Consider the following 55,014-nt stretch of genomic DNA (forward strand, 5'->3'; position numbering starts at 1 on the left):
CGCCGGTCGGGCTCAGGCACACCACCGGCCCGTCCAGTCCCCAGCGCGCCGCGACGTGCCCGGCCACGCTGTTCGGCACCGACTGGAAGAAGAACAGCGGCCCGATCCGCGCGCCCGCGTCCACGGTGGCGCGGACGTGCGCCGCACCGGCGGTGTCCCCGCCCGCGCTGACCAGCACCACGGCCGTCCGGTTGCCCGGCGGCAGCGGCCCGTCGGGGTACCGCCGCGCGAGGCACCGCTGCGCCACCGCCGCCACCAGCGGATGGAACGGCGAGTGCACGAACCCCGGCACCCCGGCCGGCGCGCTGCCCTCATCCCCCGCCTCGGGCCACCGCGCCTCCGCGAGCACCACGACCCCTGCGCGCGATCTTGCAGTTGCCGCCCCGGGCGCGGGCGTTGTGCCCGATTCGCCGGGGCCGGAGGTGCAAGATCGCGGGAGGCCGGGGTGGGGGGTGGGCGCGGTCATGAGGTGCTCACCAGAAGGGCCGTGTTGGCGCCGCCGAAGGCGGCGTTGAGGGTCAGCGCGTGTCCGGTGCGCGCGGGGCGGGGTGCGTCACGGATGACGTCCAGCGGGCACTGCGGGTCGGCGCCGAGCCACCCGGCGGTGACCGGCAGCTTGCCGTGCCGCAGGGCCAGCACGGTGACCAGCAGTTCCAGCAGCCCGGACGCCTCCAGCGCGTGCCCGTGCACCGACTTGGTGGAGCTGACCGGCAGCCGCCCGGCGTCCGCACCGAAGACGCGGGCCAGCGCCGCCGCCTCGGAGGCGTCGCTGAACGGGGTACCGGTGGCGTTGGCGTTGACGTAGCCGACCGCGTCCGGTGGCAGCCCGCCCCGGCGCAGCGCCGCCTCGACCGCCCGGGCCAGCCCGAGCCCGTCCGGGTGCGGCTGGCACGGGTGGTACGCGTCCCCCGCCCGGCCCCACCCGGCCACCGTCGCGAGCGTCTCGGCGCCCCGCCGGGCGGCCGCGCCCGCGGACTCCAGCACCACGGCGGCCACCCCGTCGCCCAGCAGCAGGCCCTTGCGGCCGGCGCTGAACGGGCGTACCGCGCCGTCGGCGGCGAGCGCCCGGCCGGCGTCGAACAGCGCGTACTGGTCCGGTTCGACCAGGTAACCGGCCGCGACCACGACCCGCTCCAGGTCGCCGCGGCGGATCAGCGCCGCCGCGTCGGCGACCGCGCTGCTCGCCGACACGCAGGCCGTGGTGTAGATCCGGGTACGCCCACCGATGCCGCACCGTGCGGCCAGGTGACCGGCGAGCGCCGGCACCGTCGGCTCGTCCCACCCCCGCAGTACGGGCAGCGAGTACGGCCCGCCGTGGGTGGCCAGGAACAGCGCCGACTCCGCCCGCCCGGCCCGGTCCAGTCCGGCGGCCCGGGCGGCGGCGTCGATCGCGTCGGCCAGCTCGCCGGCGAGCGTGCCGACGTCCGGCGTTGTGGCCGCCACCGTCACCCGGCGGTCCGTGGTGTCGAAACGGCGCACCGGCGCGAACGCCGGGGTGCCGGTGAGCACCCCGGCCAGCAGCGCGTCGGCGCCCCTGCCGAGGGCGCTGAGCGCGTACGTGCCGGTGATCCGTACGGTCTCCCGCTCAGCCATCTGCGGGAGCGGTGAGAGAGCCACGGAACACCGCGAGCGCGTCGTCCACGGTGCGGATGCCGGCGAGTTCGTCGTCGCTCAGGTCCAGCCGGCGGTCGTAGCGTTGCTCGACCATGTGCACCAGCCAGGCCAGCTCCATCGAGCCGAGCCGGTCCGGCACCTGGTCGGCCGGGCTTGCGGTCAGTTCGGCGAGCATGCTCACCAGGTCAGCTCGCCCCAGGTCGGGCTGACCGGACATCAGGACTTGTCGCTGTTCGCGGCCACCCGGTCGGCGACCATCGTGGTGAACTCGCCGACCGTCATCAGCGCCATCTTCTCCGACTCGTCGTCGGCGAACTTCAGGCCGTACCGGTCCTCGACGCGGACCGCGAGGTCGGCCAGGGCCAGCGACTCCAGGTCGACGCCGGACGGGCCGAGCGTGGTGTCGTCGTCGAGCTCCTCCACGTCGTAGTTCATGTCGGCGAGCTGTTCGACGACGAAGGTGCGGACCTCGTCTCGCATGGGTTCAGACCTCTTCTCCGTGTACCGGCTGACGGTGCCCGGTCGGGACACCGCGTGCGTGTGAACCGGCCGGCTCGGGCGCGCGGGTCGCGCGTTGCCCGGCCGGTCCGGGGCGGGATTCGGGGTGGACCGGACGTCCGGCGGGCGTCCGGTGGGTGTGCGGCTCGTACAGGGGGCCGGTCACGACGCCGCGTCCCGCAGCGCCGGGACGGACCGGACCAGCTTTCCGGTGGTGGTGCGGGGCATCTGGTCGAGCAGGCGCAGCGTGCGGGGACGTTTGAAGCCGGCCAGCCGTTCGGCGATGAGCTTGTCGAGCGTCTCCTCGGTCGGCGAGCCGTCGGTCTGGACGTACGCGGTGATGCCGTCGTCCCAGACCACCACCGCGGCGAGGACGCCGGGCAGCCCGGCCACAGTGGCCTCCACCTCGGTCAGGTCGACCTTCAGGCCGCCCACCGACACCTGCGAGTCCAGCCGGCCCTTGATGGTGACCAGACCGGTCTCCGGGTCGACCACGCCGGCGTCGCGGGTGTGCAGCCAGCCGTCGGCCCACCGGGTCGGGTCGGCCAGTCCGACGTACGGGTCGGCCGGGCAGCTCACCCACAGCTCGCCGTCGCGCTCGCGTACCTCGATGCCGGGGGCGGGCGCGATGGCGGGGCGGTGCCGCCCGTACAGGTCGGTGCCGATGACGCCGACCTCGGTCATCCCGTACATGTTGCCCAGCGGGACGCCGTAGCGGCCGGTGAACGCGTTCGCCACGGCGGCGGGCACCAGCTCACCGCCGGTGGTCATGCGCTTGAGCTGCGGCAGCGGCCCGGCGGGTGTGGTGGAGGCGAGCAGCCCGATGTGGAACGGGACGCCGAGCACCGTGGCCGGGGTGTCCTGGGCGGCGACGGCGGCGAGGATCGCGTCGCCGCTGAGCCGTTCCGGCGGGCACAGCTCGACGCCCGCGTGCAGGCCGTAGAGCAGGCCGCCGACCAGGCCGAGCACGTGCACCATGCTGGGCAGCAGGATGATCCGCTCGCCGGGCAGCGCGACACCGTCGATGCGGGTGTAGCGGTGCACCTCGGCGACCAGGTCGGCGGCGGTGCGGCCGATCACCTTGGACGGTCCGGTGGAGCCGGAGCTGAGCTGGATCACCGCGTGCGGGCTGCCCGCCGGGCGGTCGGAGTAGGCGCTCACCCCGGCGGTGACGTCGACGAAGATCCGCAGCGCGCCGCCGCCGGTCCGGGTCGGGGCGACCACCACCTGCGGGCTGAGCCGGCGCAGCGCCTGGTCGACCTCGTGGTCGGTGAGCCGGTGGTCGAGCAGCACCGCCTGGGCGCCGGTACGCCAGGTGGCGAGCAGATGAGCCACGTACGCCAGTGAGGGCGGCAGGCGCAGCGCGGCGGCGCCGCCGGCACGCAGCCCGGCCCCGGCGAGCCGGTCCTGCGCCTCGCCGACGAGCCGGCGCAGCGTGCCCTTGTCCACCGGTTGGGGCAGGCGCAGGCAGACGTCGGTGTCGCGGCCGGTGAACAGGATGTCGTCCACCCAGTCCACCGTCGTCGAGGCGGGATCTTCCGCCACGGGATGTGCAGTCACGACCAGCCACCGTTCCACTGAGGAACTGGGCGGATCCGCCCAGCGGGTACGTCGTTCGGGGTATGGCGGAACCCTACGACGCCCCTCTTCCGCATCGCCAGATGCAAATGGCTAGATCCAAAACAGCGGCTGGGTGGATTGCTCAGGCTCGATCGGACAGGCAGGATCGGGGCCACGCCGGCAAGGTAGTCCGCCGGCCGCCGGATGCTGTGCGCGCGCAGAGCCCGCCGCGGCTACGCTCACGGCATGTTCCGTGCGGCCCGGCCCGACGACTTCCCGCAGGTCATCCGCCTCTACCGGCAGCTCAACCCGGACGACCCGCACCTGCGCGACGGCTCCGACGAACGGGCCTTCGCGCGGATCCTGGCCACCGAGGGGCTGCACCTGTTCGTGCTCGACCTGGACGGCGCGGTCGTCGCCACCACGTACCTCAACGTGATCCCCAACCTGAGCCGGTCGGCGTCGCCGTACGCGGTCATCGAGAACGTGGTGGTCGACGAGTCGCGGCGCGGCACCGGCCTGGGCAGGCAGATCATGGCCGGCACGCTGCAGGCCGCCTGGGACGCGGGCTGCTACAAGGCGATGCTCATGACCGGGTCGTGCTCGCCCGCGACCCACGCCTTCTACCTGGCCTGCGGCTTCTCCGGCGACGCGAAGACCGCGTACCTGGCCCGGCCGTCGTGACGGTCAGCGTTCGCCCGCCGGTGGGGGCGCGGCGCCGCGCAGCACCAGCGCACTGTTGAACCCGTCGAAGCCGCGCGCGCCGACCAGCGCGATCCGGCTGCGCGGCGGGCGGGGCTGGCGCAGGAACGTCAGCTCGCAGCCGGGCGCCGGCTCGTCCGGGCCGGCCGAGGCGGGCAGCATCCCACGGCGGAACGCCAGCAGCGCGGTGGCCGCGTCCAGCGCCGACCCGCCCTGGTGCGCCCGCCCGGTCAGCGGCTTCTGCGTGGTCACCGGCGGCGTCCGGTCGCCGAACACGGCGCGCAGCGCCGCCGCCTCGGCCCGGTCGTGCGCGGGCACGCCGAGCGCGTCCGGCCAGATCACGTCCACGTCGTGCGGTCGTACCCCGGCGCGCTCCAGCGCCAGCCGCAGCGCGCGGGCGTAGTGGGCCGGTTCGGGGCCGGTCGCCGGGTCGGTGGGCGCGGCGTCGTGGGTGGCGGCCCAGCCGGTGATCTCCCCGTAGACGCGGGCGCCCCGGGCCAGCGCGTGGCCGAGCTCCTCCACCACGAAGACCGCGCCGCCCTCGGCCGGCACGTATCCACTGGCCGAGACGTCGAACGGCCGGTACGCCCGCTCCGGGTCGGACACGTCGCTGAGCAGGCCGGAGCGGAGCTGGCAGGCGAGCGCGTAGGGGCTCAGCGGGCACTCGGTCGCCCCGGCGATCACCACCGGGGTGCCCCGGCGGATGGTGCGCACCGCGTGCGCCAGGCTGTCCAGCCCGCCGGCCGACTCGGACACGGTCACCCCGGACGGTCCCTTGAACTGGTGGCGGATCGACAGCTGCCCCACGCTCGCGGCGTAGAACCAGGCGATCGACTGGTACGCCCCGACGGTGCGGCTCGGCCCGCCCCAGAGCCGTTGCAGTTCCCGCTGCCCGAACAGGTTGCCGCCCGACGAGCTGGCGAGTGTGACCGCCCACTTGTAGGGGTCGGGCGACACCTCGGGCAGCCCGGCGTCGGCGAGCGCCAGCTTGGTGGCGGCGAAGCCGAGGTGGGTCCACCTGTCGGTCTGCACCCGCTGCCGGGTGTCGCTGAACCCAGCCGGGTCGAAGCCGGCCACCTCCCCGGCCACCCGGGTCGGGTACCGCTCCGGGTCGAACAGCGTGATCGGCCCGGTGCGGCGGATGCCGGCGAGCACGGTGGCCCAGTGCGCCTCGGCGCCGACGCCGCTGGGCGCGACCACGCCGATGCCCGTCACCACGGCCCGCGCGGTCATGCCGGCGTCACCGCCAGACGGCGGAACACCATCGCCGACTGGAAGCCGCCGAAGCCGCTGCCCACCGACAGCGCCACGTCCACCGGCACCTCCCGGGCCTCGTTCGGCACGTAGTCGAGGTCGCACTCCGGGTCGCGGGTGCTCCAGTTCGCGGTGGGCGGCACCACGCCGTACTCGATGGCGAGCGCGCAGGCGGCCATCTCGATCGAGCCGATGGCGCCCAGCGAGTGGCCGACCATCGACTTGATCGAGCTGATCGGCACCCGGTACGCCGTCTCCCCCAGCGCCCGCTTGAACGCGGCCGTCTCGTGCCTGTCGTTCTGCCGGGTGCCGGAGCCGTGCGCGCTGACGTACGACACGGCCGTCGGGGCGAGCCGGGCCTGCCGCAGCGCGTCGCTGATCGCCACCGCCATCTCCGCGCCGTCGGGGCGCAGCCCGGTCATGTGGAAGCCGTTGCTGCGGCTGGCGTACCCGGCGACCTCACAGTAGACGTGCGCGCCCCGGCGCCGGGCGTGCTCGGCCTCCTCCAGCACCAGCACCGCGGCGCCCTCGGCGAGGACGAACCCGTGCCGCTCGGCGTCGAACGGCCGGGAGGCGTGCTCCGGGTCGTCGTTGTCCGGGCTGGTCGCGCCGATCGCGTCGAACGAGGCGACGGTCACCGGGGAGATCGGCGAGTCGGCGGCGCCGGCGAGCACCACGTCGGCCTCGCCGTCGGCGACGAGCTGGTGGGCGTACCCGATCGCGTCGATGCCGGAGGTGCAACCCGTGGAGATCACCTGCGCCGGGCCGTGCAGGCCGTGCCGGCAGGCCACGTCGGCGGCCAGGCTGCTGGGCACCAGCGCCTGGTAGAGGTACGGGCCACCGAGCGCGTGGTCGACCAGCCAGTGCCGGCCGGAGTCGCTGACCCGCACGTACTCCTGCTCCAGGGCCATGGTCCCGCCGACGGCGGTGCCGAGCACCACCCCGGCGCGTTCCCGCTGCGCGTCGGTGAGGGTGAGGCCGCTGTCCGCGATCGCCTCGGCGGAGCAGGCGAGCGCGAACTGCACGTACCGGTCGGCGCGCTGCCGTTCGGCGAGCGTGATCCCGGCGGCGTCCGGGTCGAAGTCGCACTCGGCGGCGATCTGCGACCGGAACGGCGACGGGTCGAAGAAGCTGATCCGCCGTGTCGCGGTGCGTCCCTCGGTGATCGTCTTCCAGAAGCGGTCCCGGGTGGCGCCGCCGGGTGCGACGACGCCGATGCCGGTGACCACCGTGCGCCGGCCGGTCACGACGGCTCCCGTGGCGGCGGTGCCGCGCTCTCGGTGTCGACGTGGCCGAGTTCCGGGCGCGGGGCGAGCGGTCCGAGGTGGAACACCACCTCGGCGGGCTCGTCGCCGGTGTTGCGCAGCCGGTGCCGGACATCCTTCGGTACGTAGAGCGCCTCCCCGGCGGCGACCGGCACCGGCACGTCGTCCAGGTCGACGGTGATCGCGCCACGGGCGACGTAGAGGAACTCCTCGCTGTACGGGTGGTAGTGCTCGGCGATCCGCTCCCCCGGCGCGAGCGTGGCGACGCCCATGAAACCGGAGGTGCTGCCGACTGTCTTCGGGCCGAGCAGCACCCGCAGTTCCCCGCCGCGGCGGCGGTCGGCCGGTACGTCGTGGACGGAGACCCGGGCGGTGGTGGTGTCGGTCATCGCGCGCCTCCCGCGTGCGCCCGCTCGATCTTCTCCTTGATCACGGCGAGCTGGATCGTGCTGTTGGTGTTGATCCGGTTGGTCATGCCGGCGTTGTCGACGGGTGCGTCCGGTTTCATCGCGAAGTCCTGCGTCCAGGTCATCCGGGTGCCGCCGGGGATCTCGTCGTAGCGCCAGTGGATGCGCATGTACTCGAACGGGCCGGTCTCGACGCGCCGGGCGTGCACCTCGCGGGTGGCCGGATCGGCGGTGCGTTCGCTGACCCAGCTCCACGCCACGCCGTTCTCGTCGGGGTGCATGGTGAGCCGGAAGCGCACCGTGTCGCCGTCGCGGTGCAGGATCTCCGCGGTCGCGTACTCGGTGAACAGGTCCGGCCACCGGGCCACGTCGTTGGTGATCTCCCAGACCAGCGGCAGCGGCGCGGCGATCTCGACGGCGTTCTCGGTGTGCCCGGGCGGGTCCGCCTTGCGGGCCACCAGGTCGGCGACGCCGGCGATGCTGAGCTGCGCGGCCTGTTCGGGGATCTTCACCCGCCACCGGTCGGCCACCACCGCTGACAGTTCGAGCAGCGCCAGCGAGTCCATGCCCAGTTCCTCCAGGCTCGCGGCGGGCGCGCCGGCGGCGGCGTCCGGGTCCAGGCCGCAGTGCGTGACCAGGATGTCGGTGATCTCGCGGGCGAGCGGGCGGTCGGGGGCGACGGTCATCGGTTCCTCCAGGTGGTCGGGCCGGCGGCGGGCACGGCGCTGACGGGGGTACGGCCGCCCGGCTCGGCGCGCGGGTCGGGCACGACGGCCCGCGCCGCCTCGGCCGGCGGGCCGTCACCGGCGGGTGGGGCGTCGGTCGTTGGGGAGTCGTCGGCCGGCGGGGCGAGCAGGCGTTCCACCAGGGCGGTGGTGTGCCGGGCTGCCCGGAACGCCGGGTCGCGCAGCACCCGCCGGGCGAACGGGATCGTGGTGCGCACGCCGGGACCGGCCACATCGAACTCGGCCAGCGCCCGGTCGAGCCGGTCCAGCGCGGCGTCCCGGTCCGGCGCCCACACCGCCACCTTCGCCAGCAGCGAGTCGTAGTGCGGGCTGACCAGGTAGCCGACGTGTCCGTGGGTGTCGACCCGGGTGAACGGGCCGCCCGGCGGCCGGAACCGGTCCAGCCGGCCCGGTGCGGGCGCGAAGTCACGGTCCGGGTCCTCCACGTTGACCCGGCACTCGATCGCCACGCCGTCCAGCCGTACGTCGGACTGGCGCAGCCGCAGCGGGGTGCCGAACGCCACGTGCAGCTGTTCCTGCACGAGGTCGATGCCGGTGACCATCTCGGTGACCGGGTGTTCCACCTGGATCCGGCAGTTGATCTCCAGGAAGTGGCAGCGTTCGGCCTCGTCGACCAGGAACTCGACGGTTCCGGCGCCGGTGAAGCCGACCGACAGCGCGCCGCGCAGCGCCACCTCGGCGACCGTGTCCAGGGTGGCCTGCCGAAGCGCGGGCGCGGGCGCCTCCTCGATCAGCTTCTGGTGCCGGCGCTGCACCGAGCAGTCCCGGGTGCCCAGGTGCACGCCGTTGCCGTGGCCGTCGCAGAGCACCTGCACCTCGACGTGACGGGCGTCGGCGAGGTACCGCTCGACGTACACCCGGTCGTCGCCGAACGCGACCTGGGCGGCGGCGCGGGTGCGGGCGTACGCGCGGGGCAGCTCGGCGGCCGAGCGCACCACAGTCATGCCGCGCCCGCCACCGCCCGCCGCGGCCTTCACGATCACCGGGTAGCCCACCTCGGCGGCCACCTCCTGCGCCTCGGCGACGGTGGGCAGGGTCCGGACGCTGCCCGGCGGCAGCGGCAGCCCGGCCCGGCTCATCAGCGCCCGGGCCGTCGACTTGTCCGCGAGCGCGGCCATCACCTGCGGCGGCGGGCCGACGAAGACCAGCCCGTTCTCGGCGCAGATCTCGGCGAAGTCGGCGTCCTCGGACAGGAACCCGTAACCGGGGTGGACCGCCTGCGCGCCGGTCTGCCGGGCGGCCTCCACGATCGCGGCGGCGTTGAGGTAGCTGCGGCGGCTGGCCGCCGGGCCGATCCGTACCGCCTCGTCGGCCAGCCGCACCGGCAGCGAGTCGGCGTCGGCGCTGGAGTGCACCACCACCGTGCGCACGCCGAGTTCCCGGCAGGCGCGCAGCACCCGCAGCGCGATCTCGCCCCGGTTGGCGATCAGCACCTTGTCGAACATCAGGAGTCCTGTCCGGTGACCGGTTCCAGGGCGATCAGCGGCTGGTCGTACTCGACGGGCTTGCCGTCGTCGACGAGCACCTCGACCACCCGTCCGGCCTGGCCGGCGGTCACCTCGTTCATCAGCTTCATGGCCTCGACGATGCCGACCACCTGGCCCGGGCGGACCAGGTCGCCGACCGCGACGAACGGCATCGCCCCGGGTTCGGGGGCGCGGTAGAACGTGCCGACCACCGGTGAGCGCACCGTCGGCCGGTCGGCCACCGGCGCCGCGCGTGCGGCGGGTTCGGCGGCCCGGGCGGGGAGCGCCTCGGCCGGTTCGGCGGCGCGCTGCGCGGGTGCCGCCGGATCGTGCCACTCGACCTCCAGCACCGACTCGCCGCTGCGCAGCCGCACCCGGCGTACCGGCCCGGCCAGGTCGGCGACGAGCTTGCGGGCCTGCCGGCGCAGCCCGTCGAGCACCTGCTCGGCCTCGGCGTCGGCCATCACGCCACCTCCGCCCGACCCGCCGCGGGTGTGGCCGGGGACGGGCCGGCGGTGGCCGAGCGGGCCGCGCCGAAGCGGCGGAAGCGCTGCCGGCGGCGGCGGACCAGGGTGGCCGGAGGGACGGTGAGCAGCGGGGCGAGGTTCGCCGCGACCGCCCGGCGCAGCAGCTCGGCCGCGCCGCCCGGGTCGGCGTGCGCGGCCGGGCGCGGCTCCGGCACCAGCTCGTCGACCACGCCGAGGCGGCACAGGTCGGCGCCGGTGAGCCGCAGCGCGCGGGCCGCCTGCGGGGCGGCCGAGCTGTCCGGCCAGAGGATCGCGGCGCAGCCCTCCGGGCTGATCACCGAGTAGACGGCGTGCTCCAGCATGAGCACCCGGTCGGCGACCGCGAGCGCGAGCGCGCCGCCGCTGCCGCCCTCCCCGGTGACCACCGCCACCACCGGCGTGGGCAGCACGGTGAGCGCGAGGATGTTCTCCGCGATCGCCGCCGCCTGACCCTGCTGCTCGGCGCTCACCCCCGGGTCCGCGCCCGGCGTGTCCACCAGCGTCACCACCGGCAGCCGCAGCCGCGCCGCGAGACGCATCAACCGCAGCGCCTTGCGGTGCCCGGCCGGGCTGGCCATGCCGAAGTTGCGGGTGACCAACTCGGCGGTGGTGTGTCCCTTCTGGTGGCCGATCACCATCACCGGCCGGCCGTCCAGGCGGGCGATGCCGCCGACGACCGCCGGGCAGTCCGCGCCGAGCCGGTCGCCGTGCAGCTCCACGAACCCGTCGAACGCGGTCTCCAGGTAGTCCAGTGTGGTCGGCCGGCCCGGGTGCCGCGCCGTGCGTACCGTCTCCCAGGGATCGCGGTCCGGCCGTGCAGGTGCGGTCGGCGCGGTGGCCGGCGCGCGCGGGGCGGGCGGGGTCTCGGGCGCGCGGCGGCCCGCCTCGGCGGCGGCGAGCAGCGCGGCGAGCCGGCCCCGCAGCGCGTGCCGGGGCACCACCATGTCCACCTGGCCGTGGCGCAGCAGGTACTCCGCGGTCTGGAAGCCCTCCGGCAGCTTCGCGCCGGTGACCTGGCGGATCACCCGGGGCCCGGCGAAACCCAGCCGGGCGCCGCTCTCGGCCAGCACCAGGTCGGTGTTGGTGGCGAAGGAGGCGGCCACGCCGCCGTACGTGGGATCGGTGACCACGCTGACCGTGAGCAGGCCCGCCTCCCGCATCCCGGCGAGGGCCTGGCTGACTGTGGCCATCTGCATCAGCGACAGCGCGCCCTCCTGCATCCGCGCGCCGCCGGACGCGGTCACCAGCACCAGCGGGATGCCGTCGGCCAGCGCCCGCTCGGCGGTCCGCGTGATCAGCTCACCGACCGCGCAGCCGAGACTGCCGCCGAGGAAGCGGAAGTCCATCACCGCCAGCGCGACCGGGTGCCCGCCCAGGCGGGCGGTGCCGCAGAGCACCGCCTCGTCCAGTCCGGTCGCCGCGCGGGCCGCGCCGAGCCGGTGCGGGTACGGCAGCTCGTCGACGAACTCGATCGGGTCGACGCGTACCGCCCGGTCGGGCAGCGGGACGAACGAGTCCGGGTCGGCCAGCTGCGCCACCCGGTCCGGCGCGTCCAGCCTCGCGTGCGAGCCGCACTCCGGGCAGACGTCCAGGTTGCGGCGCAGCCGTTTGCGGTAGAGCAGCGACGCGCACCCGTCGCACCTCGACCAGAGCTGCTCGTCGCGCGGTGCGGTCGTGGTCACCGTGGCCGCCCGGCGATGTCGTGGGCCGGCGCGTCGTAGCGGTAGAAGCAGTGCGCCATCGCGTCGCGCGGCGATCGCCAGGTCGGCAGGTACGGCGAGATGTACGGCCGCAGCCGCTCGCTGATCCGGACGAACTCCGGATGGCCGCGGTTGTCCTCCACCGCGCCCTGCGCCGGCGTCTCCGTCTCCAGCAGATGGACGTAGAGGTCGTGCAGCCGGTACAGCGAGCGGTGCCGGACCCCGACCAGGCCGGGCAGCTCGGTCGCGTCGGACTCGGCGAAGATCTCGGCCACCCGGTCCTCGGCCGTCGGCACCACCTTGGCGACGATGAGCGAACGGTCCATTCGCGCCTCCTGCACGTCCCGGTGCGCGGCGAACCGGTCGCGCCGCACGGATTGCCACACGGTCGCGCCGGCGGCGTCTACCGGGCGTCAACCGGGCCCCATCGCGGCACAAACATGGTGACGCTGCGTTGACGCAAGCTGTGCGTGAGCTATGCGAAGATCGCCTTCCGGTTTCCGGTTCGGCGACACTTATTCGCAGATCACGGCCGTGTTACGGCTCCGCAGCGGACAGTCAGGTGGCCGACCGACCGTTGACTGAGAGTAACAGGCATTGATATTCTCCGTCTCGGTCAGCCCGGCCACGGCGGAGGTTCCCGAGCGTGGCGGAGGCGTTCCGACACCGGCGTCGCGGGCGACGGTCCGGGCAACGCAAACGGTCGGGACGAGGGTTCCGGTGCTGGGGGGTGCGCCGTGGCGGGTGGATCGAGAATGCCGACGGCGGGCGAACCCGCCCCACGGGTGTCACTGCACCTGCTCGGCGGCTTCCAACTGCTGCACGACGACACTCCGGTGGTCGTACCCCGGGGCTTGCAGCGCGTCATCGCGCTGATCGGCCTGCGCCCGGCCGCGACCCGCAGCCACCTCGCCGGGCTGCTGTGGCCGGAGACGCCGGAGGAGCGGGCACTGTCGTCGCTGCGGACCGCGCTGTGGCGGCTGCGGCAGGACCCGTGCTGCCCGCTGCGCACCGACGGCGACACCGTCCGGCTCGGACCCACCGTCCGCCTCGACGTGGACGACCTGGTGGAGACCGCGGCGCTGGTCCGCGAGGGCGCCGTCCCGCGCGGCGCCGCCGGCGCCGGCCGGCACGACCTGCTCCCCGGCTGGTACGACGACTGGGTGCTGCTGGAACGCGAACGGCTGCGCCAGCTACGCCTGCACATGCTCGAGGAACTCGCCGGCAACCACCTCACCGCCGGGCGGCACGGCGAGGCGCTGGAGGCCGCGCTGGAGGCGATGGCCGCCGAACCGCTGCGGGAGACCCCGCACCGCCTGGTGGTCCGCATCCACCTGGCCGAGGGCAACGCGTTCGAGGCGGTCCACTCCTTCTACGTCTACCGCGATCTGCTCCTGCGCGAGCTGCGCCTGGAACCGTCCCCGGCGATGACCGCGCTGCTCGACGAGACGCTCGCGCCGATCCGCCGGGCCAGCCGCCCGGACCCGCCGCCGCGGCGCCGCACGGACCGGACCGCCAAACCGGCGCCGCGCGCCCCCACCGCACCGCCGCCACCACCATCAATGCCCCGGGGTACGCGGTGACGGCGAGGTGACAGCGCGACCGGCACGGTGAGGCCAGCACCACGGCGGCGAGAGGGGTCACGATGAGTCGACTGTTGGTGGTCAGCCGGATCGTGCCGGGCGCACAGGGACGGGTGGCGCAGATCTTCGCCGAGGCCGACGCCACCGAACTTCCGCACCTCACCGGCGTCCGGCACCGGTCGCTGTACTACCTGCACGACCTGTGCGTCCATCTGATGGAGACCGTCGACGTCGCCCCCGGGCTGACCGCGGAACTGCGCGACAACCCGCTCTACGAGCAGGTGAACAAGCGGCTCTCCGCGCACACCTCCCCGTACCTGCCGACCTGGCACTCCCCCCGCGACGCGGTGGCCGGCTGCTTCTACAGCTGGGACGCCGCCGACGCGCCTGCGCCCGACCGGATCCACTGACCGGCCACGGGCGACGGACGGGACGCCCCGGAACCACGCACGGCACCCAGGTTCCGGGGCGTCTCCCTGCCCCGCGAAGCCGCTCGATCCCGGCTTCCGGCACACGCTCGGTCATCCCCCGGGCACCGGCCGACACCGCCGGTCCCACCGCCGCGGCCCGGCCCCGGGCTGCCTGTCGTGCGCCGCGCGCGTGTGCGAAGCTGCCCCGAGTCTTTCGCCACCGTCGTGCACGTACATAGAAGGAGGTTGGCCATGCCGTCGAGCTTCGGGCAGTGGCTGTTCGTGATGCTGGCCCTGCTCATCGGATTCGGCGTCGGCTGGTTCGTCGTCGGCCGCCGCCGGTCCGGCACCCCGGCGACGCCCACGGTGGAGACCACCCCCGCGGTGACCGCCACCGTCGACGAGCCGCGCCCGGTCGCGGTGGTCGACGAGCCCCCGGCGACCGCCACGGTGGCCGAGCAGCCCGCGCCCACCGAGACGGCGACCACCGAGCCGGCCGTCGCCACCGCCGCCCGTGCCGCCGACGAGCCGGAGGCGTCGCCGGTCGTCGCCGAGCCGGTGTCGTCCCCTGCCGTGTCCGAGCCCGTCGAGTCCGAGCCCGTCGCTTCGGAGCCCGCCGCCGCCGAGCCGGTGTCGTCCCCTGCCGAGCCGGTTGCGGCGCCAGTGGCCGAGGCCGAGCCGGTCGCCGCGGACCGTCCGGCGGACGAGCCGGTGTCGTCCTCCGCGTCGGTCGCCGCGGACGAGCCCGCCGCCCCGGCCTCCACCGATGTGGACGAGCCGGCCGCTTCTCCGGCGCTCGTCGTCGAGTCGGAGCCCTTCGCGGCGGAGCCGGAGCGCGCCCCCGTCGCCGTTCCGGCGCAGTCGACGCCCACCGACGAGCCGGCGGTGTCGGCGACGACGTCGTCTGCTGATTCGGCTGCCGCGGAGGCGGCGCCCTCGCCGGTCGAGGCAGCCGGGTCGGTCGAGTCGGTCGAGTCGTCCGAGCCCGCCAAGACGGTCGAGCCGGTCGGGGCCGCCGCGACGGCCGAGCCGGTCGACGCCGCCGCGACGGCCGAGACCGCAGAGACGGTGGAGACCACCGAGCCCGTCGAGCCCGCCGTCGCCGCGCCGGCCGTCGTGCCCGCGCCGCGGGCCTCGGCCGAGAACGACGTGGCTGCGGACGCGGCCGGGGACGCGGCGGACGACTTCCGGCGGATCCAGGGCATCGGGCCGAAGCTGGCCGCCGCCCTCCAGGACGCCGGGATCCGCACCTACCGGCAGCTCGCCGAGCTGGACGAGGCCGCGCTGCGGCAGACCGTGAAGGCCGCCGGCCTGCGCTCCGCGCCGGGCCTCGCCACCTGGCCGCAGCAGGCCAAGGTGCTGGCGGGTGCCCCCGCCGACGCCGACCGGGTGCTCCCGGCCGGCGCCGAGTAGACACTCCTCCACATTCCGGGCCGGTGGTGACGATGGTCGCCACCGGCCCGTTGCCTTTCCCCCACCCCGCCACCTCCCCGACCTCGCGGCCCGCCCCGCCAGTACGCCGAAGTGGTGACATCAGCACCCCGCCGACCCCGCCACAACCCCGAACTGGCGGCCGCTCCCACCCGCACCATCGCCATCCCGGGCCGGTATGTCGGAAAAGTGACCGCGTGCGGGCGGGCATGACTACCGTCGGTGAAGGGCCGGGACGGCCCGCCGCGCGTACCGCCACCCGCAGGAGCGTCTCGTGCCCACCGCAGCGCCGGAGCCCGCCGGCCGGCGACCGCCGGTCCGCGATCCGGAGGCGCCGCGCCGGGTGACGCTGCTCGAACTCTTCTTCGACCTGGTGTACGTGGTCGCGCTCGCGTTGATCTCGCGCAACCTGGTCGGGTCGGTGACCTGGGAGCGGGCCGCCGAGTCGTTGATCATGCTGATGGCGATCTGGTGGACCTGGGCGATCACCACGCTGGTCACCGACATCTACGATCCGCAGCGCACCGAGATCAAGCTGCTGATCGTGGCGGTGATGTTCGGCGCGCTGCTGATGACCACCGCCATCCCGGAGGCGTTCGGCGCCCGCGGGCTGGTGTTCGGCGGGACGTACGTGGCGATCCATCTCGGACGCGGGCTGTTCCTCATGCCCGCCGTACGGCGACATCCCGAGAGCAATCGCCGGGCACTGCGCATCTTCAGCTGGTTCGCCGTGTCGGCGGTGCCCTGGTTGGTCGGCGCGCTGGCGGCACACGGCACCGCCCGGCTGTGGTTCTGGGCCGGCGCCCTGGCCATCGACTACCTGGGGTTCCGGCTGGCGTACCCGGTCCCCGGCCTGGGCGCGGTGCCGGAGTCCCAGCGCAACGTGACGGCCGAGCACCTGTCCGAGCGGTACCAGCAGTTCTTCATCATCGCGCTCGGCGACGCCGTGCTGGTCGCCGGCACCGTGTTCAGCCTGCACCACTCCGAGGTGGAGAACCTGGCCGCCTTCGCCATCGCGTTCGCCACCACGCTGCTGCTCTGGCGCGTCTACGTGCACAAGTCCGGTGAGCTGCTGCCGCACGCCATCGCCCGGGCCGCCCAGCCGAGCCGGTTCCTCAACACCGCGCCGTACACCCATCTGCTGATGGTGGCCGGGGTGGTGACCACCGCGGCGGGCTTCGACCTGGTCCTGCTGGAGCCGACCGGCCACACGCCGCCGGCCTGGCTGGCGGTGATCCTCGGCGGGCCGGCGCTGTTCCTGACCGGCCGGGGCGCCTTCGAGTACGAGGTGTTCAGCCGCGTCTCGCGGTCCCGGCCCGGCGGCGTGCTGGCGCTGCTCACGATCGCGCCGGCCGGGTTGTTCCTCCCGCCGGTCTACGCCTCGGCCGGGGCGATGCTGGTGCTGGCCGGGGTGGCGTTCGCCGACTACCGCCGCAGCCGTGGCCGCCCGCCCGAGGAGCCGATGCCACCGCACTGACGTAATCGGAATCGGCCGTGCCGGCACCGGTGCGCCGTTTGGCGGATCACCCGCACGGGGTACATGGCCTCCACCTCGAATCCACCACAACCCCAGTGGAGGCAACTGATGCGCGGCACCTCGATAGTCGGCGTCCTGGTCGTCATCTGGCTCATCATCGGCGCCATCGCCGCGGGTCAGCGCGGCTACTACGGCAACGACGAAACCAACTGCGCGGAGGCGGGCACGATCCTGGTCACCATCGTGGCCGGCCCGCTGAACTACATCGGCGCCAACCCGAAGGTGGACTGCAAGCTCCCCGAGCCGTCGAAGTAGGCGTCACCCCCGTACTCCCCTCCCGGCCCGCGCCCGCCTGGCGAGCGCGGGCCGTTCCGTGCCCGGGCGCGGTGCGTCATCACCTCTACGGCGTCCTAGGAGGCTGGGTTTCGGGGGGTTTGCCCGCGGAAACGGTGGGAACGGCAGCGGTTCGCCGACGACGGAACGGAGAACCGGGCATGCGGATCGGCTACAAGCTCGCCTCGGAGGCGTTCGGGCCCCAGGAACTCATCCGGCAGGCGGTACGCGCCGAGGAGGCCGGCTTCGACTTCGTCGAGATGAGCGACCACTACCACCCCTGGCTGGAGGTGCAGGGCCACTCCTGCTTCACCTGGAGCGCGCTCGGCGCGATCGCCGCCCGGACCACCACCCTCGGCCTCGCCACCGGCGTCACCTGCCCGTCGGTCCGCTACCACCCGGCGATCGTCGCCCAGGCCGCCGCCACCATGGCGCTGATCTCCGACGGGCGGTTCACGCTCGGGGTGGGCGCCGGCGAGCGGCTCAACGAACACGTCATCGGGCAGGGGTTCCCCAGTGTCCGAGGGCGGCACGAGCGGCTGCGCGAGGCGTTGGAGATCATCCGGCTGCTCTGGCAGGGCGGCTACCGCTCGTACGACGGCCGGCACCTGAAGCTGGAGGACGCCCGCATCTGGGACCTGCCCGACCAGCCGCCGGTGATCGCCGTGGCCGCCAGTGGCCGGGAGTCGGCCGGTCTGGCGGCCGAGCTGGGCACCGGCCTGTTCGCCACCGAGCCGAAGTCGTCGATCGTCGACCAGTACCGCAACGCCGGCGGCGGGGGTCCGCGCTACGCCGAGGTGCCGATGGCCTGGGCCGCCGACGAGGAGTCGGCGGTACGCGCGGCGAAGGAGACCAGCCGCTGGGCGATCACAGGCTGGAAGGTGATGAGCGAGCTGCCCAACCCGGTGAACTTCGACGCCGCCACCGCCTGGGTCGAGGACCACCACATCCGGCAGCAGTTCTCCGTCGGCCCGGACGCCACGCCGCACGTGGAGAAGGCGCGCACGTACGTCGAGGCCGGCTTCGACCACATCGTGCTGCAGAACGCCGGGCCGGACCCGGACGGGTTCCTGGACTTCTGCGCCCGCGACCTGCTCGCCCGGGTCCGCGCCCTCGGCTAGTCCCCCGTGCCCGGCCGGCCCTCGCGCTCAGCCGGTCCCCGTGCCCGGCCGGCCCTCGGGCCTCAGCCGCCGACGTGGATGCCGGGGCGGCGGGTCGGGTCCGGCTCGGACTTGCGGATGATCTCCCGCACCACGGGCGGGGTGTCGCCCCGGCCGAGGATGAGGTAGCGCAGCAGGTGCGCGATCGGGTTCCCCTCCGACCACTCGAAGTGGCAGTGCGGGCGTACGCCGGTGGCGTCGCGCAGCGCCAGCAGGATCGCGGCTATCGCGTTCGGCGCGGCCGGGCTGCTGGCGCGCAGGATCCGGTATCCGCCGGACTCCACCCCGTGCACCCGCAGCACCTGGCTGAACTGGGACGGGTCGCTCACGTCGATCTCCAGGAACAGCACGTCGGCGGCGCCCGGCACCGGGTTCATCGACCGCTGCGCCCGTTCCTTGACCCGGTACTCCTTCACCGACCCGCGCTGCCGCTTGTTGGCGATCAGGTGCAACCGTCCGTCCCGGGCGACCGACTCGTCGACGAAGCGGCGGGCCGCCTCGTCGAACTCGATCCGCTCGGCGCGCAGCTCGGTGGTCCGGGTGACCCGGGAGATCAGCGACACCGCGATGATCCCGGCGATGAAGAACCCGGAGATGGTGATGCCGTCGGGCTTCTCCACCACGTTCTCCACCAGCGCGTACAGCAGCACGGCGGTGAGCAGCGCGAAGCCGGCCGCGGCGGCGCGGCTGCGGGCGCGCAGCGCCGCGATGGTCACCGCTATCGCGCCGGAGACCATCATCGCGAGGATGCCGGTGGCGTACGCGCCGGCCTGGGCGTTCACGTCGGCGGAGAAGGCGATCGTGATGGCGATGCTGACCGCGGTGTAGACCAGCACCACCGGGCGCACCGCCCGCCCCCACTCCGGCGCCATGCCGTACGACGGCAGGTAGCGGGGCACGATGTTGATCAGCCCGGCCATCGCCGACGCGCCGGCGAACCAGAGGATGAGCACGCTGCTGATGTCGTAGACGGTGCCGAACGCCTCGCCGAGGTGCTCGTGGGCGAGGAACGCCAGCGCCCGGCCGTTCGCCGGCCCGCCGGGGTCGAACGCCTCGGGCGGGATCAGCACTGTGGTCACGAACGTGGTGGCGATCAGGTAGACCGACATGATCAGCGCGGCGGCGGTGAGCAGCCGGCGGGTGTTGCGGATCCGGGCGTCCAGCCGCCGCTCCGGGTCGTCGCCCTCGCCCCGCACCAGCGGCATCATGCTCACCCCGGTCTCGAACCCGGACAGGCCGAGCACCAGCAGCGGGAACGCCAGCACGCTCGTGGCCAGGACGTCTCCGGGCCCGCCGGCGTCGGCCAGCCGGCCGGTCCAGTCGCCGAGCAGCCCCGGGTCGGCGACGACCTCGGCCACCCCGGCGACCACCACCACCGCGTTCAACGCGAGGAACACCGCCACCAGCGGGATGGCGACCTGCACGGCCTCGCTGAACCCGAGCAGGAACACGCCGCCGAGCACGAGCAGCAGCGCCACGGTGACCAGCACCGCCGCGGTGCCGCCGTGCGGGAACGACCCGGGCAGCACCGGGTTCTCCAGCAGGTGCACGCTGGCGTCGGCGGCGGACAGCGTGATCGTGATGATCCACGAGGTGGCGACGAAGCCGAGCAGCACCAGCACGAAGACCTTGCCGCGCCAGAACGGCAGCAGCCGCTCCAGCATGGCCACCGAGCCCTGCCCGTGCGGGCTCTCCCGGGCCACCCGGCGGTACATCGGCAGCATCCCGAGCAGCGTCAGCGCCACGATCAGCAGCGTGGCCAGCGGGCTGAGCGCGCCGGCCGCCACGGCGGCGATCCCGGGCAGGTAGGACAGCGTGGAGAAGTAGTCGACGCCGGTCAGGCACATCACCTGCCACCACGGGTGGGACCGGGTCTGGTGCTCGCGGACCTCCGGGCCGACCGGCTCGACCCGGTGCGCGAACAACCACCGGTGCAGCCGGCCCGCCGGCGCCGCCGGCCGCGTCGGGGCCGCCACCCGTTCCGGCAGCTCCGGCACGGCGCGGCCGGACCGCTCGGCGTGCTCGCCGTGCCGGCCGGCCCGGGCCGCCGCGGCCGCGTGCGCCTCCCGGCGCCGCTCCCGCGTACGCCTGGGCTGCTCCGCGTCCCCCGCCTGCCCCATCTGCTCCCCTTCGTCCCTATGAAGACGGTAGGGGTTGTCCCGGGCGCGGCCCGGCCGAACCGGTCAAAGATCCGGTCCGCGGGCGAGCGCGTCGCGCACCGCCGCCGGGTCGGCCACTGTCACGGTGACCGCAGGATGCCGCAGCCACGGGCCGGGCACCAGCGCCGGAACCGGTTCGGCGAAGCGCAGGCAGACGCCGCCGGCCACGCTGGCGCCGAAGCTCACCCCGCCGTCGGCCGCCGACAGGTGCGGGCCGATCGCCCGCCACCAGCGGTACGGCCCGCTCAGCTCGGCCCCGGTCACGTTGTCCGGCGTGGTGCGCAGCAGCCACGGACCGAACCGGACGACGAGCGCGTCCGGACCCCAGTCCAGCCAGGCCGTGGCGGGCCGTACGCCGAGCAGCGCCAGCGGCAGCCGGAACGCCGGGTCGAAGCGGAACGGGAAGCGGCGGACCGGGCCCGGCGGGAGCGCCCCGGGGCCGGCCGGTTCGTCTCGCGGCACGGCGACGACGTACCCGGTGCGGCGGGCGCGACACCCGCGGGCGGCGTTCCCGCGTCCCGCGCCCGGAGCGCGGGACGCGGGAACCCCCCGTCCCGGCTACTGCAGGAACGCCCCGAGGGGTGACAGCAGCAGCCGGCCGAGCAGCGCGGCGTTGTCGTCCAGCCGCGTCCGCTCACACTCGCGGGCGTCCGGGTCGTGCCGGCAGCGCCAGATCTTCTGCGCGTTGCGCCAGGCCACGTTCCGGGTGTACTCCACCAGTTCGCCCTGGTACCAGTCGTCGATGTCGCCGTTGACCATGTCGATCATGAGTTGCCAGTTGTCCAGGTAGCCGCGGCGCAGCTCCGGGATCCGCTCGGCGAAGATCTTGTTGATCTCCAGGTAGTCGCGGTGCTGGTCGCTGCCGTCGATCGGCTCGGACTCCAGGCTGTCGAACGTGGTCACCAGCGCGAACGGCAGGTCGTAGTTGATGTGCGCGTTGACGCCCGCGGCGGCCGACGGCAGCGGCCGGGCGTCCGGCCCGCGCATCCGCTTGAACAGGCACGACCACGCCTTCGGGGTGCTCGGGCTGGAGTCGGTCCAGAACCGCAGCGCCTCGAAGTAGCGGGCCGCGAACTCCACGTCCAGCCGGGCCAGGAACGCCGGGTCGCAGAACCGGTCGTCGTACAGGCCGTCGAGCACGGTGCTGGTGATGACCAGGTAGAGCTTGTTGAAGTCGGCGAGCGGGCAGCTCTCCTCCAGCGGCGGCAGCCGGACCAGCAGATCCTGCAGCTTGGTCAGATGGTCCACGACCGCCGGCACGTCGGCGGGGTGGTCGGCCAGCAACCCGGCGATGTCCTGGTGCACAGGCCCCCAGACCGGTTCGGTCATCTCTCCTCCACAACGGCCGGCGCCCCCACGACGCCACCACCCCTGTTCCGCGGGACAGCCTGCCAGCCGCCGTCCACACCGCGGATCCGTCGAACGACGTATTGCCGGCGTACGCCTACTCCGCGCCGTTGCGCAGGAAGATGGCGCTGGCCTGCACGCGCGTGCGGACCTGGAGCTTGTCGAAGATGTGCGATACGTGGACGCCGATGGTCCGCTCGCTGATGAACAGCCGCTGGCCGATCTCCCGGTTGGTCAGCCCCTCCGCGACCGCGGCGAGCACCTCCCGCTCCCGCGCGGTGAGCGTCGCCAGCTCGTCCACCGCCGGCCCGGCGGGCGCCGCCGCCCGCTGCCGGGGCACCGGCGCGGGGTCCGGTGCGGCGTCCAGGGTCACCCGGGCCCGCGAGGCGATGGTACGGATCTCCGCGGTCAGCGGCACTGCGCCGAGCGACTGGGCCATCGCGTACGCCCGGTGCAGCAGCTTGCCCGCGGTGGCCACCCGGCTGCGGCGGGCCAGCAGCGCCTCGGCCTGCCGCAACCGCGAGTACGCGGCCGGGTAGGGGTGGTTGCGCCGGTCCCACTCGAGCGCGGAGCGCTCCCACAGCGCCGGGTCGCCGCGGCCGTCGTCGAGCCGGCTCAGCTCGGCGTCGCAGAGCGCGAGGAACCCCTCGGCGACGTACCGCACCGGCGCGCCCGCCTTGGCGCTCTTGCCGGTCACCCGGTCGACCACCTCGCGCAGCCGGCGTACCGCGTTCGGGTCCACCTCGATCGTGCGGCTGGCCGCCGCCTCGGCCTCCGCGCGCAGCCCGTGCCAGGCCAGCGTGGCCAGCACGATCACGTCGTCGGAGCGGCTCTCGGTCAGGCCCCGCTGCACCGCCTGCCGGGCCAGGTCGTGCCGGCCCTGCCACATGGCCAGGCCGGCGCGCAGGATGAGCATCGGCAGCACGTGCCGGGCGCCGCCACCAGCCAGCACCGTCGCGACCGCCTCCAGGTCGCGGTCGGACGCCTCGACGTCGCCGTACCCGACGGAGAGCCGGCACCGGGCGAGCAGCAGCTCGACCGCGTCGGCCCCGGACGGGCGGTGCCGCAGCGCGGCGGCGACGACCTTCTCCGCCTCGGCCCACTGCCCCACCCGGAACAGCCCGTTCGTCGCCACCGCCAGCAGCCGGGTCTCCCAGGTGCGGCCGAGCCCCAGCTCGGCGACCCGGTCGGCGCCCCGGCGGGCCACCACCACACCCTCCTCGAGGATGTTCAGCGGCCCGGTGAGCAGCTCGGCCAGGTGCAGGTACGCGCAGGCCACGTCCTCCGGCCGGCCGGACCGCTCGGCGGTGTCCAGCGCCTGGCGCATCACCGCCAGTCCGGCGGCCGGATCCTCCAGGAACGCCTCGCTGAACCCGAGCGCGGCGCTGGCCATCACCACCTCGGAGGTGGTGCCGGGCACGTCGGCGGCGAGCGCCAGGGCCTCCCGGGCCTGGTCGCCGGCCTCGGCGTAGCGGCCCAGGTGCAGCAGCAGCTCGGCCAGCCGGGCGGCGGCGGTGCACCGCTCCTGCGGCGTGCAGTCGGGCGAGTCCAGCACCCGCCGGTACTCCTGCTCGGCGGGGGCCGACCGGCCGGCCGCGGCCAGGTAGCGGGCCCGGCGGATGTGCAGCGCGCAGACCGGCGCGCCGGACGGGTCGTCGGCCAGCTCCTCCAGCAGCGTGAGGGCGCGGGCGTGCTCACCGCTGTGGTGCGCGGCCTCGGCGGCGTGGCTGAGCAGCTCGGCCCGGTCCACCTCGACCGGCTCGGGCCGCGCCCCGTCGGGCAGGACGGCGGCCGGTTCGGTGGCCAGGGTCAGCGCCGCGGACCAGTGGCGGTGCGCCTCGGCGTACCCGTGCAGCCGTTCCGCCTCGCGGGCGGCGGCCATCGCGGCGGGCAGCGCCCGGGCCGGCTCGCCCGCGTGCCGCCAGTGGTGGGCCAGCCGGGCCTGGTGCAGCTCGGCCGGTACGGCGGTGAGCGCCTCGGCGTAGCGGCGGTGCAGCGCGGCCCGCTCGGCGGGCAGCAGCTCGTGGGCCAGGACCTCGGCGACCAGCCGGTGCCGCAGCCGGTAGCCGTCGTCGGCGCCGACCAGAAGGCGGTGCGCGACCGCCTCGCGGACCGCGTCGAGCAGCTCCTCCTCGGGTAGCCGCACCACCTGGGCCAGCAGCCAGTGCTCGACCGGCTCGACGCCCACCGCCACCGCGTGCACCACGGCGTGCGCCGGCTGGGGCAGCGCGTCGACCCGGTCGAGGAACACCTCGCGCAGCGTGTCGGAGAGGCCGTCGCGGCCGTCGCGCCGGTCGCGGGCCAGTTCCTCCACCACGAACGGGTTGCCGCCGCTGCGCTGCCAGAGCTGGTCGGCGGCGTCCGGCGGCAGCGGCGCGCCGACCACGGCGGTGGCCAGTTCGTCGGTGGCGGACCGGTCCAGCGGCATCAGGTCGATCACCCGCACCGAGCGCAGCCGGCGCAGCTCGGTGAGCACCCGGCGCAGCGGGTGCGCGCCGCGCAGCGACTCGGCCCGGATCGCGGCCAGCACGGAGAGCTGGAGGTCACCGAGCCCGGCCAGCAGGTAGAGCAGGAGCTGCCGGGTGCTGCGGTCGACCCACTGCAGATCGTCGAGGACGAGCACCAGCGGCCGTCCGCCCGCCACCACGTGCAGGCCCTGGGCGACGCGTTCCAGCAGCGCGCCCGCGCCGTCCGGGCCGGGGGTCTCCTCGTCGAAGACCTGCAACACGCCGCGGATCGCCGACGTGGTGCGCGCCTGCGCCTGCTCGGCGTCGAGCCGGCGCAACGCCTGCCGTACCGGGTGCAGCGGCGAGGCGTCTCCGATGTCGAGGCAGGTGCCGGTGAGCACCAGGGCGCCGGTCTGCCGCAGCTGCTCGCCGACCTCGGTCAGCAGGCGGGTCTTGCCCACCCCGCTCTCTCCGGTGAGGAACACCGCGCCGGTCTGCCCGGGCCGCAGGTCGTCGTAGAGCGCCGACCGCAGCGTCGCCATGGTCCCGGTACGGCCGACGAGAGGTGCCGTGTCCACGTCGCTGGCCATGGGACGCAGCCTAGTCACAGGTCCCCGCACCGTTCTACGGCCTCGGGGCCGGACCGGTACCTCTCGCGTCGACTACACGACTAATGGTTGCGGGTGCCCGACATACGTCGTCCTACAGATCCCCCGAGAACCCGGTGGTGAAAGTCTGCTGAGGTCGTCGGGCACCACGATCGGGAAAGGGTGGGTGCGATGTTGATCACCACGCCCGCAGGGAGTCGGAAAGCCGTCATCGCGGCGTGCCGGCCCGTGCCCGAGGAACGACGTACCGTGACCGTCCTCTTCGTCGACATCGTCGGCTCCACCCGGCTGGTCGAGCGGCTCGACCCGGAGGACGTACGCGCGTTGCAGCGCGCCTACTTCGGCACCGTCGCCTCGGTGCTGCGCCGCTGGCGGGGCGTGGTGGAGAAGTACGTCGGCGACGCGGTCATGGCGCTGTTCGGCGCGTCCGGTTCGGACGGTCTCGACGCGTACCGGGCGGTGCGGGCCGGGCTGGACATCCAGGCCGCGCTGGAGCGGCGGCGCCCGGGCGGCGTCCGGCTGCGCGTGCGGGTCGGCGTGGCGACCGGTGAGGTGCTGCTCGACCTGGCCGGGGTCCGCGACGGCGGCCACGGCGCGGCCAGCGGCGCGGTGATCACCACGGCGGCCCGCCTCCAGGAACACGCGCCGCCGGGCGGGGTGGTGGTCTGCCCGGAGACCCGCAGCGCGGTGGCCGGGCTGGTCGAACAGCGTCCACTCGCCACCCTGACGCTCGCCGGCAAGGCGCTCCCGCTGGACGTGTGGCGGGTGACCGGGGCGGCCGGGAGCAGGCCGGCCCGGCACCGCGTCCCGCTCGTGGGCCGCCGCCGCGAGCTGGCCGGCGCGGCCGACGAGGTGACCCGGGCGCTGCGCGAGCGGCGTCCCCGGTGGATCTCACTGGTCGGCCCGCCGGGCAGCGGCCGCAGCCGGCTGCTGCACGAGGTGACCCGGGCGGTGTCGCACGTGGACGGCGTGCCGGTGCGCCGCCGGGTGACGGCCTGCCCGCCGTACCCGTGCGGGGAGCTGGCCCCGCTGGCCGACCTGGTCCGTCCCCGGCCGGACGGGACTGTCGCCGGCGGGCCGGGCGGCGTGCTCGCCGCGTTCCTCGCCGCGCCGGACGACGACACGGTGGCGGCCCGCGCCGTGGTCGCCTGCCGCGAGGTGCTGCTCGGCCTGGCCGCCGACGCGCCGGTGGTGGTCGCGGTGGACGACCTGGACCGGGCCGCCCCGGCGCTGCGCCGGTTCCTGCACCAGCTCCACGTGGCGGCGGCCGAGCGGGAACTGCCGCTGGCGGTGGTCACCACGTGCGGCTCCGGCTCGGCCGACCCGTTGCCCGCACCGGCGCGGCGGATCCCGGTGGAGCCGCTGGGCCCGCTGGACACCGGGCGGCTGCTGCGGCACCTGCTCGACCGCGCCGGGCGGCCGGCCGCGCTCGCCGCGCGGCTGCTTCCGCTGGCCGGCGGCAGTCCGGCGGTCGCGACCGCGTACGCGTCGGCGGATCCGGCCGGCGGGCCGGGTGGCGTACCCGCCGTCGCGCGCCGCCTGGTGGACGCTCGGCTGGACCGGCTCGACGGTACGCACCGTGCGGTCCTGCTGGCCGGTGCCGCCCGGGGCGGCCCGGTCGTGGCCGCCGTGGTGGAGGCGATGCTCGGCTGGCCCGCCGGCCGGGCCGAGCCGGTGCTGCGGGCGCTGGCCGCGGCGGGGCTGGTACGCCCGGTCACGGCCGGCGGCTGGGCGATCGACGCGCTGGTGGCGCGGGTGGCCGCGCTGCGGCTGTCCCGTGCGGTACGCGCGGACTTCGCCCGCCGACTGCGCGCCGCGAAGGACACCGCTGCCGGCCGTGTGCCGGGAGCGGGAACCGGCGTCCCGTCCCGGGGCGCCGGCGAGCGGGAGGTTTGCCCGCTCGGGGCGGGACGGTCGCGCCGGTCGGGTGGAGGGGCCCGACCGGCGCCCGTCCCGCCGGACCGGCTCGATCGTTCCGACGTGCTCCACCCGGTGCCCGGGCAGCCGAACCAGGCCGGCGCGCTCCGGGCGGTGCCCGGACAGCCGGTGCGTGCCGGACCGGCGGCCGCCGCGACACGGATCATCCCGGGTGTCACGGTGTGGCCCGGGCAGCGGACCGGGCCGTCGTCCACAGTCGCGGCGTGGCCCGGGCAGCGGACCGGGCCGTCACCTGTGGTCACGGCATGGCGGGAACGGCGGACCGGTCCGCCCGGGCGGGTGGGCCGGAACCGGCGAAGAACCGAGCCCGGAGGGCACGCGCTCGGGCTGGCGGCATGACGTCCGGGTCGGAGCGGGCACGGGGCCACTCCGGCCCGGGACGTCATCCGACAGCGCGTGTCGGCGGGCCGGGTCGGCTGGTCGCGCTTGTCGGCGAGCCCGGCTGGCCGGTCGCGCGTCTCAGCGGGCCGGCGCGGCGGCCTGCGGGTCCGTCGGCTGGTCGCGGGCGATGGTGCGGCTGCGGCCGCGGAACTCGGCCACCACCTCGTCGCCCCGCCGCACCGTCACGTCGTAGATGCCGCTGCGGCCGTGCCGGACCCGCTCGGTGGCGTACGCCTCCAGCAGGTCGCCCTCGCGTACCGGGCGCAGGAAGCTGATCTCGCCGCCGGCCGCCACGGTGGCCGGACCGTGGCTGTTGCAGGCCAGCGCGAACGCGGTGTCGGCGAGCAGGAACACGAAGCCGCCGTGCCCGATCGCGTGCCCGTTGAGCATCGCCGGGGTGACCCGCATCCGGGCCACCGCCGCACCGTCGCCGGCCGAGACGAGTTCGATGCCGAGCCCCTTGGACGCCACGTCGGCGTCGAACATGTCGTGCGCCGCGGTGCGGCCGCCGTCACCGGCCATGTCAGGACTCCCGCCGCTGGTCGACGATGCGGCGCATCTTGCCCATCGAGCGTTCCACCCCGTCCGGCTCGATCACCCGTACCGCCACGGACACCCCGATCGTGTTCTTGACCTGCTCGACCAGCGTCGCGCCGGCCCGCTCGGCCTCGTCCGCGGCGGCACCCGCGCGCCGCTCCACGTGGACGGTGAGCGTGTCGAGCCGGCCCCGCCGGCCGAGCACGCACTGGAAGTGCGGCGACAGGGCCGGGGTACGCAGGATCAGCTCCTCGATCTGGGTCGGGAAGACGTTCACCCCCCGGACGATCATCATGTCGTCGGTACGCCCGGTGATCTTCTCGATCCGCCGCATCGGGCGGGCGGTGCCGGGCAGCAGCCGGGTCAGGTCGCGGGTGCGGTAGCGGACCACCGGCATGGCCTCCTTGGTCAGCGAGGTCAGCACCAGCTCACCCCGCTCCCCGTCGGGCAGCACCTCCCCGGTGACCGGGTCGATGATCTCCGGATAGAAGTGGTCCTCCCAGAGGTGCAGGCCGTCCTTGGTCTCCACGCACTCGACCGCCACACCCGGCCCCATCACCTCGGACAGGCCGTAGATGTCGAGCGCGTGCATGTCCAGGCGCTGCTCCAGCTCGCGGCGCATGTCCTCGGTCCACGGCTCGGCGCCGAAGATCCCCACCCGCAGCGAGGTGGCGCGCGGGTCGACGCCCTGACGTTCCATCTCGTCGACGATGGCGAGCATGTAGCTCGGCGTCACCATGACGACCTCCGGTTCGAGGTCGCGGATCAGCATCACCTGGCGCTCGGTCATGCCGCCGGAGACCGGGACGACCGTGCAGCCCAGCTCCTCCGCGCCGTAGTGGGCGCCGAGGCCGCCGGTGAACAGCCCGTAGCCGTACGCGACGTGCACCCGGTCGCCGCGGCGGCCCCCGGCGGCCCGGATCGAGCGGGCCATCAGCTTCGCCCAGGTGTCCAGGTCGGCGCGGGTGTAGCCGACCACAGTGGGACGGCCGGTGGTGCCGGAGGAGGCGTGCAGCCGGGCGACCCGCTCGCGGGGCACCGCGAACATGCCGAACGGGTAGTTCTCCCGCAGCTCCGCCTTGGTGGTGAACGGGAAGCGGGCCAGGCCGGCCAGTTCACGCAGGTCGTCCGGGTGCGCGCCGGCGTCGTCGAACGCGCGCCGGTAGTGGGGCACGTTGTCGTACGCGTGCCGCAGCGAGTGCCGCAGCCGGTCCAGTTGCAGCGCGCGCAGCTCGTCGACGCCGATCCGCTCGACGGGATCCAGCTCGTCGCGACGGGGCGTGCGCTCCTCCACGGTGACCTCCTGGCACGAGGGGCCCCGGACGCCGCCGCGCCGGGCGCTGCCGCCCACCGTACGCCCGCCCCTCCCTCCTCCCCTCCTCTCCCCTCCTCTCCCCCGCGATCTTGCACTTGCCGCCCCTCGGGTGCCGCGGATGTCCGGTATGCCGGGGCCGAACCTGCAAGATCGACGAGGGCGGGAGCGGGCGGGGGCGGGGCGGGGCGGGGCGGGGTTATGCTCTCGGTGGCGGTGGGGCCCGCCGTTCCGGCGGGTGCCGGGAGAACCGCGACGTCGCCAACGGTCCCTGCCAGTGACGAGTCCTGGTGGGAGGTGCCGTGTCCGATCCCCGCGTCGATCCGGACGTCGACCTGCGCGTACCGGCGGACCGGACGGAACTGCCCGCGCACCCGGCGGCGGTGCTCGGCGTGATCGCCGCCGGCGGCGTGCTCGGCGCGCTGGCCCGGGCCGGCGCCCAGGCCGCCGTGCCGCACCAGCCCGGCGGCTTCCCCTGGGCCACGTTCGCCGTCAACGTCACCGGCTGCCTGCTCATCGGCGTGCTGATGGCGGTGCTCGCCACCCACCCGGCCCACCCGCTGACCCGGCCGTTCCTCGGCGTCGGCGTGCTCGGCGGGTTCACCACGTTCTCCGCGTACGCGGTCGACGCGCAGCGGCTGCTGACCGACGGCGCGGCCGGTACGGCGGGCGCCTACCTGGCCGCGACGGTGCTCGCCGCGCTGGCGGGGGTCGCGGCCGGGGACGCGGTGACCGCCCGGCTGCTGGCCGCCCGGGACGGGAGCCGGCGGTGACCGTCGCGCTGCTGCGCGCCCGGCACGGGGCGGACCGATGACGGTCCTGCTGATCGCGCTCGGCGCCGCGATCGGCGCCCCGCTGCGCTACCTGACCGACCGGGCGGTGCAGGCCCGGCACGGCTCGCCGTTCCCGTGGGGCACGCTCACCGTCAACATGGCCGGGTCGGTGCTGCTCGGCGGGCTGCTCGCGGCGCCCGTCGGCCCGGCCGTGACCGCGCTGGTCGGCACCGGCTTCTGCGGCGCGCTGACCACCTGGTCCACGCTCAGCTACGAGACGTTGCGCCTGGCCCGCACCGGCGAGCGCCGCCTCGCGTACGCGAATGTGGCGCTCAGTGTGGTCGCGGGGCTCGGCGCGGCGTTCCTGGGCTACGCGGTCGTCACCGCGCTGACCGGCTGACCGGCACCGGTCAGCGGGCCCGGCGCTCCGGGTGGGCCCGGTTCCACGCCCGCATCCGCTCCGGATAGCCGGTACGGGCCGCCTCGTACAGCGGCACCGCGTGCTTCTGGGCGATCCTGCCGGCGACCCGGGGCGAGCCGGTACGGCGGCGGATCCACTCGCCGTCGTGCGCGATGGCGACGACTGTGGTGTCGGTGGCGGTGGTCTCCGGTTCCAGGTAGAACTCGACCCCGCGCCGGCTGGTGACGAACGCCTCCAGCTGCGCCAGGTCCTCCTTGGTCGCCTCGCGGTCGAGCTTCGTGGGCGTCGTCGGGTCGGCGGCCCGGCGGCTGAACCAGCCCATGCCCGCCTCCTCTCCTCGCGTTCGCTCCAGTGCAGCACGCCCGCCTGGCAGGCGGCTGGGAGCGCGGTGGGAGTCGGCTGGACCGGCTCAGCCGACCTTCGCCGCCGGGGTGCCGGCCTGCGCGTCCGGCGCGGCGGGACGCTCACGCAGCACCGGCACCAGCGCGAGCGTGGGCAGCAGGAGCAGCGGCACCACGCCGAGCGCGGACAGCACGCCGAAGTGGTCGCCGAGGAAGCCGAGCAGCGGCGGCCCGGCGAGGAAGGCGGTGTAGCCGATCACGGCCACCACGCTCACCCGGGCCGCGGCCCGGTCCTCGTCGTCGGCGGCGGCGCTCATCCCGACCGGGAAGCCGAGCGACGCGCCGAGTCCCCACAGCGCGACGCCGGCCACGGCGAGCGGGCCGGACCCGGCCAGCACGGCGAGCGCGGCACCGGCCGACGCCGTCGCGATGGTCGCGTACAGCACCGGCACCCGCCCCCACCTGTCGATGGCGACGGTGCCGACGGTGCGGCCGAGCGTCATGCCCACCACGAACACGCCGAACACTGCGGCTCCGACGGCCTCGTCGACCCCGTACCCGTCCACGAACGCCACCGCGAGCCAGTCGTTGGCGCTGCCCTCGGTGAACGCCATGACCAGCACGAGCAACCCGATCAGCAGGGTGCGGGGCTCGCGCCACGCGGCCAGCAGCGCCCGCCGCCGGGCCGCCGGCTCCCCGTCGCCGGCCCCCTCGGCCGGTGCGGCGAGGAACGCCCGGGCGCCGACCAGCGTGCCGGCCAGGACCAGCACGGACAGGACCGGCAGGTGCGCCCCGACGGGTACGTCCAGCCGGGCGGCGCCGGCGCCGAGCCCGGCCCCGGCCACCGAGCCGAGACTCCAGGCGGCGTGGAACCGGGGCAGGATGGTGTAGCCGAGGCGCTTCTCCACCGCGGCACCCTCGACGTTCATCGCCACGTCGCACATGCCGGAGCCGAAGCCGAACGCGGCGAGCCCGAACCCGACGCCGACGACCGATCCGGCCAGGCTGGCGGCGAGACCGGCGCCGGTCAGGCCGAGCGAGACGAGCACCACCGACACGGCCACCGTGCGCGCGGGCCCGAGCCGCTGGGTGACCAAACCGGCGGTCGGCATGGCCAGCAGCGAGCCCGCCGACACGCAGAGCAGCAGCAGCCCGAGCCGGCTCGGGCTGAGGTCGAGCGCCTCGCGGGCCGCCGGGACGCGGGAGAACCAGCTCGCCACCGCGAGCCCGTTGAGGGCGAAGACGACGGCGACGCCGTTGCGGGCGGTCAGCACCGCCCGGGGCGCCGGTGGCCGCTTCCCGGCCGGTGCGTCGATGGTGCTGCTCACGGTGTGGTGATCCCTTCCCCCGTCTGATCCCGACGACAATCGCACACCTGAGAGCGCTTCCACCACAAGCGCCGTTATGGCTTCGCCCATCCGCGCCGGAGCAGGCATGATGCGGGCATGGGTACGCCGACCGCACGTCCCGCCACGCTCGACGACGTGGCCCGCGACGCCGGGGTGTCCCGGGCCACCGCCTCCCGGGTGCTCGGCGGCTACGGGTTCACCTCGGTGGACGCCCGTGCCCGGGTGCGGGCCGCCGCCGAGCGCCTCGACTACGTACCGGACCTCGCGGCCCGGGCGCTGGTGCGCGGGGCCGGGGTACGCCTGGTGGTGGCGGTGGTGGGCCGCGACGACACCGTGCTGGACGACCCGTACGTGCACCGGGTGGTGAGCGCGGCGTCGCGGGTGTGCGCGCCGCACGGCGTCGGCGTGGCGCTGGAGTGGCTGCCGCTGGCAGACCCGTCGGGGCTGGCCCGGCTCGGCGCGGACCGGGGCGTGTGCGGCGTGATCCTGGTCAACACGACCCAGGCGGCGCTGGACGCGGTGCCGCCGAGGCTGCGCGGTCGCGTCGTCTCGATCGGCCAGGGCTCGCCGACGGTGCCGTCGTTCGACGTCGACAACGCCGGCGGCGCGGGCGAGGTGCTGCGTCACCTGTACGCCACCGGCCGGCGCCGCATCGTCATGGTCACCGGTCCGCGCTGGCTGAGCTGCGCCGAGCGGTCGGTCACCACGTACCGGGAGCTGATGCGGGAGTCGGGGTCGCCGGAGCGGCTGGTCACCGGCGACTTCACCACGGCACAGGGCGGCCGGGCCGCGCTGGAGGCGCTGCGCCGGTGGCCGGACGCCGACGCGGTCTACGCGGCCAGCGACGCCACCGCCTTCGGCGTGATCGCGGCGCTGCGCGGGCGCGGCGTGCGGGTGCCGCACGACGTGGCGGTGGCCGGGTTCGACGACCTGCCGTACGCGGCGATCAGCAGCCCGCCGCTGACCACCGCGACCCACCCGGTCGACCGGATCGCCGCCGCCGCGGCCACGGCCGTGCTGACGCGCGCGCCGGCCGCCCCGAGCACCGCGTTCCCGTCGACGCTGGTCACCCGGGAGAGCGCCTGACCGGCCACTCGGCCCGGTCCCGTCCGGGCCGGCCGGCCCTGGCCGTCTCCCTAGCGCCGTCCGCTAATGGAGGGCGGGGAAGGGAGTTTCCGATGCGGCGGTGGCGACCCACCAGATGGATGTACCGGGGCGGCCGGCCGAACCGGCTGGCCCGGATGATGAACGCGCTGTCGGCCTGGCAGTACGGCGCCGGCTTCGCCCCGCGGCACTGGGTGACGATGGAGGTGCCGGGCCGCCGCACCGGCCGGACCGTCTCGGTGCCGATCGTGGTCGCCGACCTCGACGGCGAGCGGTACGTCGTGTCGATGCTGGGCGATCGGGCCAACTGGGTGGCGAACGTGCGCGCCGCGGGCGGGCGGGTCGTGCTGCGCCGTCGCGGCCGCGAGCCGGTCCGGCTGGTCGAGGTGCCGGTGGCGCAGCGGCCACCGGTCCTGCGCCGGCACCTGGCGCTCGCCCCTGGCGCCCGGGCGCACGTGCCGGTGGACCGGCACGCCCCGCTCGCCGACTTCGCCCGGGTCGCCGCCGGTGTTCCGGTGTTCCGGATCGTGCCGGCGGACACCCGGTGAAAAGGCTCGGGCACAAAACTCCAGAATATCGAGCGCGGCGGTTTCCGCGGGTCGGCCGAATGGGAGAGACGGCCGGTAAGATCGGCGACACGAAGGCGGCTGATCGCTGACTGTCGCGCCCGGCGCGGGCGCTCACACTTGCCGCATGAATACGAGACTCCGCCGCAGCCGGGCATTCGGCCTCGCGGTGTGTCTCGCCCTCGTGGCGATATTGAGCGGCTGCATGCAGCTCAACCTCGGGCTGACCGTGAACGACGACGACACCGTCTCCGGTCAGCTCCTGCTCACCGCGCCGAAGTCCGTGCTCAAGCAGCGGAACCCGGACCCGGCGGTGGCGTTCGCCGAACTGCGGCCGAACATTCCCTCACTTCCGCCCGGGGCGGAGACCCGGTACGAGGACGCCACCTCGTACGGCATTCAGATCACGTACCGGAAAACGCCACTGGCGCAATTCACGAGCGAAAGCGTGAATCTTGTTCGGGACGAAGATCTCTATCGCTTCTCGCTCCCGCTGGACCCGAAGAAATACGGCGGCAAGTTCGGCCAGCAGGATCCGCGCCAGCAGCAGGCGTTCATGACCTTGATGGAGTTCGAGATCTCGGTGACGTTCCCCGGCCGGGTGCTCGACACCAACGGCACGATCAACGGGCGTTCGGTCAGCTGGAAGGTGGTCGCCAACCAGCCGAAGCCGGCCGAGTTGCGTGCCGTCGCCCAGGCGCCCCCGCCGCCCGCCACCAGCCCGGCCGCGGTGGTGACCGGGAATGGTTCCTTCCCCTGGCTGCCGGTCGTCGCCGGCGTGGTCGTCCTGCTGCTGGTCGTCGCCGTCGCGGTGGTGCTGCTGTTGCGGCGGCGTTCCCGCGGAGCCGCTCCACCCGCGGCGACGCCCACCGGTCCGGCCCCGGCCGGCACCGGCGCTCCGCCCGCACCCGGCGCGCCGGCCGCGCCCGCACCGCCCGCCGGTCCGCCGGCCTGAGCCCAGCCGGACCCTCCGACCACCGACGGCGCCCGCGCCGGCGGCCCACCACACACCGGGCGGACCCCGGGGTACGCCCCGGACGCCGCCGCACCATCCACCCCGACCGCACCACCGCACAGTGGAAAGAGGGGGATCGCCGTGAACGATCTCTTCACCTGGGCCGCCCTGGGCAGCCTCACCGGCGCCAGCGCCGCCACCCTGCTCGCCACCAACGTCATCGGCGGGCTGATCGGCCCGAGCGGCGACAAGGCGCGCAAGTGGATCGCGCTGGGCTTCGCGCTCCTGCTGTCGTACCTGACCGCCGCGTTCGCCACCGACGCCGGCCCGGAGAAGTGGGTCATCGCGTTCTTCAACGGGCTGGTGATCTTCTCCGCCGCGCTCGGCGTCAACCAGCTCCCCCCGGGCAACCGGCAGGCGACGCAGGCGTCGCCGACCCAGCTCGCCCAGGGGCACGAGCCCCGCTTCGTCCGCTCCTGGGTCTGAGAGAGGTGACCCCATGATCTTCGGCATCCTCAGCGCCGCCGTCCAGGTAGTCTTCGGCGCCGTACTCGGGCAACTCGCCGCCGGCACCGTCGGCCTGCTGGTCGGCGCGGTCGTCGGACTGCTCCTCGGCGCGCCGTTCGGCTGGGCGTCCGCCTCGGCCGGCACGTACGGCGCCGACCCGAAGGGGATCTTCCTCTTCGTCGTCGACCACACCTGGAGCCTGCTCAACACGTTCGCCGGGGCGCTGTTCCTGGCGCTGCACCTGGTCTTCGGCCACCAGCTCGACCGGGTCGTCTCGGCCGGCAGCGGCCGGGTCAACGTGGTCGAGGGCGTCTCCCCCCGGTACGCCACCACCATCGGCACGGTCTGCGCCGGGTCCAGCCCGGGCATCCAGCGGCACGAGGACGTGCACGTGTTCCAGGCCCGGCTGCTCGGCCCGTTCTACCTGCCGCTGGTCGCGCTCAACTACGTGCTGTTCACCGTGGCGCCGGTGTGGCTGCTCTGGCACGACCACACCAACGCGCCGATCAACCGGTTCACCCGCTACTTCGAGATCGGCGTCTACCCGCACGTGTGGAACGAGGCCATCGCGTACCGCATCCAGGGGACGCCACCGCGATGACCGGCGCGATCGAGGCGGCCGTCGCGGACGTCGCGAGCTGGCTGACCGGAGCCGCGGGTGAGCCCGTACCGGTCGGTCCGCCGCGCGACGACCCCGGCGGCGGCCTCACGGTCTGGCCGCTGGAGCTGCGTCCGGCCCGGCAGACCGCGACCGGCGGCGCGACGCGCGAGCCGTACCGGTTCGTGGTCCGCCTGCTGGTCGCCGGCGGCGGACCGGCGGCGCTGCCCGCGCTGGACCGGGTGCTCGCCGCCACCACGGCGGGCCGGCCGGAGCTGGTGCTGGCCGCCGGCGACCCGGCGCTGTGGCGGGCGCTCGGCGTGGCGCCCCGGCCCGCGCTGCTGCTGGACGCACCGGCCCGGGTGGAGCGGCCGGTCCCGGTCGCGCCACCGGTACGCCAGCCGCTGCGGCTGCGGCAGCTCGCCATGCGCACGCTCGACGGGCGGGTGGTCGGGCCGCAGGACCAGCCGCTCGCCGCCGTCCGGGTGGAGCTGGTGGGCGCCGCCCAGGCCACCGAGACCGACGCCGCCGGCCGGTTCCGGCTGGTCGGCGTCCCGCACGACCCCGACGCGCCGGACGCCCCGGTGCGGATCCGGCTCACCGGCGCGGGGCGCGTCCACACCGCCGAACTCGACCCGGAAGGCGACGGCCTGATCGTCGTCCGCGCCCCCGACTGACGTCCCGAGGAGGACCGATGCCCACCTACTTCTCCCCCGGCATCTACGTCGAGGAGGTGCCCAGCGGGGCCCGCCCGATCGGGCCGGTCGGCATGAGCACCGCCGCGTTCGTCGGGATCGCGCCCGACCGGGGCGCCCACGTCGGCGAGGCGCTGGCGGTGAACAGCTGGACCGAGTTCCTGCGGCTGTACGCCGACGGCGAGCACCTGGAGAGCACCCCGCTGGCCCGCGCCGTGTTCGGCTTCCTGGACAACGGCGGCACCCGCTGCTGGATCGTCAACGTCGGCGAGGGCGGCCAGCTCACCGGCACCGGCGGACGGCGCGGCGGCCTGCAACTGCTGGAGGCGATCGACGAGATCTCCATCCTGGCCGCGCCCGGCTACCACGACCCGGCCTCGCACGAGGCCCTGATCAGCATGGCCGAGCGGCTGCGCACGATGGTGGCGATCTGCGACCCGCCGCCGGAGGTCACCGACGTCTCGCGGCTCACCCGCGTCGCCACGCCCGGCAAGCCGGCCAGGCCCGGGTCGGCCGGGTCCGCCGCATCGGCCGGGTCGGCCGACAAGCCCGCCGAGGGTACGCCGGGCGACGGCGACGGCGAGCCGCCCGGCACCGGCGGCGACCGGCCCCGGCAGTCGGACTACGCCACCTTCTACTTCCCGTGGATCCGGGTCCGCGACCCGCTCAGCGGCGACCTGGTGCTCACCCCGCCGAGCGGGCACGTCGCCGGCATCTGGGCCCGCACCGACGCGCTGCGCGGCGTGCACAAGGCACCGGCCAACGAGCCGGTACGCGGTGCCGTCGACCTCGCGTACCGGGTGACCCGGCCGGAGCACGACGTGCTCAACCCCAAGGGCGTCAACGTGATCCGCTTCTTCGCCGGGGAAGGGATCCGCCTGTGGGGCGCCCGTACGCTCGCCGCCGAGGCAAGCGAGTGGCGCTACCTGAACGTGCGGCGGCTGTCCATCTCCATCGAGCAGGCCATCGCGGGCGGCACCCGCTGGATGGTGTTCGAGCCGAACGACTTCACGCTGTGGCGCTCGATCCGCCGCGACATCGGGGCGTTCCTCACCCGGGTCTGGCGTGACGGCGCACTACTCGGCCGTACGCCCGAGGAGGCGTTCTTCGTCAAGTGCGACGAGGAGACCAACCCCGCCGACGTCCGCGACGCCGGAATGGTGGTGGCCCACATCGGCATCGCGGTGGTCAAGCCCGCGGAGTTCGTGGTGTTCAAGCTGAGCCAGTGGGCCGGCGGCACCGAGACAGAGACGATCGGAGGCTGACATGCCCACCACGGCCACCCCACAGCCCGGAGCACCCGTCGACCCGTACCGGGCGTACCACTTCAAACTGCTGATCAACGGCATCACCAACGGGCACTTCACCGAGGTCAGCGGGTTCGAGGTGGCGATACCGGCGCTGTCGTACCGGGAGGCGGGCAACGAGCGCATCCGGGCCGTGCCCGGCCAGGTCGAGTACGCCCCGGTCACCCTCCACTTCGGCCTGACCAGCTCACGCGAGCTGTGGGACTGGGTGAACGCGGCCGCCAAGGGCACCGTCAACCGGCGCAACGTGTCGGTGGTGCTGCTGGACCCGGCCGGCACCGCCGAGGTGCTGCGCTGGAACATGATCAACGCTTGGCCGACCCGGTGGCGGGGCGCGCACCTGAACACGCTGTCGCAGGAGATCGCCATCGAGGCGCTGACCCTGGCGTACGAGGGCCTGGAGCTGGAGGCCGGCGGTGCCGCCGCCCCGGCGACCGCGTGACCGGCTGGCCCGCGCGTTGCGGGTCACCGCCGATCGGTTGTCCGCACCGGGCTCACCGGACTCACCGGGCTCACCGGAGGATGTGTCGCGTCCTCCCGGTCAGCCGCCCGAGCACTGGCGGCGCCTGGTCGCGGCGCACGCCCCCGGCCTCCTGCGCGACCTACCTCCACCCCCGTCCCCCGTCGAGCCCGGACTTCTCACCGATCCGACCGCGAACGGCAGCCCGGACCAGACGCGGGCGCGACCGGATGAGACGAGCCGACGCCGGACAGAGCCGCACCATGGAGGGTGGCGCCGGGCGAATTCACGTCGGACGGGATGGGGTCCGGCGGGACGGTGGTGGCGGGGCTGGACAGCACGGCTGAGCGGCCGGTTCACCGCACCCCGCTCCCGACCCCCCTCTCCTGCTCTCCCCGCCGGCGACTCGTCGAGATCTTGGTACGAAACGGCCCCCACAGGGGCCACTTCCTACCAAGATCTCCAAGGCGTCCCGTTCGGCGGGACGGGGGTTCCGGGAGCTGGGAGCCGGGAGCCGGCGGAGGTCGACGGCGGGCCGCCGGGATCGGCCGGGCCGGGCGCAGCAGCGAGCCGCGCCGGCGCAGGATCGACTCGGGCGGCGTCTACATGGAACGGCCCGCGAAGCGGATCGGCCCGGCCGGGGAGCGGGGCAGCCCATGCGGGGAGCGGGCCGGCCGGTGCAGGGAGCGGGTCGGCCGGAGCAGGGAACGAGCCGGCCGGAGCAGGGAACGAGCCGGCCGGAGCAGGGCGCGGAACGGGACGGGCCAGGGCGAGAAGCGGATCGGCCGAGGCCGGGTCTTCGGCACCGGCGGCCGGTGCCGCCTTCAGCCGCTATGACGCAGGCCCCGACACCGTCGCGGCGTCTGGCCTCCCGCCGGCATCCCGGTACGTGACAGGGCCGGGCCGGCCGACGACAGCAGGCGACGCGGACGCGACCGGATCGACGGGCACACCGGGAGGGGCACGAACGCCGGGCGCAGCGCGCAGGTCGGACACGGCAGGTTCGACCGATGCGGCCGGGTCGGCGCGTACGGCGCGCACCACCGGCGGCACGGAGACGGCCGGATCACGCGCCACGGGCACGGCCGGATCACCCGGCACACCGACGTCGGGCGGACCGGACCGGCAGTCACCGGCCACGGGGCGGCCCGGCCTCGGCGCGGATCGGGCGGGCGCCCTCACGCGGCGCGCTCGGGCCGACCGGAGCCGGGAACGGCGCCGGGCCGACGACCCCGGGACGGAACCGTCGCCCGCTCGGGACGACGTACTCCCGCTCCTGTTCGCGGCCGCGTCACCGCACGGATGGCAGGGACGGGCCGGACACGACCCGGGGCGGGCCGTGGGCTCGCCGTACCCGAACGGGCGTCACCCGGCCCCCGGCGGCGATTTCCGGGCGCGACAGGGGCAGCGACCCGCGCGGACCACGTCCGGCGGTCCGTGGCCGGCCCTGCCGGACGACGCCGGCCCGACCCGGACGACGAACCCGGCCGGCGCGGGCCGGGCGAGCGACGGCGGCGCACACGCGGACCTGTGGCCGGCGCTCCCGGCCGAACCGGTGTGGCCTCCCCCGCGGACCACGACGTGGAGCGACACGGCCCGGCTGGACCGGGAACAGGCGGGTGACTGATGGAGCGTGTCGCCTTCCTCGTGGACGAGTCCGGCACCCGCGTCGACTGCCTGCTCAACCCGGAGACCGTGCAGGTGACGCGGCTGGCCGGGGTACGCCCGCGCGGCGGGCCGGACGGGCCGCTCACCGGCACCGGGCTGGCCGACGATCCGCTCGTCTTCACCGGCGGCGGGCGTACCGAGCTGGTGCTGGACCTGCTGTTCGACGTCGACTTCGTGGAGTCCCCGGCCCGGCCCGAGGACGTCCGCGCGCTCACCCGGCCGCTGTGGATGCTGGCCGAGAACTCGGCGGTCGAGCACGGCTGGCTGCGCCCGCCGCTGGTCCGCCTGGTCTGGGGCAAGACCTGGAACGTCCCGGGCGTGATCACCGCGATCGCGGAACGCTTCGACGCGTTCACCCTCACCGGTACGCCCCGGCGGTCCTGGCTGCGGTTGAAGCTGGTCCGCGTCGCGGAGGGCGCGGAGGCGGCGCGCGCCGGGTTCGAGGAGGAGCTGGCGGCGGCGAGCACACCCGCTGTCGCGCCCGGGTCGGCGGTGGTGGCCGCCGCCGACGGCGCCGCCGAGCCGGGCTGGTCCGGGGTGCGCTTCGACCTGCTCGCCCACGACGCGCTGGGCTCGCCGCTGCGCTGGCGGCTGCTCGCCGAGCACAACCGGATCACCGACCCGCTGACCGTGCCGGCCGGCACCGCGCTCGCCGTCCCGCCGGTCGGCGCCGCCACCGTCCCGCCGGACGCCGTCACCGCGGGAGGCACCCCGTGACCGGCCACGCGACCGGCGCCCCGCGCCACCCCGCCCCCGCGAACACGACTCCCCTGAGCGGCGACGCGACAAGAAGCGCCGCGCGGCCGGCGACCGCCGGGTGTGCGCCGTGAGCCGGGCCGCCCTGGTCACGATCGACGGGAGGCCACTGGCCGACCCGGCCCGGCTGCGCGGCATCCGCGTCGCCGCCCGGCTTGACCGGCCGGCGCAGTGCGAGCTGACGCTCACCGCCGCACCCGGCGCGGGCCCTCTCGACCCCCCGGTGCGCCCCGGCGCCACGGTCGGCGTACGCCTCGACGGGCAGTCGGAGGCGCTGTTCACCGGCGAGGTGACGGCCGTCGAGCGGGAGTACGCCGGTGACGGCGCGGCGCTGGCGCGGATCCGGGCGTACGACCCGCTGCACCGGCTGCGCAAGCGGCAGGAGCTGCGCGTGTTCGAGTCGGTGACGGCCGCCGAGCTGGCCGGTGAGCTGTGCGCCGGGCTGGGGTTGAGTGTGGATGCCGAGGACGACGGGCCGCGCCTGGACCGGCTGCTCCAGCACCGGCACACCGACCTGGACCTGCTGTGCGAGGTGGCCGGGCGGGCCGGGCTGCACCTGGGCGTCGACGGTGACCGGTTGCGGCTGTTCACGCTGGACGGGTACGGGGAGCCGCTGCCGTTGACGCTCGGCGAGACGGTGCACGCGTTGCGGGTCACCGAGAACCTGGACCGGGCGGGCGCGGAGTGCGCCGTGCTCGGCTGGCATCCGCAACGCGCGGAGCCGCTGGGCCAGCGGTCGGGCGAGGCGCGCAGCGGGCGGCGCATCCCGCTGCGCCCGGACCCGGGCGACGTCGGCGCGGACGGTGTGCGTACCGCTGTGGACCAGCCCGGGCGCAGCGACGACGAGCTGGCCGCGCTGGCCCAGGCCGGGCTGGACGCCCGGGTGGCGGCGCTGGTCACCGCCGAGGGCACCGCGGAGGGCGACCCGGCGCTGCGGCCGGGCCGGCGGATCGCCCTCGCCGGCGTCCCGGAGCCGCTGGCCGGTGTGTACGTGCTCACCGAGGTGGTGCACACGGTGGACGCGGACGGGCACCTGACCCGGTTCTCCACGGCGCCGCCCGGCCCGCCGCCGCCGGCCGCGCCCCCGGCGGCCACTGTCACGCTCGGCACCGTCACCGACATCGACGACCCGGACGGGCTGGGGCGGGCCCGGGTGACGCTCCCGGCGTACGGCGATCTGGACGCCGGCTGGCTCGCGGTGCTCTGCCCGGGCGCGGGCCGGGGCAAGGGGATCGTCGCGTTGCCCGACCCGGACGACACCGTGCTGGTGGCGCTGCCCGGCGGCGAACCCGCCTCGGGCGTGGTGCTCGGTTCGCTGTTCGGCGCGGTCGAGCCGTACGACGCGGGGATCGTGTCCGGGCGCTCGCGCCGCTGGTCGATGCGGACCGGCACCGGCCAGTCCATCGTGATCGACGACGACGGGCGGACGCTGCGGCTGGCCACCGACGCGGGCAGCTTCGTCGAGCTGCGTCCCGAGCTGACCACCGTGCACGCGGCGGGTGACCTGGTGCTCTCCGCGCCCGGCCGGGCCGTCGTGGTGCGCGGCCGCACCGTCGACTTCCTGCACGCCCCGGCGGCCGAGGACGCCGAGACCGCCGCCGCGCAGGCCCGTACGCTCGCCCGTTCCGCCGGAGGTGGCTGATGCGCTGGATCCACCGCGACTCGCTGATCACCTGCGGACACGACGGGCGGGTGAGCAACCGCCCGTCGCAGGACTGGGTCACGGTCCGGGGCGTGCCGGTGCTGGTGCGGCCCGACCCGGAGGGGCGCGACATCACCGCCTGCCCCAACTACGGCCCGACGATCAAACCCTGCCTGCACACGCTGACCGTGACAGTTGGTTACAGCACGTGGGTGCGGGTGGACCGGCAGCCGGTGGTGTTGTCGCACCTGGACGGCCTCACCGACGGCACCCCGCCGGGCACCGTGCACCACCAGGTCCGCGACGTGCGGCAGGGTTTCCTGGGGGCGGACGCATGAGGGCCTTCCGCTTCGTCGGCGCCGGCTTCGACGCCGGCCGCACCGGTGGTCTCGCGCTCACCGCCGCCGGCGGGCTCGCCATGACCGACGGCGACGAGACGGTACGCCAGGCGCTGTACCTGCTGCTGTCCACCACGCCCGGGGAGCGGCTGATGCGTCCCGGGTACGGGTCGCGGCTGCACCGGCTGGTCTTCGCGCCCAACGACGACACCACCGCCGGGCTGGCGATCCACTACGTGCGGCAGGCGATCCGGCGCTGGGAGCCCCGGATCGAGGTGCTGGACGTGGACGCCGGTCCCGACCCGGACGACCCGTGGCGCCTGGTGATCCGGCTGGACTACCGGGTCCGGGCCAGCCTCTCCCCCGGGCACCTGGTGTTCTCGGTCGACCTGCTGCCCGCCGACGAGGAAACCCCCGACGAGGAGGGCACGCCATGACGCTGCCGGTGCCGCACCTGGACGACCGCGCCTTCCTCGACCTGGTCACCGAGGCGCGGGAACGCATCGCCCGGTCCTGCCCGGACTGGACCGACCTGTCCGCGCACGACCCGGGCATGGCGCTGCTGGAGGCGTTCGCCTACCTCACCGAGGTGATGATCTACCGGCTGAACCAGTTGCCGGAGAAGGCGTACGTCGCGTTCCTGAACCTGCTCGGCGTCACCCGGCACCCACCGGCGGCGGCCTGGGCGGACGTGCGCCTGACCCGCACCGGCCCGGACCGCGGCCCGGTGCGGGTGCCGGCCGGCACCCGCGTCGCCGCGGCCCGCGGCGCGGACCCCCGGCCGGTCGTCTTCGTGACCACCGAACCGGCGGTGCTGCCCGCCGGCGAGACCACTGCGACGGTACGCGTGCACCACTGCGAACCGGTCGAGGCGGAGCTGCTGGGCACCGGCACCGGGCAGCCCGGCCAGGTGTTCCGGGCCGCCCGCGCGCCGCTCACGCGTACCACCGAGGCGCTGGACCTGCTGCTCGGCGTGGAGGTGCCGGCCGGCTCGGTGGAGCTGGGTGCCGCGGCCCGGGAGCACGAGGGGCGCACGTACGAGATCTGGCGGCCGGTGGACAGCTTCGCCGGCGTCGGCCCGCAGGCGAAGGTCTACCTGGTGGACCGGGCCTCCGGGGTGGTCACGTTCGCCCCGGCGCTGGACCTGCGCCCGGACGGGGGCGCCCCGGCCGTCGAGGGGGCGGCCGGGGCGACCACGGTGGCGGCGGTGCCGCCGGCCGGGCGGCAGGTGCGGCTCTGGTACCGCTGCGGCGGCGGCCCGGCCGGCAACGTCGCGGCGGGTGTGCTGACCAGCCTGCGCGACCCGCTGCCGGGGGTGAAGGTGGACAACCCGGAGCCGGCCACCGGCGGCCGGGACCTGGAGTCGCTGGAGTCGGTGCTGGCGCGCGGGCCGTACGAGTTCTTCGCCCAGCAGCGCGCGGTGACCGCCCGGGACTTCGAGATCCTGGCCACCGGCTCCGGTGCGGTGGCGCGGGCGCGGGCGTTCACCCGGGCCGCCGTCTACAGCTTCGCCCGGCCCGGAGAGGTCGAGGTGGTGCTGGTGCCGTACGTGCCGGAGGCGGCCCGTCCCGGCGGGCGGCTGCCGGTGGCGGTGCTGCGCGAGCACGAGGTGGAGGAGGCCCGCCGCCGGGTCGAGGCCGACCTGGAGCGGCGCCGCGCCCTGGGTACGGCGGTGCGCGCGGGCTGGGCGCGCTACAAGGCGGTGTCCATCCAGGCGCGGGTGGTGGTGCGCCGCGAGGAGGACGTGGACGCGGTGCGCCGCCGCATCCACGACCGGCTGCACCAGACGCTCAGCCCGCTGCCCACGCCGCTGAACCCGGCCGGCTGGGCGTTCGGCGAGCCGCTGCGCGCCTCCAACGTGTACCGGATGCTGGAGCACGCCGAGCCGGGCGTGCGCTACGTCGAATCGGTGCGGTTCGTGGTCGACGAGGCGCCGGACGCGCAGGTGCGCACGGTGGCGGTGGACCAGTACCAGGCCGACACCTGGTACGCCGGCGGCGGCCCGGTGCTGTTCCGCTCCACCAACGCCGGCGCGGGCTGGGAACCGGCCGGCCGGTTCGACGACGAGACCGTGGTGCGGGTGGTGCCCGCGCCCGCCCCGGTACGCCCCGGCGTCGTACCCCGGGCCGGTTCGGTGGCGGTGGTGACCACCCGCGACGCCGGCGGTTCCCGGGTCCGGCTGAGCACCGACCTGGGTGAGACGTGGACGCTGCTGACCGACCTCGACTCCGGCGTACGCGACCTGGCCTGGATCGACCGGGACGGCACCGGCGCGTTGCTGCTGGCCACCGACACCGGCCTGTACGAGGTGCCGCTGCTGCCCGGCGCGGTGCCGTTGCAGATCCTGGTCGACCCGGCCGACGCCGACCGGGGCTTCTACGCGGTGCGCGCGTTCGTCTCCGAGCGCGGCGCGCCCGGGGTGGCGGTGGCCGCGCAGGCCGGATTCGGGGTCTACCTGTCCACCGCTGCGGGACGGCCCGGCACGTTCGCCCACGTCGGCCTCGCCAACGTGGACAACCGGGTGCTCGCCGTCCAGTACGACGGCCCGGCCACGCTGCTGTGGTGCGGCGCGGGCGAACCGGACCCGAAGAAGCCCGGTCAGGGCTGCCACCGCACCCGGCTGTTCGAGTCGGACGTGAAGTGGCAGTCGATGGCGTCCGGCTGGATCGGCGGCACCTGCCGGGACCTGGCGTTCAGCGGCCCGCTGGCGCTCGCCGCGACGCAGAGCGGCGGCGTGGTCCGCCTGGACACGCTGGCCGGGCAGCCGCAGTGGTCGCCGGTGATGGTGAACTGCGGCCTGCCGCTGCGGGACCGGACCCGGTTCGTACCGGTCGACGCCATCGCCGCCACCGCGCCCACCGGCACGTCGGGCGCCGGGCGGCTGGTGCTGGCCGGCGGCGAACGCGGCGTGTTCCGCAGCGGCGACGGCGAGGACTGGACGGCGAGCGCCAACCAGGCCACCGCCGACGTGGTCACCGTCCCCGGCACCTGGCTGCTCTGCTCCGGCGAGCACGACATCGAGGTGGTGCGGCAGGATGCGCCGAGCGGCGATTGAGCGGCTGCTGCCGGCCGCGTACCAGCGGGCCGCCGGCCCGGGCAGCGTGCTGGGCGCGCTGCTTGACGTGATGGAGGCGCTGCACGCCCCGGACGAGGCGGTGCTCGCCGACGTCGACGCGTTGTTCGGGCCGTACCGGACGCCGGACGGGTTCGTGGCCTACCTGACGCGCTGGGTGGCGATGGACCACGTGGTCGCCGCGCCACGCGCCGACGCGCCGCTGCCGTTGCCGGCAGGCCGGCTGCGGGACCTGGTCGCGCACGGCGCGCTGCTGGCCCGGTGGCGCGGCACCCCGTACGGGATGCGGACCGCGCTGGAGCTGGCCACCGGCGTGACCGGGTTCGTGCTGGACGAACCGCCCGAGCGGCCGTTCCACCTGGTGGTGCGGGTGCCACCGGCCGCCGCCGACCGGCTCGCGCTGGTCACCCGCATCGTCGAGGCGGAGAAACCGGCCGCGGTCACCGTCGAGGTCGTCGCCGGGGCTCCGGCCGACCCGCCCTCCGACCCGCCCTCCGACCCGACGCCGCCCGGGACCGGCCCGCCACCAGAAGGCCCGCCGGAACCGGTCCCTGCGCACACGCCCGGGCCGACCGAGCCGGACGTCGCCGAGCCCGCCGCCGGGGTGGCTGCGGTGCGCGCGGTCGGCCGGGCGCACGTCCCCGCACCCCTGCCCCACGATCCGCCCGAGGAGCCGTCATGACCACCGAATGGACAGTCGTCGCCGCCGCCGAACAGTTCACACTGGACGCCCGCAACGCCGGTGAGCTGACGTTCACCGTGTCGAATCCCGGAACCGCGCCGGACACCGTCGTGTTCGACGTGGCACCCGGCGAGGGCAGCCAGCGGGCCTGGTTCACGGTGGCCGAGCCGCAGCGGGTGGTGCCGGGGCAGGGCTCGGTGTCGTTCCTGGTCCGGCTCGCCGTACCGCCCGGCACGCCGCCCCGGCGCTACGACATGACCGGGTTCGCGTACTCGGCCAACACCGCACCGGAGGAGAGTTCCCGGTCCAGCGGCCGGGTCACGTACGACGTGCGGGCCGTCGTACCCCCGAAGCGCGCGCCGTGGCCGTGGATCGCCGCCGCCGCGGCGCTGGTGCTGGTCGTGGCCGGGGTGGTGGCCTGGCTCGTGACCCGCGGCCCGGACACCCCGGCTCCCCCGCAGGCCGGGGCGGTGGTGGTGGAGGCGGAGACACTCGTCTCCGGCGCCGCGGTGCAGTCCACCACCGGCGCGAAGGCGGAGGTGGTGGCGCAGGAGAACTGCTGCGACGTGGTGTGGTCCGGCGACGCGCAGCTGTTCTTCCTGGGCCGGGGCGTGGGCGACCGGGTGACCGTGCAGGTGGACGTGCCGTCCGACGGCACCTGGCGGTTCTCCACCGTGCGCACCACGTCGTTCGACTACGCGAACACGATCTGGCTGGTCGACGGCCGGCAGGTCGGCGACACGTTCTTCGGGTTCAGCCCGACGGTGGTCCGCACCGACGAGGTGGACGTGGGCACCGTGGAGCTGACCCGCGGGCCGCACAAGCTGACGCTCGTGGCGGTGAGCAAGACCCAGGGCACCGACAGGTACTTCGCCGGGGTGGACGAGATCCGCTTCACGCCCGTCGTCCGGCCGTGAGCGCCAGGCAGAAGGTGCTGCTGGTGGCGGTGGCCGTGCTGCTGGTGGCGCTGTACGTGGTGGCGGTGGCCGGGCGCCGCGACGACCCGGGCGACCCGGCGGCCGGGCCGGGCGCGCTGGCCCGGCTCGGGCGCGGGACCGGAACTGTGGACCCGGCGACGGTGGCCGTGACCTGCCTGCCGCCGGCCGCCGAACCGGCCACCACCGCCGACGGGGTGACGCTCGCGTTCGGCACCGCGTGCCGGCTGCGGGTGGCCGACCCGGGCGCGCTGCGCACGCTGGTGCTGCGCGGTACGACGCCGTTCGAGGTGACCGCCCCCGCGCCCGGCGACGCGGACGTCACAGTCACCGACGAGGTCGCGCCCGACGCGGACGGCCCGGCTGTGGCGAAGGTGGCTGTGGACCGGGAGACCGAGGTGCTCCTGCGCTGCCCGGGAGGTGGCGGATGTTCGGTCACGCTGGCCCGGTCCTGACCGGGACGGAGACGCGGCATGGGTGAGTTGCGCAAGCCGTTCCTGCTGCTGGCGCTGCTCGCGGTGGCGCTCGTGGTCGGCGTGGAGCTGGGCGCGGCGGCACTGACCGGCGGTGGCGACGCGAGCGGCGCGCTGCGGGACAGCGCCGGCCGGCTCGGCGTCGAGCTGGGCGACGTCGGCGCGGTGTCCGAGCCGTCCGGGCGGGGCGTCGGCTACCTGGCGCTGATCGACGTGGTGGCGCTCTGGACGACCGGGCTGTTCTGCCTGAGCCTGGTGCTGCCCGACCGGATGCAGGGCCGGGTGCAGGGCGTGGCGACGCTCGTCTTCTCGATCGTGCTGCTGCTGGTCTCGCTGGTCCTGCTGATCGTCGCGTTCGTCGAGCTGACGGTGATGGTGTCGCTGTTCCTGGCGCCGCCGTTCGGCACGCTGGCGTACCTCGCGGTGTGGGGGTTCTTCCCGGTCGACGACGCGGCGGTGCTGCTCGGGCTGGCGCTGCTGCTCAAACTGGTCTGGGCCGGGCTGCTGCTCGCCGCCCAGCCCCGGTTCCTGCGCAACAAGGGCCTCGTCGCGCTGGCGCTGACCACGCTGCTGTGCACGGTGGTGCTGCAGTTCCTGCACGGCCTGGTGCCGGTGATCCTGGTCAGCATCCTCGACGACCTTGGCGCCGTGGTGTTCGCCGTGGTGGCGCTCATCTGGGCGCTGGTGCTGCTGATCGGGTCGATCCCGGCGATCGTGAAGGCGATCCGGACCACCGCCACCACGTCCGGCCGTACGGTCAGGTGACCGGCCCGCCGGCCGCGAGCGTGGCCAGGCGCGGCAGCTGCTCCGGGTCGGTGAGCGCCGACCCGACCGCCACCACGCGCGCCCCGGCGGCGAGGAAGTCGCCCGCGTTGCCGGCGTCGACACCGCCGGTGGCCACGAACCGGGCCTCCGGCAGCGGCCCGGCCACCGCCCGGAACCAGGCCGGGCCGAGGCTGACCGCCGGGAACGCCTTGAGCCACACCAGGCCGTGGTCGAGCGCCCGCTGCGCCTCGGTAGGCGTGGCCACGCCGGGCAGGTGCGGCACGCCGAGACCGGCCGCCGCGTCGGCGACAGCCAGATCCAGGCCGGGCGCCACTGTGAACGCCGCCCCGGCGGCCACCGCCTGCCGGACCTGCTCCGGGGTACGCACCGTGCCCGCGCCCACGATCCGGTCCCGCCGCCGTCCGGCCGTCACGGCGGCGCGCAGCGCCGGCACCGCCTCCGGGGTACGGATGGGCACCTCCACCACGTCGATGCCGAGATCCCAGGCCAGTTCCGCCAGCCGGACCGTCTCACCGGCCGGCAGGTCACGCAGGATCACCATCACCCGCGCGTCGCCGAACAGGGCCTCGAAGTCGTGCCCGCTCATCTCCCGTTCCCTCCCCTGGCTTGCGCCTGCTCGGTCCACGCCTCGTCCGGCGACGCCAGCGCCCGCGCGATCGTCTCCGGGTCGGGTGGCGGCGCGGTGTCGCCCGGCACGGTCAGCACCGGCGCGGCGGTGAGGTGACCCAGCCGCAGGCAGGACCGCAGGTCGAGATCGCGCAGCAGCCCGGAGAGGAACCCGGCGGCGAACGCGTCCCCGGCGCCGACCGGCTCCACCACGCGCACCGGCAACGCCGGCACGAACACCGCCGGCCCGGTACGCGGCAGCGCCGTCGCGCCGACCGGACCGTCCTTGACCACCACCAGCTCCGGGCCGGGCAGCAGCGCACGGACCGCCGCCGGATCGTCCGCCGACCAGAGCACGGCAGCCTCGTCCAACCCGACCAGCACCACGTCGGCGCGGTCGGCCAGGTCACGCAGGACCGGTGCGGCCCGCTCGGCGGCCCAGAGCGCCGGACGGTGGTTCACGTCGAAGCTCACCCGCGCGCCGGGCAGCGCCCGCCCGGTCAGCGCGTGCTCCAGCAGGTCACGACAGGTGCCGGAGAGCGCGGCCGTGATCCCGGACAGGTGCAGCAGGCGTGCCTCGGCAAGCCCCGGACGCGCGAGGTCCGGCACGCCGAGGCGGCTCGCGGCCGACCCCGCACGGTGGTAGTGCACGCGGGTGCCGTCCGGCCCCGGATCCTTCAGGTAGAGGCCGGTCGGCGCGTCCGGATCCACGGTGACCAGGCTGACGTCCACGCCCGCGGCGGCGACCTCGGCCACCACCCGCCGCCCGAACGGGTCGTCGCCGACGCGGCTGACCCACGCTGCGCGGTGCCCGAGCCGGGCCAGCCCGCCCGCCACGTTGGACTCCGCGCCGCCGACACCGACAGTCAGCCGCGCGGAGTGCTCCAGCGGGCCGCCGCCGGCCGGGGCGAGCACCACCATCGTCTCGCCCACGCAGACCACGTCCGGCCTCACGGCATCACCCTCGTCCGCGACCGCGGGGCTCGCAAGACCGGCTCACTCCTCGCGCTCACGGAACGACCGCCTCGTCCAGCCGGGCCGCGATGCCGGCCGGGTCGAGGTGGCCGTCGGCGACCAGCACCCGGTGCCGGTTGTGCCGGGGCCGCCCGGCCGCGACCACCGCCGGGCTGTCGAACGCGTACGCGACGCAGACGCCCGGGTACATCGCGGTGCGCACGAACCACCTGTCGCCCGGCCCCAGGCCGGTGAACACCAGCGTGTACGCGCCGCCGCCCGGCGCGGTGGCGGACAGCGCCAGCCAGGGCGCGGCCGACCCGTTCACCGCCTCCTCGCCTTCCGCCTCGGCGGTGCGCACCAGCGGTTCCCCGTCGGCCACCGCCCGCCAGAAGAAGCCGCCGTACCCGGCGCCACCGGGGCGGCCGTTCGTCGCCGGGCTGCCCAGGTGCACGTCGCCGCCCGTGGCGGCGGCGAGCGTGGCGGACAGGTCCAGCCACCAGGCGTCCTCACCGGCCGGGGTGGCGGTGATCCGCCGGTGCTCGCGCAGCAGCACCCGGCCGTGCCGGTCCCGCCACTCCAGGTCGTGGTCGAGCCGGTCGGCGGCCCGGTCCCGCCAGCCGGTGTGCGCGATGACGCCGTGGTCGTCGCGCCAGGTGTAGCCGGTGCCGCGCACGTACGTCCGGCCGCCCCACAGGTTGGCGCCGTCCACGTCCTGCACGGCCAACGACGCGCCGAGGTGCCAGACGTGGTCGGCCGGGAGCGCGTCGGTGACCGGCGTGCCGGCCCGGGTCCGCACCGGATGCAGGTACGGCCGAGGGCCGTGGCGCGGGTCGAGGTCGGGCCGGACCAGGTACCGGGCCACCTCGGCACCGCCCACGACGAGCCGGGGTTCGACGTCGGTCCCGGCAGGGCTCGACTCGGCGGCGGCGGAACGGGGTTCGGCGGTCACGACGGGTCCGGGGCGGGGACCGGACGGCGGGCATCGAGCGCGTGCAGCGCCGCGAGCGCGTACCCGCCGAGGATCGGCACCGCCACCGGCGTGACCAGCACACCCAGCACCACGGCGAGCGCGCAGATGCCGGAGGCGGCGGCCCAGGTGCCGGGCCGCTGCGGGCAGGTGCGCGCCACCTCACGCGTGGCCGCCCGCCACCCCCGGCCGCCGGTGCGCCCGACGGCGACGGCGACCAGGCCCGCGTACCCGAGCAGGAGCGCCACCACGACGGCGGTGAGCGCGAGCGCGGGCCCGCCGCCGGGCACCCGGCCGGTGGCGAGCGCGAGCAGGTCGGCGGCGAGCAGCGCGGCGGCGGCCAGCGCGACGGCGCTGACCGCCGACCCGGCGGGCAGCGCCCGGCCGAACCGGCGCAGGCTGGTCCGCGCGCCGGGCCAGGCGCCGGTGACCGACCGGTCGTGCAGTGCGGCACTGGCGGTGGCGACCGCCGGGGCGAGCGTGAGCACCGGCAGCGCGGCGAGGGCCACGGCGAAGCCGAGCAGCGCCAGGTCGGTCGCCTCGCGCAGCGTGTCCCGCCAGTCGGCACGGGCCGGCACGGGGTGGGCGGGTACGGCGTCGGTGGGGGCAGGCACGGCGGTCATCCCTTCAGCCCGCTGGTGTTGATGCCCTCGACGAGCATCCGCTGGAAGGCCAGGAAGAACAGGAACACCGGCAGCAGCGACAGCACCGACATGGCGAACATCGGGCCGACGGCGCTCTGGCTGGTCGAGTCGATGAACAGGGTCAGCGCCACCGGGACCGTGTAGTCCTCCAGGCTGGACAGGAACACCAGCTGCCGGAAGAAGTCGTTCCAGGTCCAGATGAACGAGAAGATCGCCGTGGTGACCAGCGCCGGGCGGCTCAGCGGCAGGATGACGTGCCGGAACACGCCGTACGGGGACGCGCCGTCGATGGTTGCCGCCTCGTCCAGCTCGCGCGGGATGCCGCGCATGAACTGCACCATGAGGAAGACGAAGAACGCCTCGGTGGCCAGGAACTGCGGCACCAGCAGCGGCAGGTACGGCCAGTCGCCGCCGACCAGGCCGAGGCTGCGGAACAGGATGTACTGCGGCACGATCAGCACGTGCCCGGGTAGCAGCAGCGTGCCGATCATGACGGTGAACCAGAGCTTGCGCAGCCGGAACCGCAGCCGGCCCAGGGCGTACGCGGCGAGCAGGCAGGACAGCGCGTTGCCGACGACTGTGAGCCCGCTGACCAGCGCGCTGTTGAGGAAGAACCGGCCGAAGCTGATGTCGAAGTTGGTCCAGCCGTCGAGGTAGTTGCCGGGGGTGAACCGTTCCGGCAGCAGACCGACGTTGTTGGCGATCTCGGCCTGCGACTTGACCGAGGTGCCGAGCATCCAGAACAGCGGGTAGAGCACCACCGCGACGATCGCCACGAGCACGACGAGCCGCAGGACGTTCCGGCCGCTGCCCGGCCGGCGGCGCGCGACAGGCAGCGCGGTCATGAGTCGTCTCCGTCCGAGTAGTGCACCCAGAACCGGCCGGTGCTGAAGAAGACGGCGGTGACCACGCCGATCGCCACCAGGAACACCCACGCCATCGCCGACGCGTAGCCCATCTCCAGGTCGGTGAAGCCGGAGATGTAGAGCTTCAGCGTGTACATGAGGGTGGAGTCGACCGGGCCGCCGGTGCCGTTGCTGAGCACGAACGCGGCGGTGAAGCCCTGGAAGCCGTTGATGGTCTCCAGCACCAGGTTGAAGAAGATCACCGGGGAGAGCATGGGCAGGGTGACCGCGCGGAAGCGCCGCCACGCCCCGGCGCCGTCCACCGCCGCCGCCTCGTACAGCTCGGTGGGCACCTGCTTGAGCCCGGCCAGGAAGATCACCATGGGTGCGCCGAACTGCCAGATCGCCAGCACCATCAGTGTCTCCAGCGCCCAGTCCGGGTCGCTGACCCAGGGCAGCCCCTCGACGCCGAACAGGGCGAGGAACGAGTTGAAGGCGCCGTCCCGGTTGAACATGTTGACCCAGACGATGGCCAGCGCGACGCTGCCGCCGAGCAGCGACGGCAGGTAGAACAGGCTGCGGAACAGCCCGACACCGCGCCAGGCCCGGTTGAGCAGCAGCGCCACGCCGAGCGCGGCGGCCAGCTTCAGCGGCACCGCGATCAACGCGAACGTCAGCGTGACCCGCACCGCGTGCCAGTACGACGGGTCGGCGGTGAACATCCGCTCGTAGTTGGCCAGGCCCACCCACCGCACCTCGGACAGCGGCGTGAGGATGTCGTAGTCGGTGAAGCTCAGCCAGAGCGAGAGCAGCATGGGGATCGCCGTGACGCCCATCAGTCCGATGAGCCAGGGCGAGAGGAAGACGTACCCCGCCAGGCCCTCGCCGAGCCGGGCCCGGCCGGCCCGACGCCGCGTGGGGCGAGGGCCGGCCGGTCCGGTGCGCGGGGTCCGGCCGGGCGCCGTGGTGAGAGCCACGGGACCGGTCCTTTCGTGGGGTCAGGCGATCGCGGACTTGCAGGCGGTGACGAACTGCTCCGCCGCCTGGGCCGGGGTGGCGCGGCCGTACTGGGCGTTCTCGGCGGCCTTGACCAGCTCGGACTTGACCTTGCTGTGCCCCTTGATCGGTACCTGGGGCGAGGCGCCGAACTTCTGCGCCAGGTCGGACTCGACCTGGATGGACTGCTTCATGGCCGGGTCGGTGGCGGTCTCGCTGACCTTGGCGCGGAGATCCATGTTGGACGGCAGACCGCGGTCGGTGCCGAGCAGCGCCACCGCCTCCGGGTCGTTGTTCAGGAAGTTGATCACATCGACGGCGACGTCCTTGTGCTTGCTGCCCTTGAACACCGACCAGTACATCGAGGCCCGCGCCCACTGCGCGCTCGGGTCACCCGGGTACGCGACCACGCCCAGTTCGTCCTTGGTGTTCTTCTTCAGGTCCGGCATCTGGTTGACCCAGACCCAGGAGGTGGCGGACTTGCCGGTGACCACCAGTTGCTTGGTGATGTCGCTGGAGTTGCCCTCGTGGATGACGTCGGGCGTCGGGGTGGCGCCCCGTTCCCGCGCGCCCTTCCACAGCTCGAACCACTTCGTCACGTCCTCGGCGGTGAAGCCGAGTTCCTTGCCGTTGTACAGGTCCTTGCCCTGCTGGCGCAGCCACACCCAGAACGCCTTGTAGTCGGCGCTCGGGTCCTGGGTGCCGGGCACCTTCGTCTTCTTCGCCACCTGCTCGGCCCAGGCGATGTGCTCCTCCCAGGTCATCCCGGTGGTCGGCTCGGGCAGCCCGTTCTTGGTCAGCAGCGTCTTGTTGTAGACCAGGCCCTGGGTGTTCTCCCCGGCGGCGACCCCGGCGAGCTTGCCGTCGACCACGCCGTACTCCAGCAGGCTCTTGGGGAACTTCGACACGTCGAGCTTGCCGGAGTCGCGGTAGCTGCCCAGGTCGAGCGTCGTGCTGCGGCCGGCGTACTCGGCCAGGTAGTTGTCGTCGATCTGGAACAGGTCGGGCGGGTTGCCGCCCGCGGTCAGCGTGGCGAGCTTGTCGAAGTAGCCCTGGTTGGCCTGCCAGGTCTTCTCGAACGTCACGTCGGGGTGCTTCTTGGTGTAGAGGGCCAGTGCGTCCTCGGTGAGCTTGGCCCGGGCCTCGCCGCCCCACCAGAAGACGGAGAGTTTGACCGGGCCGCCGTCGCCGCCGGCGGAGTCGTCCCCGCAGCCGGCCGCGCCCAGGGCGAGCGGCACGGCGAGCGCGACGGCGGCCAGGCCGCGGACGAGTCGGCGTCGGGTCAGGGGGGTACGGTGATGCCGCCCGGCGGGTTCGCCGGCGGTGGGGGACGTTGCGGGGTGCATCTGCGCTCACTCCTCGGCTGTGGGAGGCGACGACGTCACCGGCGGCCGTCCACGGGCCGCCCGGGTCCGCAGTGCTGTGCGGGCCCGGGCCACCTGCTCAGGCCCCGGTGCCGTCCCGGCCGGGCGCGGGGACGGGCCCGGTCGAGTCGCGGACGACCAGTTCGGTCTGGAGCATTACCTGTGCGGTGGTGCGACGGTCGCCGGCCGCCGCGCCCCGGCCCCGGGCGCCGCGTGGCGCGTCGGAGTCGAGTTGCAGCAGCATGTCGACGGCCGTCCGGCCGGCGGCCGCGGTCGGCGTGGCCACCGTCGTCAACTTGGGGCGGGTGAGCCGGCTCAGCGCGATGTCGTCGACGCCGACGACGCTGACGTCGTGCGGCACCCGC

The 55,014-nt window shown here is 75.0% G+C and carries 56 protein-coding genes (2 of these 56 only partly in view); 27 read left to right on the top strand and 29 right to left on the bottom strand.

The features are described from left to right. From ACN27D_RS33550 to ACN27D_RS33570, 5 genes are all read right to left on the bottom strand, one after another. Positions 1-352: the 5' portion of a hypothetical protein gene (locus ACN27D_RS33550; protein ID WP_421500932.1), read on the bottom strand. It extends 149 nt beyond the left edge of the window; the window shows 352 of its 501 coding nt (coding positions 1-352); it begins with the start codon at positions 350-352; its stop codon lies off the left edge, out of view. 110 nt (positions 353-462) lie between these two features. After that, entirely contained in the window at positions 463-1,593 is a 1,131-nt protein-coding gene (locus ACN27D_RS33555; protein ID WP_421500933.1) for a beta-ketoacyl-[acyl-carrier-protein] synthase family protein, read from the bottom strand. Further along, a complete protein-coding gene (locus tag ACN27D_RS33560) occupies positions 1,586-1,831 on the bottom strand; it encodes an acyl carrier protein (protein WP_120569630.1) in 246 nt (81 codons plus the stop codon). The genes ACN27D_RS33555 and ACN27D_RS33560 overlap by 8 nt, the downstream gene beginning before the upstream one ends. Continuing rightward, on the bottom strand, positions 1,831-2,094 hold the full coding sequence (locus ACN27D_RS33565) for an acyl carrier protein (RefSeq protein ID WP_120569629.1): 264 nt from the start codon (positions 2,092-2,094) through the stop codon (positions 1,831-1,833). The genes ACN27D_RS33560 and ACN27D_RS33565 overlap by 1 nt, the downstream gene beginning before the upstream one ends. Positions 2,095-2,274: 180 nt before the next feature. Next, positions 2,275-3,672, bottom strand: a complete 1,398-nt coding sequence (locus ACN27D_RS33570) for a class I adenylate-forming enzyme family protein (RefSeq protein ID WP_421500934.1) — start codon at positions 3,670-3,672, stop codon at positions 2,275-2,277. Positions 3,673-3,876: 204 nt separating this feature from the next. Here ACN27D_RS33570 and ACN27D_RS33575 point away from each other — a divergent pair, with 204 nt between their 5' ends. Further along, a complete protein-coding gene (locus ACN27D_RS33575) occupies positions 3,877-4,356 on the top strand; it encodes a GNAT family N-acetyltransferase (RefSeq protein ID WP_421500935.1) in 480 nt (159 codons plus the stop codon). A 3-nt stretch (positions 4,357-4,359) separates the two neighbouring features. Here the strand turns inward: ACN27D_RS33575 and ACN27D_RS33580 are convergent, their stop codons facing one another. The 8 genes from ACN27D_RS33580 to ACN27D_RS33615 are packed head-to-tail and all read right to left on the bottom strand — an operon-like array spanning position 4,360 to position 12,044. Beyond that, positions 4,360-5,607 carry a beta-ketoacyl synthase N-terminal-like domain-containing protein gene (locus ACN27D_RS33580; protein WP_421500936.1) on the bottom strand — a complete coding sequence of 416 codons (1,248 nt, stop codon included), beginning with the start codon at positions 5,605-5,607 and terminating at the stop codon, positions 4,360-4,362. Next, positions 5,604-6,875 carry a beta-ketoacyl-[acyl-carrier-protein] synthase family protein gene (locus ACN27D_RS33585; protein WP_421500937.1) on the bottom strand — a complete coding sequence of 424 codons (1,272 nt, stop codon included), beginning with the start codon at positions 6,873-6,875 and terminating at the stop codon, positions 5,604-5,606. The genes ACN27D_RS33580 and ACN27D_RS33585 overlap by 4 nt, the downstream gene beginning before the upstream one ends. Continuing rightward, entirely contained in the window at positions 6,872-7,282 is a 411-nt protein-coding gene (locus ACN27D_RS33590) for a cupin domain-containing protein (protein WP_018784080.1), read from the bottom strand. Before ACN27D_RS33590 ends, ACN27D_RS33585 begins: the two co-directional genes overlap by 4 nt. After that, positions 7,279-7,986: an SRPBCC family protein gene (locus ACN27D_RS33595; protein WP_120569625.1), complete on the bottom strand. Its 708-nt coding sequence runs from the start codon at positions 7,984-7,986 to the stop codon at positions 7,279-7,281. Before ACN27D_RS33595 ends, ACN27D_RS33590 begins: the two co-directional genes overlap by 4 nt. After that, positions 7,983-9,491: an acetyl-CoA carboxylase biotin carboxylase subunit gene (locus ACN27D_RS33600; RefSeq protein WP_121685262.1), complete on the bottom strand. Its 1,509-nt coding sequence runs from the start codon at positions 9,489-9,491 to the stop codon at positions 7,983-7,985. Before ACN27D_RS33600 ends, ACN27D_RS33595 begins: the two co-directional genes overlap by 4 nt. Further along, positions 9,491-9,976 carry an acetyl-CoA carboxylase biotin carboxyl carrier protein gene (gene accB / locus ACN27D_RS33605; protein ID WP_421500938.1) on the bottom strand — a complete coding sequence of 162 codons (486 nt, stop codon included), beginning with the start codon at positions 9,974-9,976 and terminating at the stop codon, positions 9,491-9,493. Before accB ends, ACN27D_RS33600 begins: the two co-directional genes overlap by 1 nt. Continuing rightward, a complete protein-coding gene (locus ACN27D_RS33610) occupies positions 9,976-11,700 on the bottom strand; it encodes an acetyl-CoA carboxylase carboxyltransferase subunit alpha (protein WP_421500939.1) in 1,725 nt (574 codons plus the stop codon). Before ACN27D_RS33610 ends, accB begins: the two co-directional genes overlap by 1 nt. Continuing rightward, complete coding sequence (locus ACN27D_RS33615; RefSeq protein WP_091418459.1) at positions 11,697-12,044, bottom strand: TcmI family type II polyketide cyclase; 348 nt, start codon at positions 12,042-12,044, stop codon at positions 11,697-11,699. Before ACN27D_RS33615 ends, ACN27D_RS33610 begins: the two co-directional genes overlap by 4 nt. Before the next feature lie 411 nt (positions 12,045-12,455). Here ACN27D_RS33615 and ACN27D_RS33620 point away from each other — a divergent pair, with 411 nt between their 5' ends. From ACN27D_RS33620 to ACN27D_RS33645, 6 genes are all read left to right on the top strand, one after another. Next, on the top strand, positions 12,456-13,301 hold the full coding sequence (locus ACN27D_RS33620) for an AfsR/SARP family transcriptional regulator (protein ID WP_244933330.1): 846 nt from the start codon (positions 12,456-12,458) through the stop codon (positions 13,299-13,301). Positions 13,302-13,363: 62 nt separating this feature from the next. Then, positions 13,364-13,711, top strand: coding sequence for a TcmI family type II polyketide cyclase (locus ACN27D_RS33625; protein WP_091417709.1), 348 nt, complete (start codon positions 13,364-13,366; stop codon positions 13,709-13,711). Between the two features lie 252 nt (positions 13,712-13,963). Continuing rightward, a complete protein-coding gene (locus ACN27D_RS33630; RefSeq protein WP_421500940.1) occupies positions 13,964-15,124 on the top strand; it encodes a helix-hairpin-helix domain-containing protein in 1,161 nt (386 codons plus the stop codon). 292 nt (positions 15,125-15,416) lie between these two features. Continuing rightward, complete coding sequence (locus tag ACN27D_RS33635) at positions 15,417-16,619, top strand: low temperature requirement protein A (RefSeq protein WP_421500941.1); 1,203 nt, start codon at positions 15,417-15,419, stop codon at positions 16,617-16,619. A 108-nt stretch (positions 16,620-16,727) separates the two neighbouring features. Beyond that, positions 16,728-16,934 carry a hypothetical protein gene (locus ACN27D_RS33640; RefSeq protein ID WP_013286658.1) on the top strand — a complete coding sequence of 69 codons (207 nt, stop codon included), beginning with the start codon at positions 16,728-16,730 and terminating at the stop codon, positions 16,932-16,934. 179 nt (positions 16,935-17,113) lie between these two features. Continuing rightward, the gene (locus tag ACN27D_RS33645) at positions 17,114-18,073 is read left to right on the top strand and encodes a TIGR03557 family F420-dependent LLM class oxidoreductase (protein ID WP_350815845.1); all 960 of its coding nucleotides are present in this window, start codon (positions 17,114-17,116) and stop codon (positions 18,071-18,073) included. A 62-nt stretch (positions 18,074-18,135) separates the two neighbouring features. On the opposite strand, the gene ACN27D_RS33650 is transcribed toward ACN27D_RS33645, so the two are convergent. From ACN27D_RS33650 to ACN27D_RS33665, 4 genes are all read right to left on the bottom strand, one after another. Then, the gene (locus ACN27D_RS33650; RefSeq protein WP_421500942.1) at positions 18,136-20,232 is read right to left on the bottom strand and encodes an amino acid transporter; all 2,097 of its coding nucleotides are present in this window, start codon (positions 20,230-20,232) and stop codon (positions 18,136-18,138) included. 63 nt (positions 20,233-20,295) lie between these two features. After that, positions 20,296-20,733 carry a hypothetical protein gene (locus ACN27D_RS33655; RefSeq protein WP_252449196.1) on the bottom strand — a complete coding sequence of 146 codons (438 nt, stop codon included), beginning with the start codon at positions 20,731-20,733 and terminating at the stop codon, positions 20,296-20,298. Between the two features lie 96 nt (positions 20,734-20,829). Next, entirely contained in the window at positions 20,830-21,600 is a 771-nt protein-coding gene (locus ACN27D_RS33660) for a DUF5995 family protein (protein ID WP_358171825.1), read from the bottom strand. A gap of 115 nt (positions 21,601-21,715) precedes the next feature. After that, a complete protein-coding gene (locus ACN27D_RS33665) occupies positions 21,716-24,655 on the bottom strand; it encodes a helix-turn-helix transcriptional regulator (protein ID WP_421500943.1) in 2,940 nt (979 codons plus the stop codon). A 189-nt stretch (positions 24,656-24,844) separates the two neighbouring features. Here ACN27D_RS33665 and ACN27D_RS33670 point away from each other — a divergent pair, with 189 nt between their 5' ends. Then, on the top strand, positions 24,845-26,950 hold the full coding sequence (locus ACN27D_RS33670; RefSeq protein WP_421500944.1) for an adenylate/guanylate cyclase domain-containing protein: 2,106 nt from the start codon (positions 24,845-24,847) through the stop codon (positions 26,948-26,950). A 120-nt stretch (positions 26,951-27,070) separates the two neighbouring features. Here ACN27D_RS33670 and paaI read toward each other — a convergent pair whose 3' ends face one another. Both paaI and paaK read right to left on the bottom strand, forming a co-directional pair. Further along, entirely contained in the window at positions 27,071-27,514 is a 444-nt protein-coding gene (paaI, locus tag ACN27D_RS33675; protein WP_421500945.1) for a hydroxyphenylacetyl-CoA thioesterase PaaI, read from the bottom strand. Position 27,515: 1 nt separating this feature from the next. Beyond that, positions 27,516-28,823, bottom strand: coding sequence for a phenylacetate--CoA ligase PaaK (gene paaK, locus ACN27D_RS33680; RefSeq protein ID WP_121685274.1), 1,308 nt, complete (start codon positions 28,821-28,823; stop codon positions 27,516-27,518). Between the two features lie 308 nt (positions 28,824-29,131). On the opposite strand from paaK, the gene ACN27D_RS33685 reads away from it, so the two are divergent. Further along, complete coding sequence (locus ACN27D_RS33685; RefSeq protein WP_421500946.1) at positions 29,132-29,614, top strand: FluC/FEX family fluoride channel; 483 nt, start codon at positions 29,132-29,134, stop codon at positions 29,612-29,614. 37 nt (positions 29,615-29,651) lie between these two features. Further along, positions 29,652-30,014: a fluoride efflux transporter FluC gene (locus tag ACN27D_RS33690; RefSeq protein ID WP_120569612.1), complete on the top strand. Its 363-nt coding sequence runs from the start codon at positions 29,652-29,654 to the stop codon at positions 30,012-30,014. A 10-nt stretch (positions 30,015-30,024) separates the two neighbouring features. On the opposite strand, the gene ACN27D_RS33695 is transcribed toward ACN27D_RS33690, so the two are convergent. Together ACN27D_RS33695 and ACN27D_RS33700 are read right to left on the bottom strand one after the other, a co-directional pair. Next, complete coding sequence (locus tag ACN27D_RS33695) at positions 30,025-30,357, bottom strand: hypothetical protein (protein ID WP_120569611.1); 333 nt, start codon at positions 30,355-30,357, stop codon at positions 30,025-30,027. An 87-nt stretch (positions 30,358-30,444) separates the two neighbouring features. Further along, positions 30,445-31,704: an MFS transporter gene (locus ACN27D_RS33700; RefSeq protein ID WP_421500947.1), complete on the bottom strand. Its 1,260-nt coding sequence runs from the start codon at positions 31,702-31,704 to the stop codon at positions 30,445-30,447. A gap of 117 nt (positions 31,705-31,821) precedes the next feature. Here ACN27D_RS33700 and ACN27D_RS33705 point away from each other — a divergent pair, with 117 nt between their 5' ends. The 17 genes from ACN27D_RS33705 (at position 31,822) to ACN27D_RS33785 (ending at position 48,249) form a co-directional block, all read left to right on the top strand. Then, complete coding sequence (locus ACN27D_RS33705; RefSeq protein ID WP_121685599.1) at positions 31,822-32,811, top strand: LacI family DNA-binding transcriptional regulator; 990 nt, start codon at positions 31,822-31,824, stop codon at positions 32,809-32,811. A gap of 92 nt (positions 32,812-32,903) precedes the next feature. Next, positions 32,904-33,377: a nitroreductase family deazaflavin-dependent oxidoreductase gene (locus ACN27D_RS33710; protein ID WP_121685598.1), complete on the top strand. Its 474-nt coding sequence runs from the start codon at positions 32,904-32,906 to the stop codon at positions 33,375-33,377. Between the two features lie 145 nt (positions 33,378-33,522). Further along, entirely contained in the window at positions 33,523-34,350 is an 828-nt protein-coding gene (locus ACN27D_RS33715) for an LppM family (lipo)protein (protein WP_233586125.1), read from the top strand. 141 nt (positions 34,351-34,491) lie between these two features. Further along, positions 34,492-34,836: a hypothetical protein gene (locus ACN27D_RS33720; RefSeq protein ID WP_091417656.1), complete on the top strand. Its 345-nt coding sequence runs from the start codon at positions 34,492-34,494 to the stop codon at positions 34,834-34,836. A gap of 13 nt (positions 34,837-34,849) precedes the next feature. Then, positions 34,850-35,458, top strand: coding sequence for a glycine zipper family protein (locus ACN27D_RS33725; protein ID WP_358171800.1), 609 nt, complete (start codon positions 34,850-34,852; stop codon positions 35,456-35,458). Beyond that, positions 35,455-36,132, top strand: a complete 678-nt coding sequence (locus tag ACN27D_RS33730) for a carboxypeptidase-like regulatory domain-containing protein (protein WP_421500948.1) — start codon at positions 35,455-35,457, stop codon at positions 36,130-36,132. Before ACN27D_RS33725 ends, ACN27D_RS33730 begins: the two co-directional genes overlap by 4 nt. Before the next feature lie 17 nt (positions 36,133-36,149). After that, on the top strand, positions 36,150-37,415 hold the full coding sequence (locus tag ACN27D_RS33735) for a phage tail sheath family protein (protein WP_421500949.1): 1,266 nt from the start codon (positions 36,150-36,152) through the stop codon (positions 37,413-37,415). A gap of 1 nt (position 37,416) precedes the next feature. After that, positions 37,417-37,899 carry a phage tail protein gene (locus tag ACN27D_RS33740; RefSeq protein WP_013286679.1) on the top strand — a complete coding sequence of 161 codons (483 nt, stop codon included), beginning with the start codon at positions 37,417-37,419 and terminating at the stop codon, positions 37,897-37,899. Positions 37,900-39,543: 1,644 nt separating this feature from the next. Then, complete coding sequence (locus ACN27D_RS33745; RefSeq protein ID WP_421500950.1) at positions 39,544-40,302, top strand: hypothetical protein; 759 nt, start codon at positions 39,544-39,546, stop codon at positions 40,300-40,302. Positions 40,303-40,411: 109 nt separating this feature from the next. After that, positions 40,412-41,983: a phage baseplate assembly protein V gene (locus ACN27D_RS33750; protein ID WP_421500951.1), complete on the top strand. Its 1,572-nt coding sequence runs from the start codon at positions 40,412-40,414 to the stop codon at positions 41,981-41,983. Next, a complete protein-coding gene (locus ACN27D_RS33755) occupies positions 41,983-42,321 on the top strand; it encodes a hypothetical protein (protein ID WP_421500952.1) in 339 nt (112 codons plus the stop codon). Before ACN27D_RS33750 ends, ACN27D_RS33755 begins: the two co-directional genes overlap by 1 nt. After that, positions 42,318-42,758: a GPW/gp25 family protein gene (locus ACN27D_RS33760; protein ID WP_421500953.1), complete on the top strand. Its 441-nt coding sequence runs from the start codon at positions 42,318-42,320 to the stop codon at positions 42,756-42,758. The genes ACN27D_RS33755 and ACN27D_RS33760 overlap by 4 nt, the downstream gene beginning before the upstream one ends. Then, complete coding sequence (locus tag ACN27D_RS33765) at positions 42,755-45,376, top strand: putative baseplate assembly protein (protein WP_421500954.1); 2,622 nt, start codon at positions 42,755-42,757, stop codon at positions 45,374-45,376. Before ACN27D_RS33760 ends, ACN27D_RS33765 begins: the two co-directional genes overlap by 4 nt. Further along, the gene (locus ACN27D_RS33770) at positions 45,357-46,076 is read left to right on the top strand and encodes a phage tail protein (RefSeq protein WP_421500955.1); all 720 of its coding nucleotides are present in this window, start codon (positions 45,357-45,359) and stop codon (positions 46,074-46,076) included. Before ACN27D_RS33765 ends, ACN27D_RS33770 begins: the two co-directional genes overlap by 20 nt. Further along, the gene (locus tag ACN27D_RS33775) at positions 46,073-46,993 is read left to right on the top strand and encodes a hypothetical protein (protein ID WP_421500956.1); all 921 of its coding nucleotides are present in this window, start codon (positions 46,073-46,075) and stop codon (positions 46,991-46,993) included. The genes ACN27D_RS33770 and ACN27D_RS33775 overlap by 4 nt, the downstream gene beginning before the upstream one ends. Beyond that, a complete protein-coding gene (locus ACN27D_RS33780) occupies positions 46,990-47,466 on the top strand; it encodes a hypothetical protein (protein ID WP_421500957.1) in 477 nt (158 codons plus the stop codon). Before ACN27D_RS33775 ends, ACN27D_RS33780 begins: the two co-directional genes overlap by 4 nt. A gap of 18 nt (positions 47,467-47,484) precedes the next feature. After that, positions 47,485-48,249, top strand: coding sequence for a hypothetical protein (locus ACN27D_RS33785; RefSeq protein ID WP_121683608.1), 765 nt, complete (start codon positions 47,485-47,487; stop codon positions 48,247-48,249). Here the strand turns inward: ACN27D_RS33785 and ACN27D_RS33790 are convergent. The 8 genes from ACN27D_RS33790 to ACN27D_RS33825 all read right to left on the bottom strand — a co-directional run. After that, positions 48,242-48,856: a bifunctional 4-hydroxy-2-oxoglutarate aldolase/2-dehydro-3-deoxy-phosphogluconate aldolase gene (locus ACN27D_RS33790; RefSeq protein ID WP_357799742.1), complete on the bottom strand. Its 615-nt coding sequence runs from the start codon at positions 48,854-48,856 to the stop codon at positions 48,242-48,244. The two genes, ACN27D_RS33785 and ACN27D_RS33790, sit on opposite strands and share 8 nt — an antisense overlap. After that, positions 48,853-49,830: a sugar kinase gene (locus ACN27D_RS33795; protein WP_421500958.1), complete on the bottom strand. Its 978-nt coding sequence runs from the start codon at positions 49,828-49,830 to the stop codon at positions 48,853-48,855. Before ACN27D_RS33795 ends, ACN27D_RS33790 begins: the two co-directional genes overlap by 4 nt. Before the next feature lie 55 nt (positions 49,831-49,885). Further along, the gene (locus tag ACN27D_RS33800) at positions 49,886-50,782 is read right to left on the bottom strand and encodes a PmoA family protein (protein WP_421500959.1); all 897 of its coding nucleotides are present in this window, start codon (positions 50,780-50,782) and stop codon (positions 49,886-49,888) included. Beyond that, complete coding sequence (locus ACN27D_RS33805) at positions 50,779-51,423, bottom strand: hypothetical protein (RefSeq protein WP_421500960.1); 645 nt, start codon at positions 51,421-51,423, stop codon at positions 50,779-50,781. Before ACN27D_RS33805 ends, ACN27D_RS33800 begins: the two co-directional genes overlap by 4 nt. Then, the gene (locus tag ACN27D_RS33810; RefSeq protein ID WP_421500961.1) at positions 51,420-52,289 is read right to left on the bottom strand and encodes a carbohydrate ABC transporter permease; all 870 of its coding nucleotides are present in this window, start codon (positions 52,287-52,289) and stop codon (positions 51,420-51,422) included. Before ACN27D_RS33810 ends, ACN27D_RS33805 begins: the two co-directional genes overlap by 4 nt. Then, entirely contained in the window at positions 52,286-53,266 is a 981-nt protein-coding gene (locus tag ACN27D_RS33815; RefSeq protein ID WP_047892450.1) for a carbohydrate ABC transporter permease, read from the bottom strand. Before ACN27D_RS33815 ends, ACN27D_RS33810 begins: the two co-directional genes overlap by 4 nt. Positions 53,267-53,287: 21 nt before the next feature. Next, entirely contained in the window at positions 53,288-54,631 is a 1,344-nt protein-coding gene (locus ACN27D_RS33820; RefSeq protein WP_421500962.1) for an ABC transporter substrate-binding protein, read from the bottom strand. 97 nt (positions 54,632-54,728) lie between these two features. Beyond that, positions 54,729-55,014 carry the 3' end of a LacI family DNA-binding transcriptional regulator gene (locus tag ACN27D_RS33825; protein WP_421500963.1) on the bottom strand. It continues 761 nt past the right edge of the window, so only the last 286 of its 1,047 coding nucleotides appear in the window; the start codon falls outside the window, past its right edge — the gene reads right to left on this strand; its stop codon occupies positions 54,729-54,731.

Origin of the sequence: Micromonospora sp. WMMD1274, assembly GCF_049179035.1 — a bacterium.
Classification (GTDB): Bacteria; Actinomycetota; Actinomycetes; order Mycobacteriales; family Micromonosporaceae; genus Micromonospora; species Micromonospora tulbaghiae.

Excerpts from the sequence above, each read along its gene's own strand:
- ACN27D_RS33555 (WP_421500933.1), bottom strand. The coding sequence starts at position 1,593 with ATGGCTGAGCGGGAGACCGTACGGATCACCGGCACGTACGCGCTCAGC.
- ACN27D_RS33560 (WP_120569630.1), bottom strand. The coding sequence starts at position 1,831 with ATGTCCGGTCAGCCCGACCTGGGGCGAGCTGACCTGGTGAGCATGCTC.
- ACN27D_RS33565 (WP_120569629.1), bottom strand. The coding sequence starts at position 2,094 with ATGCGAGACGAGGTCCGCACCTTCGTCGTCGAACAGCTCGCCGACATG.
- ACN27D_RS33575 (WP_421500935.1), top strand. The coding sequence starts at position 3,877 with ATGCTGTGCGCGCGCAGAGCCCGCCGCGGCTACGCTCACGGCATGTTC.
- ACN27D_RS33580 (WP_421500936.1), bottom strand. The coding sequence starts at position 5,607 with ATGACCGCGCGGGCCGTGGTGACGGGCATCGGCGTGGTCGCGCCCAGC.
- ACN27D_RS33590 (WP_018784080.1), bottom strand. The coding sequence starts at position 7,282 with ATGACCGACACCACCACCGCCCGGGTCTCCGTCCACGACGTACCGGCC.
- ACN27D_RS33595 (WP_120569625.1), bottom strand. The coding sequence starts at position 7,986 with ATGACCGTCGCCCCCGACCGCCCGCTCGCCCGCGAGATCACCGACATC.
- ACN27D_RS33600 (WP_121685262.1), bottom strand. The coding sequence starts at position 9,491 with ATGTTCGACAAGGTGCTGATCGCCAACCGGGGCGAGATCGCGCTGCGG.
- accB (WP_421500938.1), bottom strand. The coding sequence starts at position 9,976 with ATGGCCGACGCCGAGGCCGAGCAGGTGCTCGACGGGCTGCGCCGGCAG.
- ACN27D_RS33615 (WP_091418459.1), bottom strand. The coding sequence starts at position 12,044 with ATGGACCGTTCGCTCATCGTCGCCAAGGTGGTGCCGACGGCCGAGGAC.
- ACN27D_RS33625 (WP_091417709.1), top strand. The coding sequence starts at position 13,364 with ATGAGTCGACTGTTGGTGGTCAGCCGGATCGTGCCGGGCGCACAGGGA.
- ACN27D_RS33630 (WP_421500940.1), top strand. The coding sequence starts at position 13,964 with ATGCCGTCGAGCTTCGGGCAGTGGCTGTTCGTGATGCTGGCCCTGCTC.
- ACN27D_RS33640 (WP_013286658.1), top strand. The coding sequence starts at position 16,728 with ATGCGCGGCACCTCGATAGTCGGCGTCCTGGTCGTCATCTGGCTCATC.
- ACN27D_RS33645 (WP_350815845.1), top strand. The coding sequence starts at position 17,114 with ATGCGGATCGGCTACAAGCTCGCCTCGGAGGCGTTCGGGCCCCAGGAA.
- ACN27D_RS33650 (WP_421500942.1), bottom strand. The coding sequence starts at position 20,232 with ATGGGGCAGGCGGGGGACGCGGAGCAGCCCAGGCGTACGCGGGAGCGG.
- ACN27D_RS33660 (WP_358171825.1), bottom strand. The coding sequence starts at position 21,600 with ATGACCGAACCGGTCTGGGGGCCTGTGCACCAGGACATCGCCGGGTTG.
- ACN27D_RS33665 (WP_421500943.1), bottom strand. The coding sequence starts at position 24,655 with ATGGCCAGCGACGTGGACACGGCACCTCTCGTCGGCCGTACCGGGACC.
- ACN27D_RS33670 (WP_421500944.1), top strand. The coding sequence starts at position 24,845 with ATGTTGATCACCACGCCCGCAGGGAGTCGGAAAGCCGTCATCGCGGCG.
- paaI (WP_421500945.1), bottom strand. The coding sequence starts at position 27,514 with ATGGCCGGTGACGGCGGCCGCACCGCGGCGCACGACATGTTCGACGCC.
- ACN27D_RS33690 (WP_120569612.1), top strand. The coding sequence starts at position 29,652 with ATGACGGTCCTGCTGATCGCGCTCGGCGCCGCGATCGGCGCCCCGCTG.
- ACN27D_RS33695 (WP_120569611.1), bottom strand. The coding sequence starts at position 30,357 with ATGGGCTGGTTCAGCCGCCGGGCCGCCGACCCGACGACGCCCACGAAG.
- ACN27D_RS33705 (WP_121685599.1), top strand. The coding sequence starts at position 31,822 with ATGGGTACGCCGACCGCACGTCCCGCCACGCTCGACGACGTGGCCCGC.
- ACN27D_RS33710 (WP_121685598.1), top strand. The coding sequence starts at position 32,904 with ATGCGGCGGTGGCGACCCACCAGATGGATGTACCGGGGCGGCCGGCCG.
- ACN27D_RS33715 (WP_233586125.1), top strand. The coding sequence starts at position 33,523 with ATGAATACGAGACTCCGCCGCAGCCGGGCATTCGGCCTCGCGGTGTGT.
- ACN27D_RS33725 (WP_358171800.1), top strand. The coding sequence starts at position 34,850 with ATGATCTTCGGCATCCTCAGCGCCGCCGTCCAGGTAGTCTTCGGCGCC.
- ACN27D_RS33730 (WP_421500948.1), top strand. The coding sequence starts at position 35,455 with ATGACCGGCGCGATCGAGGCGGCCGTCGCGGACGTCGCGAGCTGGCTG.
- ACN27D_RS33735 (WP_421500949.1), top strand. The coding sequence starts at position 36,150 with ATGCCCACCTACTTCTCCCCCGGCATCTACGTCGAGGAGGTGCCCAGC.
- ACN27D_RS33740 (WP_013286679.1), top strand. The coding sequence starts at position 37,417 with ATGCCCACCACGGCCACCCCACAGCCCGGAGCACCCGTCGACCCGTAC.
- ACN27D_RS33745 (WP_421500950.1), top strand. The coding sequence starts at position 39,544 with ATGGAGCGTGTCGCCTTCCTCGTGGACGAGTCCGGCACCCGCGTCGAC.
- ACN27D_RS33755 (WP_421500952.1), top strand. The coding sequence starts at position 41,983 with ATGCGCTGGATCCACCGCGACTCGCTGATCACCTGCGGACACGACGGG.
- ACN27D_RS33760 (WP_421500953.1), top strand. The coding sequence starts at position 42,318 with ATGAGGGCCTTCCGCTTCGTCGGCGCCGGCTTCGACGCCGGCCGCACC.
- ACN27D_RS33765 (WP_421500954.1), top strand. The coding sequence starts at position 42,755 with ATGACGCTGCCGGTGCCGCACCTGGACGACCGCGCCTTCCTCGACCTG.
- ACN27D_RS33770 (WP_421500955.1), top strand. The coding sequence starts at position 45,357 with ATGCGCCGAGCGGCGATTGAGCGGCTGCTGCCGGCCGCGTACCAGCGG.
- ACN27D_RS33775 (WP_421500956.1), top strand. The coding sequence starts at position 46,073 with ATGACCACCGAATGGACAGTCGTCGCCGCCGCCGAACAGTTCACACTG.
- ACN27D_RS33785 (WP_121683608.1), top strand. The coding sequence starts at position 47,485 with ATGGGTGAGTTGCGCAAGCCGTTCCTGCTGCTGGCGCTGCTCGCGGTG.
- ACN27D_RS33790 (WP_357799742.1), bottom strand. The coding sequence starts at position 48,856 with ATGAGCGGGCACGACTTCGAGGCCCTGTTCGGCGACGCGCGGGTGATG.
- ACN27D_RS33805 (WP_421500960.1), bottom strand. The coding sequence starts at position 51,423 with ATGACCGCCGTGCCTGCCCCCACCGACGCCGTACCCGCCCACCCCGTG.
- ACN27D_RS33810 (WP_421500961.1), bottom strand. The coding sequence starts at position 52,289 with ATGACCGCGCTGCCTGTCGCGCGCCGCCGGCCGGGCAGCGGCCGGAAC.
- ACN27D_RS33820 (WP_421500962.1), bottom strand. The coding sequence starts at position 54,631 with ATGCACCCCGCAACGTCCCCCACCGCCGGCGAACCCGCCGGGCGGCAT.